Origin of the sequence: Microvirga makkahensis, assembly GCF_009830105.1 — a bacterium.
Classification (GTDB): domain Bacteria; phylum Pseudomonadota; class Alphaproteobacteria; order Rhizobiales; family Beijerinckiaceae; genus Microvirga; species Microvirga makkahensis.
This window is the reverse complement of the sequence record NZ_WURB01000034.1, coordinates 1-40677: the sequence shown is the minus strand read 5'-3', so window position 1 is coordinate 40677 and position 40677 is coordinate 1. Positions and strand designations below refer to the sequence as shown.

Here is a 40677-nt window from a genome sequence, read left to right as displayed (position 1 = left end):
TGGTGATGAAGTAGGGCGAGAGATAGCCGCGGTCGAACTGCATGCCCTCGACCACGTCGAGTTCGGTCTCGGCGGTCTTGGCTTCCTCGACGGTGATCACGCCCTCGTTGCCGACCTTCTGCATGGCATGGGCGATCATCTCGCCGATGTCCTTGTCGCCGTTGGCCGAGATCGTGCCGACCTGGGCCACCTCGTCGGAGGACTTCACCTTCTTGGCGCGGGCCTGGATGTCCTTGATGGCCTCTGCGGTGGCGAGATCGATACCGCGCTTGAGGTCCATGGGGTTCATGCCGGCGGCCACGGCCTTGGCGCCCTCGCGCACGATGGCCTGGGCGAGCACGGTCGCGGTGGTGGTGCCGTCACCGGCGACGTCGTTGGTCTTCGAGGCCACTTCGCGCACCATCTGGGCGCCCATGTTCTCGAACTTGTCGGCGAGCTCGATCTCCTTGGCGACCGACACGCCGTCCTTGGTGATGCGCGGGGCGCCGAAGCTCTTCTCGATCACCACGTTGCGGCCCTTCGGGCCGAGGGTCACCTTCACCGCATCGGCGAGGATGTCGACGCCGCGCAGCATCTTCTCGCGGGCTTCGGAAGAAAACTTAACGTCTTTGGCAGCCATGGGCTTTGCCTCCAGTTAAATTGGAAATCGGGTATCGGGTCGTCCGGCCGGTTAGCCGACGATGCCCATGATGTCGGATTCCTTCATGATCAGGAGGTCCTGACCGTCGATCCGCACCTCGGTGCCGGACCACTTGCCGAACAGCACGCGGTCGCCGGCCTTCACGTCGAGAGCAGCGACCTTGCCGTTCTCATCGCGGGCGCCCGGGCCGACGGCGACGACTTCGCCCTCCTGCGGCTTTTCCTTGGCCGTGTCCGGGATAATGATGCCGCCGGCCGTCTTCTCTTCGGCCTCGATGCGGCGGACGACAACGCGGTCGTGCAGCGGACGGAACTTCATGGAACTTCCCCTTTGACTGTTAACGCGGCCCCGATGGCCGCGCGCTGGTCTTCCCCTGTTAGCACTGTCGGTCATTGAGTGCTAACGGTTGATGCGAAATAAGGAGATGCCGAGGCGGAGTCAAGGCGCCGCCATTATGGAACATTGTCTCGATTCCGAGACGCGGATGCTGTACCCCTCCGCGCCGGGCGGTCCTAGCGCCTGCTGGTGAGCAATGCCGCGGTGACGATGAGGAGACCTCCCCCTAATGTGGCCCAGGTGGGGATCTCGCCGAAAACCCCATAGCCGATCAGAACGGCCCAGATGAGGGCGGTGTATTCCAGAGGGGCGAGCCGGGCCGCTTCCGCTTTGGCATAAGCCGTCGCCATGAGGACATGGCCGATGACCCCGAGAACGCCCATCAGCATGAACCAGGCCAGGTGCATGAGGTTCAAGGGCTGCCAAGCCCACAGGCCGAAGGGCATGACGAGGACGGCGGGGCCGATATTCTGGAAGTAGACGATGTGCAGGAACTTGTCCCGCAGAGCCCGCTGGCGCAGGAGCACGAGGCTCAAGGCGTAGGTGACGGCCGACAGGAGGGCTGCGCCGACTCCGAGCCAGGAGCGGCTTGCGGAGGCCTCCTCCGTCTGCCCCAGGACGACGACGAGAGTGCCGCTGAAACCGATGGCGATGGCCGCAACGATCCTCGGATCGACCCGCTCCTTCAGCAGGAGCATCCCGAAGAGCGCGATGAACATGGGCGCAAGGAACGAAAGGATGAGAGTCTCGGCCAGGGGCAGCTGGCCCAGGGCATAGAAGAAGCTGACGGCCGTCACCACCGCGATGACGGAACGCACCAGGTTTGCCTGCACCGTCTCCCGGCTCGGCCATCCCGGGCGCAGGATCGCCACTACGCCCGTGGCGATGACGGTCCCGCAGGCGAAGCGCAGGAAGGCAACCTGGAAAGTGGGATAGTACGCGGACATCCCTTTGATGACCGCGTCCATGATGGAGAGAACCGCGATACCCGCGGCAGCCCGCAGGGCCGGAGCGTATTGCATGAAATCACGACGATGTGAGCGCAAGGCCTCCAGGATGAGGCCTACGCAGAAGAATGAAGCTCTTACAGCAATTTACTTGCCGCTTCATCCTCCGTTTCCTGCTGTCGACAGGAAAGCCGAGCGGATGCCGGCGCACAAGTCGAAACAGCTCGATGGAAACAAAAGCCGCGCTTTCCGTTTATTGATCACAACAACGAAAGACGGGATACTTCAATGCGCGCTTGGATTCCTTGCTCCGCGATGCTTCTCTTCGCCCTTATGCCATCTGCCGGATCGGCTCAGCCCATCTATGGAGGCGGCTCTTACTATGGCAATACATACATCGCGCCTGAATACAACTATCCATACGCTCGTACACAGGACGGCTATCGTGAGGATTACCCGTTCGTGACGCGTCCGGCGACGCGTCAATCCTATCCTTCCGCGCGTGGCTACGTCCGTCCCGGCACCCAGGTGGCGACCCTGCCGCAGACCTATGAGGAACCCGGATACGACAACAGCATCGATTACGCCATCGCTCCGCAGTTCCGGCGGCAGATCGTGTCCTATCGCGGCAACGAGAAGCCGGGCACAATCGTCGTCGATACGAACGACAAGTTCCTCTATCTGGTCCAGCCGGGCGGGCGGGCAATCCGCTATGGCATCGGCGTCGGCCGCCCCGGCTTCGAATGGTCTGGCCGCAAGACGGTCTCGATGAAGCGCGAGTGGCCCGATTGGCGTCCGCCGGCGGAGATGCTCAAGCGACGTCCCGACCTGCCGCGCTACATGAAAGGCGGCCCGGACAATCCGCTCGGAGCGCGCGCGCTTTATCTCGGATCGTCGCTCTACCGCATTCACGGCACGAACGAGCCGCACACTATCGGCCAGGCCGTTTCCTCCGGCTGCATCCGCATGCTGAACGAGGACGTGGTCGATCTCTACAATCGCGTGAAGGTCGGAACGCGCGTCATCGTGATCTAAGCGCATCCTCTCAGCGATCGTCATGGCCGGGCTTGTCCCGGCCATCTACGTTCTCAACGGGCCATCGCCACAAAGACACGCGAAGCATGTGAGGCGACGCGCTCAGACCCAGTCGCCATCGTCTCCGGCATCACCGCCGAAATCGGAGAAGTCGTCGCGGTTCTGATCCGGGTTCTCGTGAAGCGAATCCGTGACGCCGGCCAAATCCGTGTTTCCGTCCTGGTCGTTGCCGAGATCGGCGATAGCCGACGGGTCGGCAGCCGGATTCCCGTCGCCGGGCCCATCATCGCCAAAGGCATGCGACAGAGCGTTGGCGATCATCATGCCGCCGGCAACGCCCGCCGCGGTCGAGAGCGCCGTCTGCAGAAATCCGCCGCGCGATTGCATCATGCCGCCACCCCAGGGCCCCTGCGCCTGAGACGGCGCGCCATGAGCCTGCTGATGCGTCGGCTGCGGCGCTCCCCAGGGAGAGGCGCGGCGCGCGGGAGGCGTATTGTAGCTCGGCCCCGGCGGGCGGGCGCCTCCGCCGAAGATGCTGGACAGGAAGCCGCCCTGCTGCGGCTGGCGGCTGACGTGATCGAGTTCGGCGCGCAATTGCTCGTTCTCGGCCTGAAGCCTCGCGAGAGCCTGCTCCTGAACGAAGATGGCCTGCGCCATGGCATAGGGCGCATAAGGCTGCTGGCGCAGCTTTTCGGCGATGAAGCGCTCGGCCTCCGGATCGCGCGGCTGGTTCGCCACCTGTTCGAGCCGCCTGAAAATGTCGGCAATGACCTCACGTTCCTGATCGTTCATGGCAGATCTCCTTCGCGCATGGACCATGAAATCCTCATGTAAGCGCTCCCACGGGTTTTCTCAGGGGCGGACAAGGCCGAGCTTGCGCATATTCCGCAGGGCCTCGGGCGCGATCGCGTCCAGCTCCGCCACGGCACGCCATTCCGCGCCGTGCACCTCGGACGGATCAGGATCAAGGCCGCCCTCCTCCGCCCGCAGGACGTAGCGAATGTCGTGATGCCAGTGCTCCGGCTCTCCTTTTTGGGGACGAGCGGGAATGAGATGACTGTCGACGTCGATCGGCAGGCCGGCTTGGTCGTGCCAGGGATCGAGCATCAGCCCCCGCACCCCCGTCTCCTCGAAGGCTTCCCGCAGGGCGGCGTCCTCCAGACTTTCGGGCGCCTCGTAATGCCCGCCCGGCTGCAGCCACCGGGCCAGGGAGCGGTGATGGATCAGTACGACGCGCTGGCCTGCCGGATCGAGGATGAAAGCCGATGTGGTGACATGGCCGGGGAACGTGGAACGGCTGTGAATGGCATCGCCGTTCTGGATCTGCCGGCGGAGAACGACATGCCGTTCTCCAGCGCCGCCGAAGGCGCGGTCATGCCGGTCGAGGAGCGAGCATATCCGGGCGCGGAAGGCCGAAGGATCGAACGCGCCGCTCATTTCTCCTCCATCACCCTTGCGAACGCATCCTTGAAATCGGGATGCCACCGGGACAGGGCGGGACGGTTCTCGATGATGTCCTCGGCGGCCCACCGGATGCGCTTTTCGTCCATCGGGCGCGTCGTCTCGTTGTCCGGGCAAAGCACGTAGAAATCACCCCGTTCAAGGGCCGGCAACAGGAAGTCGATCACCTGTTCCGGGCTCCAGGCACCGACCGGCTTCTCCATGACGCCCCTTGCCCGCGTGAAGCCGGTGAAGACGAAGCCCGGGATGAGGAGGTGCGCCGTCACCTTGCAGTCCGGCTTGCTGCGCAGCTCATGGGCCAGCGCCTCCGTCACCACCTTCACGCCGGCCTTGGAGACATTGTAGGCCGTATCTCCCGGCGGGGTGGTGATGCCCTGTTTCGAACCCGTATTGATGATGGCGCAGGGCGTGCCCTGCTCGGCCATGGCGGGAGCGAACACCTGCACTCCGTGAATGACGCCCCAGAGATTGGTCTGGAGAATCGCCTGCCAGCGCTGAGGGTCCCCGAGGAGCTGCCCTCCGCCTTCCGTGCCCGCATTGTTCATCAGCACGGCCACTTCGCCGAAGGCTGCCGTGACCTCGTCCCTCAGCCTCTCCATGTCCTGACGGCGGCCGACATCGGTGGGAACGGCGAGGACGTTCCGCGAGCCGCCGATCCCGGACACCTCCCCGGCGGCACGATCGAGCGCCTCGCCGGGAAGATCGGCGAGGCAGACCCTCATGCCGAGCTCCGCGAACCGCTTGGCTGCGGCAAGGCCGATGCCGCTTGCCGCTCCGGTGATCACCGCGGCACGGTTCGGCGCGATTGCGGGGTGTTGGGCCATCGTTCTCAATCCTTCTCGCATGTCATGCCTGCGCTTCGGCAGCGGTGCCGAGCTTCAGGGAGATGAGGCGAGACAAGAGGAATTTCAAATCGCGCAAGCGCCCGCACAAGGGCTTATCGCTGGCGGGACCGGAAAGCCCCGCACCGGCGGGGGCTTCTTCACGCCGCCTATTCGCCGTCCGCCGATTTCAGGGGATGGACATTCGTCTCGACCTCCTCCTCGTCGAGATGGCCGGAGTCGTCCTCCTGCGAGTCGAGACGGGTTTTTTTCCGAAGCGCGATGTACTTCTTCTGGATCTTGATGCGGCTCTCACGGGCAATTTCGAGCGCTCCCTGCACGAGCGAGCGCTCGGCCTTCTCGTTCTGCAGCTCTTCCGTGAGGCGGCGATTGGCAGCCTCCAGCGTGCCGCGCTCCTGCTCAAAGCGCTTGGTGAGCTGATCGATGCGCTCGGTGAGGCTCGCCAGCTTGTTGTCGGAACTCTCGACCTGGAAGTCCTTGGCGGCAATAGCCTTGTTGAGCATCTCGACACGCTCCTGCAGCTCGATGCGTGAGCGCTGAAGCTCGTTGACCATGGCCACCTGACGTTCGACCTCCTGCTGGGTCGCCTCCAGACGGCGGTCGAGGGTGTTCTTCTCGATGGTGGTCTCCTTGAGGCTCCGCTCGACGCCGCGAAGCGCCTCGTTCTTGTCGCGCAGCTGGTCGCGGGTATGGGCCAGGATCTTGTCGGTGGCGGCGAGGCGCGAGTTGAGACCCTCGATCTTCATGTCGAGCGCCGACAAGTCGGTCTGATGCGAGGAGCGCTCCGAATCCAGCTGCGTCTCGAGGCGCTGGCGCAGCACCTGCTCGGCCATGAGCCTGGTCTCCAGTTCCGAGGCGCGCTGGCGGGTAGCCTCGAGCTGCGTTTCCAGCTCGCCATAGCGGTTCGTAAGGCTGGAGAGGCGGTAGTTCTGCTCCTCCGCCACCTTCTGCAGGCGCTTCACCTCGTGGTCGAGAAGGCCGTTGCGCTCGCGGGTCTCGATGAGTTCGCGCTCGGCGCGGGCGACGGTCTGGTCGGCCTCCTGCGCTTCCAGGCGCAGGGCTTGGTTCTCCTCCGTGATGTTGCGGGCGCGCTCCGTCTCGATGGCGAGCTGGTTCTCGAGGTCGCCGACCATCGCCTCCTTGTCCTTCACGCTCAGGCGCAGATCCTCGATGTGGGATTCCTGCTCGCGGGTCTTCGACTCGGCCTTGCGCAGCTGGGAGACCGTCGCGGCCAGATCGTCCGTGATGCGGGCATGGGCCGTGCTCAGATCGTGCAGTTCACGGCGGAGCGAGGCGGTGGTCTCGGTCTCCTGCCTGAGCACGGCCTCCGTCTCAAGAAGGCGCGACTGCAGCTGGGGATAGCTGCGGATGAGATCGTTCACCGGCTCGCTCAGAAGGGCGAAATCCTCCTTGAGGCTGCGGATCTCCTCCAGCCGGTCGATCATGTTGGCGAAGCGGACGCGGATCAGCTCGTTCTTCTGCCCCACGGAATCGAGAAACCCGTTGGGGCGGACGTTGACGGGCTCGGGCCTCTCCTGCGGCACGGCAGCCGAGGTCATCGATCCCGCACCGTCACCCTGGCTAGGCAGAGCGCTCATCCCGTCGTCGTGCGGCTTTCTGCTGCCAAAACGGTTCCTGAAAGACGTCCAACCCGAAGACATGGTGCCGCCCCTTCACGCCTGCTTGTCACACTTCGGCACCTTTTAACCCAGAGTCACCTCGATTGGAAACGAAATTTCATTTCTATCGCAGTGGCGTCCTCACTCGGCCGCGATGGGTGCGGGCTGCGACAGGCGCTCCTGGAACCCTGCCTTTTCAAGGGCTTCCGGCATTGGCCCGCCGGTCGCCCAATCCAGAAGTTCGACCGTGTGGACGATCGGGATTTCCGTTCCCTTGCCGATCTGGGTCATGCAGCCGATGTTGCCGGTCGCGATCAGGTCGGGCTTCGTGCGCTCGATATTGGCCACCTTCCGGGCTCTCAGCTGTGTCGCGATCTCGGGCTGGAGCAGGTTGTAGGTGCCCGCCGAGCCGCAGCAGATGTGACCTTCCGGAACGTCCTTCACCGTGAAGCCCGCTTTCTTCAGCAGGGTCTTGGGCTCGGTGCGGATGGCCTGGCCGTGCTGCATGGAACAGGCGGAGTGATAGGCGACGACGAGGTCGGTCTCCCGCACCGGCTCCGCGAGGTCGAGGGACATGGCGTATTCGGTGATGTCCTTGGCGATGGCCGAGACCCGGGCCGCCTTCTCGGCATAGGCCGGATCGTCCCGGAACATGAAGCCGTAATCCTTGATCGTGGTGCCGCAGCCGGAGGCGGTGATGATGATGGCATCCAGGCCCTCTCCGTCCATCTCGGCGATCCAGGCGTCGATGTTGCGCCTGGCGAATTCGTGCCCCTGCTCCTCGCGTCCCATGTGATGGACGAGCGCACCGCAGCAGCCCTCCCCCTTCGGCTGGACGACCTCGACGCCATGCCGGGTGAGCAGGCGGATGGCGGCCTCGTTGAACCCGGGCTTGAGAACCGGCTGGGCGCAGCCGGAGAGGATGGCCACCCGGCCGCGGCGCTCGCCTTCCGGCTTGAACGTGCCCGGCTGGCTTAAGGGCGAGCGGGCCGGCATCCCGGCGGGGGCGAGTTCGATCATCGCCTGCAGCCGTTTGCCCAGGAGAGGCAGCGCACCGATCAGCCCCTTGAAGGGTTTCGCGAGCAGGGCCGCACCGATGGCGAGGCGGAACCGGTTCGGATAAGGCAGGATGCGCGCGAGCAGCCCGCGCAGGAACCGGTCATGTCCGGGCCTCGTATAGGTCGCCTCGATATAGGCGCGGGCATGATCGACGAGATGCATGTAGTGCACGCCCGACGGACATGTGGTCATGCAGGACAGGCACGACAGGCAGCGGTCGATATGCTTCACCACCTCCGGGGAGGCGGGCTTGCCGCTCTCCAGCATGTCCTTGATGAGATAGATGCGCCCGCGCGGAGAATCGAGCTCGTCGCCGAGAAGCAGGTAGGTCGGACAGGTCGCCGTGCAGAAGCCGCAATGAACGCAGGTCCGGAGGATCTTCTCCGAAGAGGCCATCGCGGAATCCTGGAGCTGCTCGGGCGTAAAATTGGTTTGCATCGCTTTGTCTCAGATCGCCGATTGCCACTGGTCGATGGCCTCGACTGGGTAGATCAGCATGATGATATTGAGGGCGAGATTGTCATGGATCCAGTACCCCACGAACACCTCCATCAGCACGGCCGCCATAACCGTCAGCCAGACCGGGAAGGATCGGGCCAGGAAGAAGCCCAGGATCATGAAAAGCACATCCGACACCGAGTTGATGACGCTGTCACCGTAATAGTCGAGGGCGATATTCGTCGCACGGTAGCGCTCGATCACCATATCGGTGTTCTCGAGAATTTCCCACGCAGCCTCCATGCCGATGGCGAGCAGCAGCGCCGCTCCGAACGGAAGCGGCGTTCCGCGCAAGGAACCGACGATCCACGTGCCTAAGTAGAACAGGAAGCCGTGGATCACATGCGACGAGGTGTACCAATCCGTCAGGTGCTGCGAGTTGCCGGGATCGCGCACCATGCCATGCCACAGCTCCACCATCCCGCATGTGCAGATCGGCGTGCGGCCCATGGCGAGCAGGGTCACGGCGGTGACCGCGACGAGCGCGAGAGCCAGAACGGCGTAGACGGCGGGCCTCACGCCGCTCCAGTCGGCAACGCGAACCATCGCAGCCGCACCGGACATTTCAGACGCCCGCATACATCCGGCCCGGATTGAGAATCCCCGCGGGATCAAAGGAAGCTTTGATCCCTTTCGTGAGCGTCATCAGCGTATCGCTCTGCGGCTCGAACACATCGACAGCGGAGCGGGTCTCGGCCGGTGCGCGTACGAGCGTCGCATGCCCTCCGAGCGCCTGGGTCGTCTCGCGCAGGACGGAAGCGCCCGCGTCGCCATCGACCGGCGCCGAGATCCAGATGAGTCCGCCACCCCAATCGTAGAACCATTGCGCATCGAGCGCCTGAGTGACGCGCTTCGTGAATTCTGCTCCCTTCGTGGGCGCCGTCGAGACACGCCAGATCGCGCGATCGGCGCTGTCGGTGAGCAGGGTCGCATCACGCAGCGACTGCCAGACGGCCTCCGCCCCCCTGCCCTCCAGGATGTCCGTGGAGCCGCCGAAGGGCTTGAGCAGGCGGCGCAACTCGCCGAGACGGTAATCGACCGAGACGGAGAAGCCTTCGAGACGGATCAGTGTGCTCGCCCCCTGCCGATTGCGCGCCGGGATATGCGCCGCGCCCGTGACATCGTAGGGTGAGCCGAGCGCCTGCGAGAGCGCCTCGACGGCCCGGTCGTCCTTGAGGCCGCGCAGCACGAGCGTCACCATGCGCTCCTGTTTGGGGAGCACCTTGAACGTCACCTCCGTGATGAATCCGAGCGTTCCCCAGGAGCCGGCCATGAGCTTTACGAGATCGAGGCCGGTGACGTTCTTCATCACGCGTCCGCCCGATTTCACCGCCTCGCCGCGGCCGTTGACGAAGCGCACGCCGATGAGGCTGTCGCGCGCCGCTCCCGCCGTGATGCGGCGCGGGCCGGAGAGATTCATGGCCGCCACCGACCCGATGGTGGGCTCCGCCTTCGTTCCAAGGAGCGGACGGTAATCCATCGGCTCGAAGGGGAGCTCCTGCCCTTTCTCGGCAAGGGTGCGCATGACTTCGGAAACGGGTGTGCCGCTCTTCGCGGAAATCACCATCTCCGCGGGCTCGTAGAGCGTGATGCCCGTCAGCGCGACCGATGAAATTGACGCATCCGTCTGATTGGGACGACCCATCTCGGCTTTCGTGTTCTGGCCGGAGAGGCTGAGCAGGACGCCCTTCTCGGAGGCGTCACGGATGATCGCGGAGGCGTCCTGCTCGTCACGGGGAAGATGGGTGGTCACGCAGCGAGCCTTCCTTCCAGGGGAAACACTTTGGCAGGGTTGAGAAGCCAGCGGGGATCGAACACGCCGCGCACGCGCATCTGCTGCGCGAGGTCGGCCTCGTTGAACTGGCAGGTCATGAGATCGCGCTTCTCGATGCCGACGCCATGCTCGCCCGTCAGGCAGCCGCCGACCTCCACGCAGAGCCGGAGAATATCCTCGCCTGCCTTCTCCGCCTTCTCCATCTCGCCGGGGACGTTCGTGTTGAACATGACGAGCGGATGCAGGTTGCCGTCGCCCGCATGGAACACGTTGGCGACGCCGAGACCGTAGGACCTCACGATCTCGTCGATGCGCTTGAGCACATAGGGCAACTGGCCCGTGGGGATCGTGCCGTCCATGCAGATGTAGTCCGCTACACGGCCCGTGGCACCGAAGGCCGACTTGCGGCCCTTCCAGATCGCGGCGCTCTCGGCCTCCGACTGAGAGACCTTCATGGTCTTCGGCCTGAAGGGTTCCGCAATCGCGACGATGCGCCGGAGCATGTCGTCGATCTCCTGATCGGAGCCCTCGAGCTCCACGATGAGCATGGCCTCCACGTCGAGCGGATAGCCCGCATGGGCGAAGGCTTCGCAGATCTGGATGGCGGGCTTGTCCATGTATTCGAGCGCCACCGGGATGATGCCTGCGCCGATGATCGCCGCGACGCAGGCGCCCGCGTCCTCCGCCCTCTCGAAGCCGAAGAGCGCGGGACGGGCCCCCTCGGCCGCGCGAAGGATGCGAACCACCGCCTCGGTGACGACGCCGAGCTGCCCCTCCGAGCCGCAGACGAGACCGAGCAGGTCGTAGCCTGAGCTGTCGAGATGCTCGCCGCCGATCTCCACCACCGTGCCGTCGAGCATCACCATGGTGACGCCGAGCAGGTTGTTGGTGGTCACACCGTATTTCAGGCAATGCGCACCGCCGGAATTCATGGCGATGTTGCCCGCAATCGTGCAGGCCAGCTGGCTCGACGGGTCGGGAGCGTAGAAGAAGCCCTCGTGCGCGACCGCCTGGCTGATTCCGAGATTGGTGATGCCCGACTGGACCCTGGCCGTGCGGCCTTCGAAATTGATGTCGAGCACCCGGTTCATCTTAGCGACGCCGAGGACGATGGCATCCGGCTGGGGAATCGCCCCGCCGCACAGGGAGGTCCCTGCCCCGCGCGGCACCACCTTCACCCCGTGCTCGTGACAGAATTTCATGACGGCCGACACTTCCTGCGTCGTGGAGGGCAGCACCACGGCCAGGGGTATCTGGCGATAGGCGGTGAGACCGTCGGTCTCGAAGGCCCGGCGCTCGTCCTCGGAAACGATGAGAGCCTCCGACGCGACAAGTCGCGCCAACCCCTCGATGATCTCCTTGCGGCGGGCCAGAACGGCCTCGTCCGGTGTGGGGAATGCGATGGTCATGACACCCTCCCTGGGTGTTCTTCCAATTGCTTGCGCGGCATGGCTGCCTTTCTGGACAAGGTAGCTGGCCTTCAAGGAATTTTCCAATAATGTAGAGCCCCTCTAAGGTGGAGCTTCATCCAGATAAAGGAGTTTCTGATGCGTTCCCTGGTTCTCTCTGCTGCTATCCTGCTCGTGGGGATTGCTCAAGCCCAGGCTCAGGATGCCGCGGCCGGCGAAAAGGTGTTCGCCCAGTGCCGCGCCTGCCACCAGGTCGGTCCGACCGCCAAGAACGCCGTAGGGCCTCACCTGAACGGGCTGATCGGCCGGAAGGCCGGCACTGTCGAGGGCTACAACTATTCGCCGGCCAACAAGAATTCCGGCCTGACCTGGGACGAGGCGACCTTCGCCGAATACATCAAGAACCCTAAGGCCAAGATTCCCGGCACCAAGATGATCTATGCGGGCCTCAAGGACGAGAAGCGCATCGCCGACCTCATCGCCTACCTCAAGCAGTTCGATGCCCAGGGGCAAAAGGTCACTCAATGAGCGTCCTGGCCTCCAGCCGATCCGGGAAGCCCCGGGTCGGCCTTTTCGTGACCTGCCTGGTCGATCTGATGCGTCCGTCCGTGGGCTTCGCGGCCGTCAAGCTCCTGGAGGATGCGGGCTGCACCGTCGAGGCCCCCGTCCAGACCTGCTGCGGCCAGCCCGCCTACAACTCGGGCGACCGGGGCACCACCCGGGACCTGGCCATGCGGATTATCGAGACCTTCCAGGAATTTGACTATGTGGTCTCTCCCTCCGGCTCCTGCGCCGGGATGATTCGGAAACATTATCCGGAGCTGTTCGAGGAGGATCCGAACTGGCGCGCGAAGGCGAGCGCCCTCGCGGCCAAGACCTTCGAACTGACGAGCTTCCTCGTCGATGTGCTCGGCGTCACGCAGGTCGACGCGACCTATCATGGTGCCGTGACCTATCACGATTCCTGCTCAGGCCTCCGGGAGCTGGGCGTGAGGACACAGCCCCGCCTGCTCCTGTCGAGCGTGAGGGGCCTCACCCTGGTCGAGATGAACGACAGCGACGTGTGCTGCGGCTTCGGCGGAACCTTCGCGGTCAAGTACAGCGACATCTCCGGCTCCATCGTGGACGCCAAGGCCAGGAACGTGGAAGCCGCGGGCGCGCCGACCCTGCTTGCGGGCGATCTCGGCTGCCTCATGAACATGGCGGGCAAGCTCAGCCGCGGCGGAAAGCCCGTCCAGGTGCGGCATGTGGCCGAGGTTCTCGCCAACATGACCGACGAGCCGGCTATCGGCCTCCCCAGAGAGGCGGCGCTCAAGCAAGATCAACCATGACCGTTCACACCACGTCACCCCAGTTCAAGCAGAACGCCGCCCGCGCGCTTCACGACCCCCAGCTGCAGAAAGCGCTGAACAACGTGAAGCAGGGCTTCATCGACAAACGACAGGCCGCGGCCGACAAGCTCCCGGAATTCGAGGCCCTGCGGGATTCCGCGCGCGACATCAAGAACCACACGCTCGAACATCTCGACCTGTACCTCGAGGCGTACGAGCAGAAGGTGAAGGCGTCCGGAGGCCATGTGCACTTCGCCCGCAACGCGGACGAGGCGCGCGAGATCATCCTGAGCATCTGCCGCGAGGCCGGAGCGAGGACGGTCACCAAGGGCAAGTCGATGATCTCCGAGGAAATCGGGATCAACCACTACCTGGAAGCCAACGGAATCAAGCCCGTCGAGACGGATCTGGGCGAATATATCATCCAGCTGCGCAACGAGCTGCCGAGCCACATCATCGCGCCCGCCGTGCATCTGAATGCAACTCAGGTGGAGCAGGATTTCCGCCGCGTCCACACGCATCTCGACGCGAAGCGCGACCTCTCCGAGCCCGTGCAGTTGCTGACCGAGGCCCGCGCCGTTCTGCGCGAGCGCTTCCTCGCCGCGGATGTCGGAATCACGGGTGCGAACTTCCTGGTGGCCGAGACCGGTACGTCGATCATCGTCACCAATGAAGGCAATGGCGACCTGACGCAGATCCTGCCGAGGACGCACATCGTCCTCGCCTCCATCGAGAAGCTGGTGCCGACGCTGGAGGACGCGAGCCAGCTGCTGCGCGTTCTCGCGCGCTCGGCCACGGGTCAGGAAATGTCGGTCTACACTACCTTCTCGACGGGTCCGCGCCGCTCCGGCGATGCGGACGGGCCCGAGAACTATCACGTGGTGCTGATCGACAACGGGCGTTCCGCCATGCTCGGCACGAGCTTCGAGGAGATGCTGCGGTGCATCCGATGCGGCGCCTGCATGAACCATTGTCCGGTTTATCACGCGGTGGGCGGCCACGCCTATGGCTGGGTCTATCCCGGTCCTATGGGGGCCGTGCTCACGCCCTCGCTCATCGGCGTCGACAAGGCCGGTCACCTGCCCAACGCCTCCACCTTCTGTGGGCGCTGCGAGAGCGTGTGCCCCGTACGCATTCCGCTCCCCAAGCTCATGCGCCATTGGCGCGAACGGGAATTCGAGCGGCACCTGACCCCCGCCTCCGTCCGATCGGGCCTGAGCCTCTGGAGCTTCTTCGCCAAACGCCCTGCCCTCTACCGACTCGCAACCCGCGCCGCCATGGCGACGCTGGGCTTCGCCGGACGCCGGCGCGGCCGCTTCTCCTGGCTGCCGCTCGCGAAAGGCTGGACGAAGCACCGCGACTTCCCGGCCCCGCAGGGCGAGACATTCCAGGCGCGCTGGCAGCGCGAACGCAAAGGAGGAACCGCATGAGCGCCCGCGACGAGATTCTAGCCGGTATCCGCCGCTCTCTCGGGGTGAAGGGCAACGAGACCATCCGCAGGCAGATCGTGCAGGATCGGCTGGAGCGGGCGCCCAAAGGCGTGGTCCCCGCCCGCGGGCAGGTTTCCGGCGAGGAGCGCATCGCGCTGTTCAGGACGATGGCGGAATCCTCGCTCGCGACCGTGACGGAGGTGGGCACACCCGCGGAGGTGCCGCAATCCATCGCCCTGTTCCTGCGCGATCACAACCTTCCGGCGACCCTGCGCATGGGCGGCGACCCGCGCCTGAAGGCGATGCCGTGGAGCGAGACGGCGCTGGAGATCTCGCAAGGGCCGAGCGAGGGCCAGGACCTCAACGCGGTCAGCCATGCCTTCGGCGGCGTGGCCGAGACCGGCACGCTCGCCATGATCTCGGGGCCGGAGAACCCCTCCACTCTCAACTTCCTGCCCGACAACCACATCATCGTGGTCTCGGCCAAGGACATCGCGAGCGATTACGAATCCGTGTGGAGCCGAGTACGCTTCGCCTTCGGCAAGGGCGGCATGCCGCGCACCGTGAACTGGATCACCGGTCCCTCCCGCTCCGGCGACATCGAGCAGACCCTGCTGCTCGGCGCCCACGGCCCCCGGCGGCTGCACGTGATCGTGGTGCGGGAGTAAAAGCGGACTCGCAAAGGCTGCGGGCTGGCATATTCTTCTCTCCATTGCTCAAGCTTGGAGGCCGCCATGCCTGCTCGCCCTCTGATCTTCCGCACGCTCCGCTGGTCGGCCTGGGACGGCTGCGAGGCGGGGCTGGAACACACGGACGTACGCCCCGCCGATGGCGGCCTCACGATCACCGGAATCCTGATCGGCCAAGAGAACGGGGCGGCCTTCGGGCTGCATTACCGGCTGAGGGTGGATTCCACCTGGCGGACGAGGGCGGTCCATCTCCAGACCACGTCCGGACGGGAGCTGGACCTGGAGACCAACGGGCGAGGGAGCTGGATTGAAAACGGCAAACCCCGGCCCGAGCTGCAGGGCTGCATCGACATCGATATCCAGGCGACGCCGCTGACCAACACCCTGCCGATCCGCCGGCTGGAATGGCAGGCCGGAACCGCCGCCGACCTCCGCCTCTGCTACATCGCCGTTCCGGACCTGACCATCTCGCCCCGCACCCAGCGCTACACGGCCCTCGAACCCGGCTCCCTGTACCGGTTCGAAAGTCCTGACAGCGGGTTCATGGCCGAGCTGCCGGTCGACGAGGACGGTTTCGTCATGGACTATCCGGGGCTTTTCCGGCGTCTGCGCTGAGCGCGGTTCGCGCTGTGGCATTGGAGCGCGGCCAAGGCTATGGCGCCCGCTTGAAGTTTCGTGTAAGCCTTTGAAATCAAAGGTAGTTTTTAATAATTCTAAACTAGAAACGATGATTGTCTGCTCCTGCAACATCCTCTCCGACGGCGATGTGAAGGCCTGCCTCAAGCCGGGGCCGGGCTGCCCGCGCACGCCCGCGCAGGTCTACCGGTGCCTGGGCTGCAGTCCCAATTGCGGCCGCTGCGCCCGGACGATCCGGGACATCATGGACAAGGCGCTTGCCGATGCCGGAGCTGCCCCAGTAGCCGCCTGTCAGCGGGGCTGCTGCCCCGCTTCCCTCGAAAAAGTGGCCGCCGAGCCCCATCTTTGAAGAATGTGGGTTTCACCCTAGTTCATAAATCCTCTAATGAAGGACAGACGTTTTCGTCGCCGTTTTGATGTGAGGATAGGATGAAGGGTGATCCGAAGGTTATCGAGTATCTCAATCGTGGCCTGCGCAGCGAGCTGACGGCGGTCAACCAGTACTGGCTGCATTACCGGCTCCTCGACGATTGGGGATACAAGGATCTCGCGAAGACGTGGCGCAAGGAATCCATCGAGGAGATGCACCACGCGGACCGTTTCATCGAGCGCATCATCTTCCTCGAAGGGTTCGCCAACCTGCAGGTGCTCGATCCGCTGCGGATCGGCCAGAACATCCAGGAGATCCTCGAGTCGGACCTCGCTGCCGAGTACGACGCCCGCAACCTCTACGGCGAGGCGGCCGCCTATTGCGACAGCATCGGCGACCGCGTGTCGAAGAACCTCTTCGAGGAGCTGATGGCGGACGAGGAAGGCCACATCGACTTCCTCGAGACCCAGCTCAACCTCGTCGAGCAGGTTGGCGTCGAGCTTTATGCGCAGAAGCACATCGGCGGCCTCGACAGCGATCACTGAGCTCAATCCTGACAGGGCGCATGGATGGCCCGCTCTCGAGCGGGTCATTCTCGTCTAGAGCATTCTTTGGCGACGTGGGATCCGGTTCGCCGGCAGAGAATGCGGAAAGCCAGAGATGTGGGGCGGCCTCGCGTCAACGGAAACAGCTCTAGGCGGGATCCGCCAGCTTCCCGGGCTCATGGATGGAGGCGATGGGGAGTGTCACGATGCGCAGCTCCGGATCGTCGGGATCGATGCGAATGGAGAAACCGAGGCTGCGGCACATGTCGAGCATCGTAGTGTTCTCGCGCAGAACCTGCCCTTCGACTTCGTGCAGGCCCTCCGCCTTCGCCCATTCGATCATGAGGCGCATGAGGATCCATCCGAGGCCAATTCCTTTGAGATCGGAGCGCAGGAGAATGCCGTACTCGCCCGTCTCGTGGTTCGCGTCCGCATGCAGGCGAACCGCGCCCATCATCTCCCCGGTCTGGTCGTCGAAGGCCACGAAGGCGATGGCGCGGGCGTAATCGAGCTGCGTCAGCCGCGCCAGGAAGGTGTGGCTGAAATCGCGGACCGGCGCGAAGAAGCGGAGACGCAGATCCTCCGGCGTGATCTTTTCGAAGAAGCGCCTGAACTCCTCCTCATCCTCCGGCCTGACGGGACGCACGAAAGCCTTGCGTCCGTTGCGCAGGGTGACGGTGCGCTCCCACTCCGCCGGATAGGGCCTGACGGCGAAGCGCGGGTGTCCGCTTCCCTTCTTCACCTCGGGCGCCACGAGGACGCGCGCGTCCACGGCGATCACGCCCATGTGGTCGGCGAGCAGCGGGTTGATGTCGAGCTCGCGCACCTCCGGCACGTCGGCGGCCAGCTGCGCGAGCTTCACGAGGGTGAGCGCGATCGCACGTTCGTCGGCGGCCGGAACATCCCGATAGGCCTTGAGGCGCCGCGACACGCGGGTGTGTGCGATGAGATCGTCCGCGAGCTTCAGATCGAGGGGCGGCAGGGCGAGCGCCCTGTCGTTGATCACCTCCACCGCGGTCCCGCCGCGTCCGAACAGCACGACGGGGCCGAAGGACGGATCGTCCGCGAGACCCGCGATCAGCTCGCGCGCCTTGGCCCGGCGCACCATGGGCTGAACCATGACGCCCGTGATCGAGGCGCCGGGCCGCAGGCGCGCGGCGCGCTCGAAGATATCGGCCGCGGCCTTGCGCACCGATTCTTCCGTCGAGAGATCGAGCTGCACGCCGCCGATATCGGATTTGTGCACGATGTCCGGCGAGAGCACTTTCACCGCCACCCGCCCGCCCTCGGCAAGGACGGGCCGCGCGGCTTCGACCGCCTCGTCCGGAGTCCTGGCCAGGGTCACGGGCGCGGTCGGAATGTCGTAGGCCCTGAGCAGCGCATCGACCTCGAGCGGATTGAGCCAGCGGCGATCCTCGGCCAGGACCCGAGCGACAATGGCGCGGGCGGCCTCCGGGTCCGGCGAGAACTCGTGGGGCAGGTTGTCGGGCGTTTCCATCAGCTCCGTCTGCGCCTCGCGATAGCGCACGAGCTGCATGAAGCCGCGCACCGCGTCGGCTTCGGTCGCATAATGCGGAATCCGCGCCGCCTCGAACACGCGCGCCGAATCCGGGTCCTCTCCGATCCAAGCCGCAAAGACCGGCTTCTGCTGGAAGCCCTTGGCGCGGTGGCGCTTGACCACGTCGGTGACGGTTCTCGCCACGTCGGCCGCGCCCGCGACGGCGGTCGGCACGTTCAGGATGAGGACCGCATCGTTCTCCGGGTCGTCGAGCAGCGCTTCGAGCGCCCCCGCGTAACGCGCCGGTTCCGCATCGCCGATGATGTCCACCGGATTGCTCTGCGACCATGTGGGCGGGAGAATGGCGTTCAGCTTCTTGAACGTCGCCGGCGAGACGCTGGCGAGCGTCCCTCCCATGTCGATGAGCCGGTCCGTTGCGAGGACCCCGACGCCGCCGCCATTGGTGAGCAGCGCAAGGCGGTTGCCGGGGAAGGGCTTCTGCCGCCCGAGCGTCTCGGCCGCCGCGAAGAGCTGGTCGAGATCCAGCACGCGCAGCAGGCCCGCCCTGCGGAAAGCGGCGTCGTACACGGCATCGGAGCCTGCCAGCGCGCCCGTATGCGTCGCCGCCGCTTTCGCGCCCTGCGCATGGCGCCCGGCCTTGATGACCACCACGGGCTTGATGCGGGCGGCGGCCCGCGCCGCCGACATGAACTTCTTCGCGTTCCCGATGGATTCGATGTAGAGCAGGATCGCGCGCGTGCCGGCATCGGCGGAGAAGAAGTCGAGGCAGTCGCTGAAATCCACGTCGATCTTGTCGCCCAGAGATACGATGGCGGAAAAGCCGACCTGCCGCTGCGCGGCCCATTCCACGAGCCCCACGGCCACCGCGCCGGACTGGGAGATGAGCGCGAGGTCTCCCGGCTTGGCGTCGTGGGCGGCGAAACTCGCATTCATGCGCGCCCGAGGGGACAGGACGCCGATGCAGTTCGGCCCGACGATCCGCAGGCCGTAGCGCCTCGCCGCGAGCCTCACCTGCTCGGAGAGGGAATCCGCGCCATGGCCGAGACCGGTGGTGGCGATGATGGCGGCGGCCACCCCTCTCCGGCCCGCATCCTCGATCACGTCGAGCACGTTGCGGGGCGGCACCGCGACGACGACGAGATCGGGCGTTTCCGGCAGCTTGGCGACGGACGCGAAGCATGGCCTTTCCTCGATCTCCCTGTGATGCGGATTGACGGGATAGAGCGCCCCCGCGAACCCGCCCTGGATCAGGTTCCTCAGGAAGGTCAGCCCGAGGGAGCCCGGCCGCGGGCTCGCCCCGACGACGGCGACGGATCGGGGACTGAACAGCGTATCCAGGCGATAGGTGGACATGGGCGATCCTTCGTCTCGCGGGCGGCTTGAAGCAGTTTCCCAAAGCTAACGCCCGGAGACCGGGGGTCAAATGTCCTGGATCAAATCCGCCGAAATGCGGATGTCACTCCGCAGGCACCCGGGTCGGAGGGAAGATGACCTCCACGAGCGTGCCCTCCTTCGGGTTGCTCGCAATCCTCATGGCGCCCCGGTTCGCCTCGACCAGGGCCTTGGTGAGCGGAAGGCCCAGGCCGGTCCCGCCGGGCTTGCGGGAGGTGGCGATCTGCCGGAACGGCTCGAGGGCCGCCTCGACCTCCTCGGGAGTCATGCCGATGCCCGTGTCCCGCACCCGGAACGCCACCTCGCCCCGGTCCGTCGTGGCGGTCGAGACGATTACCTGCCCGCCCGCATCCGTGAACTTGATGGCGTTGGACACGAGGTTGAGCACGATTTGGCGCAAGGAGCGCTCATCGGCCACGACCAGCGGCAACCGGGATGCGAAGCTCGTGCGCACGACGATCCTGTCCCGCATGGCCTGCGGTTGAAGCAGGGTCACGCAGGAGGACACGAGATCGTTGAGGTTGACGCCGGTGAAGGACAATTCGAGCCGACCCGCCTCGACCTTCGCCAGATCGAGCAGATCGTTCACGAGGCTGATCACATGCGATCCGGATGCGTGAACGTCGCGCAGATATTCCTTGTAGCGCTCGTTCCCGATGGGGCCGAAACGCTCCTCCAGCATCACTTCGGCAAAGCCGATGATGGCGTTGAGGGGAGTGCGGATCTCATGGCTGATCTTGGCGAGGAGATCGGATTTCTGAGCGCTTGCCTTTTCCGCCGCCCGTCTCGCGCCGACGAGTTCGCCCTCCGCCTTCTTGAAGGTGGTCATGTCGCGCAGCACGGCACAGAATTTGCGGCTCGCCTCCCCGCCCACCTGACCCATGGTCATGAAGAGCGGAATGGTGCCGCCCTGCCGCTCGCGGCCCAGCACTTCGCGTCCGTCGTTGAGCAGGCCGGCGACGCCCGGCGATTGCAGCCCCTCCAGGTAGTCGAGCACCTCCCTGTGGCTCTCGGGCGCAAGCAGCACCGTGAGGGCGCTGCCCGCCACCTCCCGCTGGTGGTAGCCGAACAGAGCCTCCGCCGAACGGTTGAGGGAGAGGATGCGGCCCGCCTCGTCGAACAGGACCACACCGTCGGTTGCCGTATCGAGGATTGCCTCAAGCTCCTGCACCCGGCCGTCCTGCGCGTGGCGTGAGTTGAACGACCGGCGGATCAGCATGAGCTGCGAAGGCTCGCCGCTCCATTCGACGTCGGACGCGCGCACGGCGACGGCAACAGCCTCACCGTCGCGTGTCGTGAGAGCGAGACCCGCATCGTCCTCTGCCGACGGGTCCAGCGCCGGCGAGCCACGGAACAGCTGCACAAGGCCGCCTTCGCTCATGACCTGTTCGATCGTCCCGTAGCCGGTCATATCGAGCAGGAAGCGATTGGCGAAAAGAATTCTCTCGCCGCGATGAACGAGAATACCCACCGGAAGACGGTCGAGGATCCGGTCGGCATTCTCGGATGCCGCCGGAGCGGCAGGCGGAGTCTGTTCCGGCGCGGTGGCCGATGCTCCCTTATGGGCAGCTTCTTCCGCTGCCACCTCGTCTGAAGGCACGGCCGTTTCGGCGTTCTTTTCCTCCAGCCTTGCTCCCAAGGCGCGGGCAATCTCGCGAAAAGCGTTGCGCTCGGCAGATGACAGGCTGGAGGCGGGCGCGGGACGCGTCTTCCCGGCGGCATCCTGCGCCTGGGATGTCCCGGTCGTTTCCGATGGCGTTTCGACGGGCTTGGCGCTTCCGATCGCTTCGGCCACCCGTTCACGCAGGTGGGCGAACCAGCTCTCGTCTTCCTGAGAAGCGGCTTGCGGTGCGCCCTTATCCTCCGGAGGGGAGAAAGGCAGAGCCGCATCCGTCAGGTACGGCTTGGTCTCCACGCCCGCCGGAAGAGCTCGATCGCCCCTCTCCCGCTTTTCGCTCATGCGCAGGAGACCGAAGCCACGGAACCCATGGAGCTCGCGGCCAGGCCCGAAGACCGGCATGCCGCCCCACTCGACGGGAACCTCCATGGCCTGATCGTCCATCGCCCAATAGACGGTCCGCGCGCTCCACGTCTCACCTTGTGCGAAGCTGCGTGCAACAATCCCCTCGGGATCGGATACGACAGTGCGCGTCAGTTCGTCCCAGGTTCGGCCCACGATGTCTCCTGCCCGCCTTCCGACGGCTTCGGCGAGGGCGGGCGACACATGCGTGAACCGGGCCTCGGCATCGGCCTGCCAGACGAACCGGACGGAAGAGCGCGCCCTCTCCCGCCCGATGGACGCCTGTTCCGCGGACGCGTTCGCGATGTCGGAGCGGACCTCTTCCGCCGCTGTGGAGAGGGAAGGCTCGCTTGGGCGCTCGAAGCCTTGGGGAACAGGTCCGAGGAGCGCCGTCACGAGAACCTCTTCCCCGTCGTCCAGCACCGCGAGACGGCAGGCGCAGGGCACGGGCTGCCAAGTGCGCATCGGGTTGAGGCGCAGACGCTCCAGGCGTGCGCCTTCGCGAGGGGCGCCGCCTGCGGCCAGGATCCGCAGGCGCTCGCGGGCGCGAAGGCCCGGAACGAGCCGCCCCGCCCTGTCCGCGAGAGCCTCGGCCAATCCCTCAGCGGCAGGCGAAGCCCACAGGAGCCTTTCGACGCCGCGATCCCAGACGAGCACGGGGGCTCCGAGCTTGGCCATCAGGCTCAAGCCGGACTCGGCGGCAAGCCGCGCGATCAGCGCCTCGTATGGGTTAGGAGCCCGGTTCATATGGCGGTCTCGTTCCTGCACCGACGTAGAATGACCTTAGTGAAGAGGTTTTAGACGAATGTTGGCAAGGTGGCAGCAGGCTTGGGCTCTTGAATCCTTTTACTTTGAGGTAACCTTAATACTCTGGGCCTGATAGCTGTTGATTTTGCACCGCACAATGTGATATTGCACTGCACAAACGCCAGGCAAGAGGAGCGACCCATGGCAACGAATCCGAATCAGAACTACGAAATTCCGGCTGAAATGCGCGACTTCGCCGAGAAAAGCGTCGAGCAGGCCCGCAAGGCCATCGATGGCTTCCTCAATGCGGCTCAGAAGACTGTCGATACCTTCGAGGGCTCTGCCAACACGGTCCAGGCCAGCGCCAAGGATGCCACCCGCAAGAGCTTCGCCTATGCCGAGCAGAATCTGGCCGCGGCCTTCGACCTCGCCCAGCGGATGGTCCGCGCCAAGGACGTGCAGGAGGCCATGCAGATCCAGGCGGAGTTCGTGCGCAACCAGTTCGAGGCGATGCAGACCCAGATGAAAGAATTCGGCTCGCTTGCCCAGTCTGCCATGAAGCAGCCCGGCTCGAAGAAGTAAGCGCCTTCTCACAGATACCTTCGCGAGGACGTCACGATGACGGAAGCCAAGAAGACCAGGACCCGCAGCGCCAAGAGCGCTCCCAAGCCCGATCTTGTCGAAATGGCAGCAGAACATGCCGCCGGGAGCGCAGAGATCGTGCAGGCCGCAGAACCCGCCCCTGCGGACAGGCTCTCTGCAGATGTCGAGATCCGATCCAAAGACAGCGAGCCTTTGGTCTTCTCCTTCCGCGATCAGGGCGAGGCGATCCGCCAAGCCATGCGCGAAACGGTTGCCGCTTCCGCCAAGGGCGCTCTCGAAGTGAATGAGAAGATCATCCAGGCTCTTCAGGCCCAGGGCGATGCGGCGATCGACCTGTGGCGCGCGGCGATCGAGAATCCCAGGCTCCCGGACAGCTTGAACGCTCAGACCGGAGCGGCGCGCCAAGCCTTCCAGGCGGCCTCATCACAGTGGAAAGATGTCGCGGAAACCACGGCCCGCTGGATGACCAGGAGCGTGGAGCCCCTGCAATCGGCTTTCCTGCGGCAGACCCGCTGATCGCCCGCTATCGAAAATCTGCCTCATGAGTTAAGGCTTGGTCATGACTGGCCAAGCCTTTTTTCATGCTCCCTTCCCTATTCCCGCGGTGATCGCCGTGGTCATTCACGAAGGGAAGGCGCTTCTCGTGCGCAGGGCCAACCCGCCGGATGCGGGCCTCTGGGGCTTTCCGGGCGGCAAGATCGATTTCGGAGAGACGATTGCCGAGGCCGCGGTCCGGGAACTCCTGGAGGAGACAGGCATCGCGGGAGAAGCCCAGGAGATCATCACCACCCTCGACGTCCTCGTGCCCTCCGGGGATGGCGGCATTCGCCAGCATTACATTCTGATCGCCGTCCGCTGCCGTTGGCTTACCGGCACTCCCCTCGCCGGCGACGATGCGCTCGAAGCGTGCTGGTTTCCTACCGCCGACCTCGATCCCGCGGTGCTGCCCATGAGTGCCGATGTGGACGTGATCGCCCGGCGAGCCGAGGCCATGAACCGGCGCGCGGATCGAACCTGAGCTGCATGAGAGGCCGAGAAAAAGCCCTGCCTGAAGAGCAGGGCAAAGTTCTCTTCGTCTCTCAACTCTGGTTTGGAATGTTCAATCCCGCAGCCCTATTGCGGCGAACGGCCGGCTCCAGCAATTCCCGGACGGTTTCATGGTTTACGGGAAGTAAAGATTCATAAGGCGTCAATCATGTTGCCAGGCGGCACAGGCAATCATATTGCATAGGTACTCCTTCCGAGCCTATTTAGCCCGGGACAGGCAATTTATGCCTAGCGTGTTTCGATGCTCAACCCGGACCAACAGTGATGCGTACGTCTGCCCTCCGCCTTCTCGCTGCCACCGCAGCCTTCATTGCCGTCTCGAGCGTCCAGGCGGCCGATCTTCCGTCGCGGTTTTCCCCGGCCCCAGCCTACGACGCCCTGCCGGTCTTCACCTGGAGCGGGTTCTATGCCGGCGTGAATCTCGGCTATGGTCGCAGTTCCGGCGTCAGCCAGTATTACGACCCTGCCTTCAACGTCACCGGCGGCCGCCGCAAGAGCGGCTTCGTTGGCGGTGTCCAGGGCGGCTACAATTATCAGCTCGGCATGTTCGTGGTCGGTGCGGAGGCGGACCTTCAATACGCCGCCATCGGCGACAAGGGAGCAACTTATCTCGGCACCTACTACCGCGGTGAGGAGGAAGGCTATTTCGGCACGGTCCGCGCCCGTGCGGGCCTCGCCGTCGACCGGGCTCTCGTATTCGGCAGCCTCGGCTTCGCCTATGGCGACCTGGGCGGCAACAAGGATCTCGATGCGGCGCTCGGCTACCGCCGTGACGACAGCACCAGCGGCGGCTGGACCCTGGGTGGCGGTCTTGAATACGCGGTCACCGACAACTTCACCGCAAAGCTCGAGGGCCTCTACGTGAACCTCGACACGAGCGACAGCTATTCCCTCGCCGGTCGCGTCAACATCCGCCGGGACACGGAGTTCAGCTTGTTCCGCGCCGGCCTGAACTACAAGTTCAACTGAGCGATCCGGCACTGAATGGAAAAGGGCCCGGTGGTCGCACTGGGCCCTTTTCATGTCAGGACGGCGCATTGAGGCGCCACATCGCGCGATACGGGGTTTCCTCTTCAGGCGAAATTGCTCCGGGACCGCCGCTAAACAGCTTTTAAGGCTTGCCTCCTGTTCAAAGGCACAGCCATAATTCGCCGCACCACCGGCACACGTTCCTCGTCCTCATGCTGAATGAATCCTGAAACCCCGCGGTCGCAGCAGATCTGCCAGCCAATGGACATTAAGAGTGCAGCTATGCGTTTTTGGGACCATTCATGGCTGCGCCAGCTTTTCATCGGCAATCGCGGGTCATCCGGAATTCAATGCGAGCCACATGTCTCGCCCGGCCTCTCGAGCTATGCCCTGGCCATCGTTGAAAGCACGTCCGACTGCGTTTTCTTTCTCGATCCGGACTGGCGCTTCACCTTCTGCAACGCCCGGGCCGCGGCGGAACTGAAGGTCACGGCCGACATCACCGGCAGCCACATATGGGACAGGTTTCCCAGCACGATCGGCACGATCTTCGAGGAGAATTGCCGCCGTGCCATGACCGAGCGCTCGACACGGATCTTCGAGGGGTATCTCGAACCGCTGTCCTCCTGGTACGAGGTGCATGCCACCCCGGCGGGCAGTGATCTCATGGTCGTCTTGCGCAACATCAATGACCGGCGCGCCGCAGCGGAGGCGCTCCGGGCCCGGGAGCAGCAACTCGCCACCGTCGTCGGGCAGACCATGGTGGGCATCCTGCACCGGAACCTGCAAGCGCGGGTGCTGATGGTCAATCAGCGTTTCTGCGATATGGTGGGGCGCAACCGGGAAGAGCTGGACGGCCTCCCGTTGCGGGAGTTCACCCATCCGGAGGACATCGAGCGGAGCACGGCGCTGCTTCACAAGCATCTCGAGAGCGCCGAACCCTTCCAGGTCGAAAAGCGCTATGTGCGCCCCGACGGCACGGCGCTGTGGTGTGCGGTCAATGTTTCCTTCGTCTGCGATGAGACGGGAAAACCCGTATCGACCATTGCGGTCGCAGAAGACATCAACACCCGCAAAATGGCGCAAGAGGAAGCGCGAGAGAGCCAGCGCCAGCTTGCGACCTTCATCGATAATTTGCCGGGCATCGTCTACCAGTGCAGCTCTGCCGCGCCATGGCCCTTCTCCCTCATCAGCGAAGGCGCCGAGGCCCTGACCGGCTACTCCGCCGGCGAGTTCCTGGACGGCGGGATCAGCTGGGGAGACATCATCCATCCAGACGATCGCCCGATGGTCGAGGAGGCTATCCTCGACAGCATCCGCAGCAAACAGGTTTTCGAGATCGTGTACCGCATCAGGACGCGATCCGGCGAAATCCGCTGGATGTCCGATCGTGGACAATGCATCTGCGGTTCTTCCGGCGAGCCCCGCTTCCTCGAAGGGATCATCAGCGATGTCACCGCCCAGAAGGAGGCCGAGGAGAAGATCCTCTGGGCCGCTCACCACGATCACCTGACCCGATTGCCCAATCGCGCCCTTTTTCAAATCCGCCTCAGCAAGGCTCTCGAGCAATCTGCCAGTCGGAATTGCAAGCTCGGACTGGTGATCCTCGACGTGGACCACCTGAAAGAGATCAACGATACGCTCGGCCACGATGCGGGAGACGTGGTTCTGCAAGCGGTCGCCAGTCGTCTGAGTGCCGCCGTGCGCCCCATCGATACCGTTGCCCGCAACGGAGGCGACGAGTTCGCCATCGTCTTTCCCGAGATCGCGAGCGAGCAGGACATCAAGGCACTCATCGCACCGATCCAGGAGCAGTTGCACAAGCCCCTCCTCTATGCGGGGCGTACGCTCGACTGCCGGGCCAGCATCGGCGCCAGCATCTGGCCGGATCATGCCAGCGAAGCCGCCGATCTACTGAAGCAGGCTGATATCGCACTTTACACGGCCAAGGCGACCGGACGAGATAAGGTGATGGTCTTTGAGCCGGCCATGCGCACGGAGGCCCAACGGAAAGCAGAGATGCGCAACAATGCACGGGGGGCGATCGATGCCCGCAGCATCGAGCCGTTCTATCAGCCGAAGGTGCGTCTGAGCTCGGGGGACCTCGCAGGTTTCGAGGCTCTCCTCAGGTGGCGCAACCGGCAGGCGGGCATAGAACTTCCTGCGAGCATCCAGGCGGCCTTCGACGATCCGCACCTTGCCGTGGCCCTGAGCGAGCAGATGCACGACATGGTTTTCGACGACATGCGCCGCTGGCTTCAATCGGGCGTCCCATTCGGCCATGTGGCCATCAACGCATCCGCCGCCGAGTTCAGGGGCATGAACTTTGCCGACCGGGTTCTGGAGCGCCTGCGCAGCACGGAAGTCCCACCCCATTGCCTCGAGATCGAGGTGACGGAGACGGTGTTCCTCGGACGGGGCGCGGAATTCATCGAAATGAATCTGCGTACTCTCAGCGCCGAGGGCGTGAAGATCGCGCTCGACGATTTCGGAACGGGCTACGCCTCACTGTCCCATCTCAAGCAATTCCCGGTCGACATCATCAAGATCGACCGCTCCTTTGTGCATGATCTGGCGAGCAACCCCGACGATCCGGCGATCCTTCAGGCCGTCGTCAGCTTGGGAAAAAGGCTCGGTATCACGACCGTCGCGGAGGGCGTCGAAACAGCCGTGCAGGCAGCCTTCCTGCGCAATCAAGGCTGCGATCTCGGCCAGGGATTCCTCTTCGGAATGGCGAGCCCGAGCAAACTCATTCCCGACCTGGTGGCATCCTGGAATCCCGACCAGTTCAACCTTCCCGAATTGGACACCCTGTTCCTGAAAGACAGGAAGCAGCGGCGATAGCGCATCGTGCGAAAAAGTGGACCCGGGTTGTCGCACCAGACGATGCGCAAGCTAAGAGGAAGAATCGTGCGGCTCCGAAGGGCCGCGTCGGCGAGAAGCGAATCCGGCTTTCCGCCCGCTCGCCTCATTCGCTCCACCTCGTCATCACCGGCCTTGTGCCGGTGATCCCGCTTCGGTGCCCCGTCGCGCTTTTCGGATCGGGATGGCGTGACTGATCCCCGGATCAAGTCCGGAGACGGCCATGACGAGACGCCGTGGGCCCCCTCAGGAGCCCGAGGGCTTTCGCCGGCGCGCGGCCTCGTCCTCGCGCTGTTTGAGCGCGAGCAGGCGCTGGGCCGCTTTTCCACCCGACTCCGACGCATAGAGCCTGTCGTTCAACACCTCGATCTGCCAGCGCTGGAATTCGAGCAGAGCCTTCAGGCCTCTGATATGCGCTCTGAGTTCAAGGGCATCCTGTAGAAGATGTGGTCCATGATTCTTCATGGAGCCAGACCTGACGTTCCTGAGATGAATCATCGCTGAATGTAGATCTTCCAAGGGAGCTCGTGCTCCCATGGGCAAAGGAATTGATGAAATCAGTCTTGCCGACCGGCGAAATGACGCAACAACGGAGCATTCCTCTCAAGGGGAGACGCCCCGTGATCGAGCCCCGCATTCCTGCATGAGCCCGCTGCCCGCAATGGAACTATCTTACATTATGAATGCTCGGGCAAGGCTCATAATGCCGCACGGCCAAGCCCGCGAGGCCCCCTCGCACAGGATCTGCGAAACATCCTTGGCAATTTGACATCCATTTCGAAAGTCGCGGGGAACGTGCTCATGCCGGAGGGGGTGCCACGACGCGGAAGCAGAAAAGAGTCTTGCGCAAATCGGAGGCCGAGGCCTTGCCGCTGCCCGGCGAGCGCGCCGAATCCTCGCTGAAGCCCGGAGCAGGCAGAACGCCGTGTCCGTGAGATGTTAGCGCGCCTTAAAGAATCGAGCGGCTAGGCTTTCTCCACAGAAGATCGCCCCTTCTCCTGCGACATCGGCACCAGGAACGGTCCTTGCGCCGGGCACGTTGCCAGCATGTGTGATACGGCACAGCGGCAGGGGCTCGGACATGGTGATCTTCCGGGCGCCGGGAGGACGGATCGATGAAGGCCTTGGCAACAACATTTCTGCTCAGTGCATTCGGAATCTTTCCGTCCACGGCAGTCGTGCGTGCGGAGGATGCGAATACGCGCGTTGCGTCCATGCCCTATTCCGAATGCCTCTCGATCATTGCCGAGGCGGCGCAGGAACTTGGCGAAGCCCCGGTCGAGACCGTCAGCAACGATGAAGAGACCACCGTCCGGATCAACGCCTCCGACGGGTTCGTCACGGTTTCCTGCAGCCGAGACGGCAAAATGGTGCTGACCAAGAGCTCCGTGCCTGAAGCGGCAGGCATGACGGCGGCCCGTTGAGAATAACTTTTGGCGGCGCATGCACAACAGCCCGGCGGCAATGGGGCCGTCATTCTCCGCAAGCACGCCCGATTCCGCAGAGCGGAGGAGCGCGATTCATCCCAGCATGTTACTTGGATCAGAACGTTGAGGGTTCGCCATAAATCAACGTCTCAGGAAAGCAGCCTTAACCCTGAATCGCCCTTTGAGAAGCAGTGCAAGGATCGCTGCTCCTCGGGAGTGTTGCCGGTGAAGCTGACGGTACTATCGCAGGGCGCTCGCTTGCAGCGTAGCAGTAATAGTTGCGCTGTGTTTTTCGCTGCCGCCGAATTCCGACGCTCGCCCAGATGGTGGAAGCTCCCGTGACTTCGGCGGTGGAATTGGGATCAGCATCGGCGGCTCAGGCACCACCAGTGGCGAAGGGTCGGCGCTCCCGGTCAGACCGGCACCAACCGTCCGGACGCGGGTGATGTGATTGCAGATCCGGCACGCCGGGAGTTCCCGGCGCTCCAGGCCGGAATCCCGACGTCACCATCGTACCGCGGCTGAATGGGCCTCCATGAGTCCCGCCGAAAAGCAGCGCCTGCGCAGAACCTGCGCTGGTGCGCTCGCATCGCCCGACAACTATGAAGCCGACTCGGCGACCCTGTGCCGGCTCATGAGCCGGGTCCCCTCACGATAACAAGGTGCGCGGATGATTGGAGGCGACGGCCCCGCTCATCCATGCCGCCGTCAGGCCACAGAGGCCCGCCATTACCGGAGCGACGAGCGGCCCACATCCTGAATTGCAAGTTGTCCTCAGCCCACGGGAACGGCGCCGTAGTTTCCTGCTGAACGGACGTGCGGAGGAGAAAGCCAGGCTGCCCGCTTCCCGAGCCATTGCTCCGGAAGGCCGGCGTCCAACCTGCGAGGCATGAGCGCCTGCCTGTAAATGGTACAGCCGCCCCGGCTCGAACGGGGGACCCCCAGATCCACAATCTGGTGCTCTAACCAACTGAGCTACGGCTGCACGTGAGGCAGGGTGTAATCGCGCCCGCGAGCAATTTCAAGGCTTCTTTGCGGTCGCAGGGGCAGAAATGATAACGGCGGGCCAGATTGCCCGCCGCATCAAGGGCTTAAGTCGGGAAAACCTTATTCCGCAGAAGCCCCGGCAGCCTTGAGGACCGGAGTCCAGCGAGCCACTTCGCTCTCCACGAGCTTCTGAAGGCCTTCCGGGGTCCGCTCGGCAGCGCTCGGAAGGACGCCGCCGAGTTCCAGCAGGCGCTTCTTGGTGTTCTCGTCGTCGAGGGACTTCACGAGGGCGTCGTTGAGCTTCTTGACGATGTCCGGCGGCGTGCCCTTGGGAGCGAAGACGGCATTCCAGGCGCTGACCTGATAATCGCCGAGGCCCGCCTCCTTCGTGGTGGGCACATCCGGCAGCGCGGGCGAGCGCTCCGGCGTGGCGATGGCATAGGCCTTGATGTTGCCGCCCTGGATCTGCGGCGCGACGTTGACGATCTGATCCGTCATGAAGTCGACGGTGCCGGACATGAGATCGTTCAGGGCCGGACCCGTGCCGCGATAGGCCACCAAGGTGGGCTTGGCGCTAATGATCGAGTCGAACAGGATGCCGGTCGAGTGGGATACGGAGCCGACGCCCGCATGCGCCTGGTTCACCTTGGACGCGTTGGACTTCATGTAGGCGACGAATTCCTTGAGATCCTTGGCCGGAAAATCCTTCTTGGCCACGATCAGGATCGGCGTTCCGGCCGCAAGACCGATGGGAGCGAAGTCCTTGGTCGGATCGTATTTCAGGTTCGGGTACAGGGCGGGCGCAGCGCCATGGGTACCCATGTGGCCCATCATGATCGTGTAGCCGTCGGGCTGAGCCTGCGCGCCGCGGGTGATACCCGTCGTGCCGCCGGCTCCGGCGACGTTCTCGATCACGATCTGCTGACCGAGCGTGCGGGACATGTGGTCGGTGACGATGCGGGCCACGACGTCCGTGGGGCCGCCGGCCGCGAACGGCACGATCATGGTGATCGGCCGGTTCGGATAATCCTGGGCCTGCGCCCCGGTTGCGGCGAGGCCGGCGACAGCGGCCAGAGCCAGTGCGATTTTCTTCATCAAGTTCCTCCCTTTGGAAAGTTATGAGCTTGCATTGTGGGCCGTATGGCCCCGAAGGCAAGCTACTCCGTGAAGACCTCGTCCCTTCCTTTGCGGATCGAGGGTAGAAGCGCGATCACAAGCACGACGGCCGCCACGACGAGCAGGCCGGCGCTGATCGGATGCGTGAGGAAGGTCGTCATGTCGCCGCGCGAGATGATGAGCGCGCGGCGCAAGTTCTCTTCCATCAGCTTGCCGAGCACGAAGCCCAGCAGCATCGGGGCGGGCTCGAAGCCGAACTTGATCAGCATGTAGCCGACGAGGCCGAAGAAGGCGATGAACATCACGTTCGCCGGCAGCGAGTTGATGGAGTAGATGCCGATGCAGCAGAACATCAGGATGGCCGGGAACAGCAGTCGATAGGGTACCTTGAGCAAGCGCACCCACATGCCGACCAGCGGCAGGTTGATGATGAGCAGCATCAGGTTGCCGACCCACATCGAGGCGATCATGCCCCAGAACAGGGTCGGGTTCTTGGTCATTACCTGAGGTCCCGGGATGATGCCGTGAATCGTCATGGCGCCGACCATCAGCGCCATCACCGCATTCGGCGGAATGCCCAGCGTCAGCAGCGGAATGAAGGAGGTCTGAGCCCCCGCGTTGTTGGCCGATTCCGGACCGGCCACGCCCTCGATGGCGCCGCGGCCGAAGCGGCTCGGGTCCTTGGCGAGCTTCTTCTCCAGCGTATAGGCCGCAAACGGCCCGAGCACCGCGCCGTTGCCGGGCAAGATGCCGAGCACCGCCCCGATGAGGGTGCCGCGCAGCACCGGCCGATAGGACTGCTTGAAGTCCTGCCTGTTCGGCAGCAGGCGACCGATGGCCTGGCGCACCACGTCGCGGGTCTCGGTGTGGTCGAGGTTGCGCATGATCTCGGCGATGCCGAAGATGCCCATGGCGAGCACCGCGAAGTCGATGCCGTCGGCCAGGATCGGCAGGCCGAACGTCATGCGCTCCTCACCCGTCTCCAGGTCGAGGCCGACCGTGGACAGCAGCACGCCCACGAGGATCATGGCGATGGCCTTGAGGATAGAGCCGCGCGCCAGAACCACGGCGAAAACCAGGCCCATGACCATGAGCGAGAAGTACTCCGTCGGGCCGAAGATCAGCGCCAGCCCGGTCAGCGGTACTCCGAGCGCCGCAATCACCAGGGTCGCCACCGTGCCGGCGAAGAACGAGCCGATGGCCGCCATGCCGAGCGCCACGCCCGCCCTGCCCTGGCGGGCCATCTGGTGGCCGTCGAGGGCGGTCACCACGGAGGTCGCCTCGCCGGGGATGTTGACCAGGATCGCCGTGGTCGAGCCGCCGTATTGGGCGCCGTAATAGATGCCCGCCAGCATGATGAGCGCGCCGGTGGGATCGAGCCCGAAGGTGATCGGCAGCAGCATGGCGATCGTGGCAATCGGGCCGACACCCGGCAGAACGCCGATGAGCGTGCCGACAAGGCAGCCGAGAAAGGCCAGCCCCACATTCTGCAGGGTCAGGGCGACCGAGAAGCCAAGGCTCAGGTTGGAGACGAAATCACCCATCAGATCCTCCCACCGCTGTGGTCGGCCACATCGACCCGGTTTGACGTCCGGCCGCGCGTCAGCAGGAACACGATGACAGCAGCAACCGCCATGACGGCGGCAGTGGCCCGCAGAATGGCCTTCTGGGACCAATCGGCCGGGAAGAGCCCGGCCAGCGCCTGCGGGAAGATCGGGATCGGCAGGTTGAGCAGGTCGCCGAACAGCACCATGCAGAAGGGCGTCAGGCTCAAGCTGAGAACCACAAGGTCGCGCAGCCGCGCCTCCGGCGTGGCATAGCCGCCGATGAGGATCGCCAGCGGACCGGCCGCGACCAGACCGAGGCCCGGCAGCGCCAGGGGACCGAACGAGAAGTCCCGGATCGTGACCGCGAAGGCGAGGATGCCCGCAATGACGAAGAACGGCCCCCGCACGCTCCAGCGCTCCAGCGGCTCTCCCTCGCGGATGAAGGCAAAGGCGATCAGGGCCAGCCCCGACAGGCCGACGCCGATCGCCAGCCAGCGCGGCAGCATGGCAGGTCCCATGGCGTTCAGCGTGCCCTGATCCAGATCCCTCGTGAGCCACAGCGCCAGAGCCGCAAGAGCAAGCAACAGAATCCCGCCGGCAACCCCTTGCGGTGAGCGAACCGGACCACGGCGCTCGAAAGAACCGGAGCCCTCGCGAGGAGTAGACATGAATTGACCTCCCGACGGACGCTCAATGCGCCCTCATTATGCCGCATGATTTGGCCCAAGCCGCGGGCCGGGATCAAGCTTTGCCTTTCGAATGACCCGGGACTTCTCAACAGATACCCTGGGTTTTCGCCAAGCCGGCCCCACGGAGTGAGGCCGGACGAAGTCCCTTATATGGCACAGGCCCGCCATGGGAAGCTTGGAGGCACCGCTTGATCAGGTGCGCCATGTTGTCTAGATGGTCGCCCTTATAGCCAGGCCGGGCCCCTCTGGTCGCTCATACTTTGGGCGGCGATGTCGGACTGGATGAACCAGGGTGGCCTGGATTCGTTCAAGAAGACGGAAGCGCCCGCATCGGAGACAGGGGCCGGTCCATCCGGCCGCGCCGGTGCGGGTTAGCCATCTCCTCGAGCGTATCGCATGCGCTGCTCTTCAACCGACGAGGCAACGCATGTTTGAGCTCTCTCAGTTTTTTTCACCCGAGGTCGTCGCGTTCCTGATGGTGATCGGCATCGACCTGGCGTTGGCCGGCGACAATGCCATCGTCATCGGCCTTGCCGCGGCCGGCCTGCCCAAGGAGCAGCGCAACAAGGCGATCCTTCTCGGCGTTCTCGCAGCCACCGCCCTGCGCATCTTCTTCGCGCTGATAACGACACAGCTTCTGCAGATCGTGGGCCTGCTCCTGGCCGGCGGCATCCTCCTGCTGTGGGTCTGCTGGAAGATGTGGCGCGAACTGCGCACCACTCACGAGGAGGAAGAGGCGGCGGAAGAGGCGCTGGAAGGCGTCGACATCAACAAGGACGGCACCATTGCCAGCGGAGCGCCCCGCAAGACCTTTTCCCAGGCGGCCTGGCAGATCGTGATCGCCGACGTGTCGATGTCCCTCGACAACGTGCTCGCCGTGGCCGGCGCGGCGCGCGAGCATCCCTACATCCTGGCCTTCGGCCTGCTCCTCTCCATCGCTCTCATGGGAATTGCAGCTTCCTACATCGCCCGCCTGCTCCAGCGCTATCGCTGGATCGCCTATGTGGGTCTGGCGATCATTCTCTATGTGGCGCTCAAGATGATCTACGAGGGCTTCCACGAGATCTATCCCTACGTGAACGGCGCAGTCGGCTGAGGAAATCCGCACTCGGCATCTGTTCGTTACGATTGACGGCGGGGACGCAGGAGGGCAGAGAGCTTAGTTCTCATGTCCTCTTCTCCCCGCCCCTTCTTTTCTCTGGCTGGTCTTCGCTACGGCGCGCGCGCCGCGCTGCCTGCCTTTCCCGGCTTCATCATGTTCGCCACGGCCTTCGGCACGGCGGCGGCCCAGAAGGGCCTGTCCCTTGCCGAGACCGTGGGCCTGAGCATCTTCGTTTATGCCGGTGCCTCCCAGATGGTCGCTCTCGAGATCTGGCAGCAGGTTTGGACGCCTTCGACCATCCTCACCATCATGACGGTGACCGCCGTCGTGAACTCGCGCATGATTCTCCTGGGTGCGACGCTCCAGCCCTGGCTGCGCCATGAGCCCGTGGCCCGCAGCGCGCTCAACCTCTTCCTCCTCACGGAGGCAGGCTGGCTCATCGGCACACGCTACCACGGCGAAGGCGGACGCGACGTCGGCGTTCTCCTGGGAACCGGCCTTATCCTCTGGGCCGTGTGGCAGATTGCGACGATCATCGGCTACTTTGTAGGCGCCCTGGTCCCGCAACCGAGGACCTTCGGGCTCGACCTGGTGATGCCGATCTTCTTCAGCGTGATGCTGGTGCCGCTCTGGAAGGGCATGCGCCCGGCTCTCCCCTGGCTGGTGGCGGGCGTCGTATCCTTCGTCACGCATGCCCTCGTGCCCGGCTATGGCTACATCGTCGCCGGCGCGCTTGCGGGTGTCGTTGCAGGGATGCTGATAAAATGAGCGGATTCGGCGCTTTCATCGCGAGCCCCTGGGGCTCGGCACTCGCCATCGCGGGCATGATGCTCGTCACCTTTCTCTGCCGCATCGCCGGCGTCGTGCTCATGAATCATGTGCGGATCACGCCGCGCATCGAGCGCGGGCTCCGCGCCCTTCCGGGCTCCATCATCCTGGCGACGATCCTGCCGGTCGCGCTCGACGCGGGCTGGCCTGCGCTCGTCGCCCTTGGGGCTGCCGTCACGGTGATGGCGGCAACCCGCATCGACGTTCTCAGCTTGGCGGCGGGCCTAGGCACCCTCTCCGTCATTCGGGCTCTTCTGTGAGCCCCTGAGCCGCAGGCGGATGCGGTACATCAAGCCGTCGCGAATGTTGCGGTAGGCGTCGAGCCGATGTTCGCGCGAGCCCTGGGTGATCGTGGGATCGGGCGTCGGCCAGTACTCCACGTCCGCCGCGATGGTGCGCGTCAATTCGAGCGCGGCATGGTGCGCCTCCGGCGAGAGGGTGATGATGAGATCGAAATTGAGCCCTTCCCACTCCTCCAGCTCTTCAAGCGTCCGCGGCTTGTGCTTGGACGCGTCGATGCCGATCTCGGACATGGTGGAGACCATGAACCCGTCCGTCTCGCCTTTGCGCACGCCAGCGGATTGGACATAGATGGACCTGCCGAAATAGTGGCGCGCGATCGCCTCAGCCATGGGAGAGCGGACTGAGTTCATCGCGCAGACGAACAGAACCGAATGGATCCGCTTCGAGGGCGCTTCCTCCACGCGTCAGCCTTTCCAGTGAAGCGCAAAGATCAGCGTGAACAGGCGGCGCGCCGTGTCAAAATCGACGACGAGCTTTCCATCGAGGCGTTGCCGCAAAAGTTCCGCGGCCTCGTTGTGCAGCCCCCTGCGCCCCATGTCGATGGCTTCGATCTGCGCGGGCGATGCGGAGCGGATGGCCTGATAGTAGCTGTCGCAAATCATCTCATAATCGCGGATGACCCTTCGAAACGGCGTCAGCGAGAGATGATGCGAGACCAGATGCGCTCCGTCCTGCGCCGACACCTCGAAACAGAGCTTCTTCTCGACGAGAGAGATGCGCAAGACATAGGGCCCGCCGTCATAGCTCGGCAGCGCGAAGGAGTTCTCTTCAAGAATGTCGTAAATGGCAATGGCCCGCTCGTGCTCCTGATCGGGGCTGCCGCGGCCGATGGAGGCCTCGTCGAGGGTGACCGCCACGAGGCGGCACCGCTCCTTCGTTCTGCTCGACATTCCGCCTCCGCAAGCCTCACAGGTTCAGGCGGATCGCCACCGACCGCGCATGACCTTCGAGCCCTTCGGCGCGCCCGAGAGCGATGGCTGCGGGGCCGAGGGCCCGCAAGGCCGCAGGGTCGCATTTCAGGATCGAGGACCGCTTCATGAAGTCAAGCACCCCGAGACCGGAGGAAAATCGCGCTGAGCGCGCGGTCGGGAGAACGTGGTTGGGGCCGCCCACGTAATCGCCGATGGCTTCGGGCGTATGGCTGCCGAGGAAGATGGAGCCCGCATTGCGCACGCGCCCTGCCAGCTCCTCCGCATTCTCGGTCTCGATCTCGAGATGCTCGGGGGCAAGGCGGTCGACGAGGGGAATGGCATTCTCGAGCCTGTCGATGAGGATGATGGCGCCGAAATCGCGCCAGCTCGCGCCCGCGATCTCCGCCTTCGGCAGGGTCTCCAGCTGGCGCGCGACGGCCTGCTCGACCGCATCGGCCAGGGAGGCGTTGTCGGTGATGAGGATCGATTGCGCGGCGGGATCGTGCTCGGCCTGGGCCAGCAGGTCGGCCGCGATCCAGTCGGGATTGGCATGGGAATCGGCGAGGATGAGCACCTCCGAGGGGCCCGCGATCATGTCGATGCCCACCTGACCGAACACCCGGCGCTTGGCGGCGGCCACATAGGCGTTGCCGGGGCCGACGATCTTGGCGACGGGCTTCACGGTTTCGGTGCCGTAAGCTAGGGCGGCGACAGCCTGCGCGCCGCCGATGCGGAACACCTCGTCCACCCCCGCCAGACGCGCGGCGGTCAACACGAGCGGATTGGTCTCGCCCCGTGGGGTCGGCACCACCATGGCGATGCGGGGAACGCCCGCGACCTTCGCGGGCACCGCGTTCATGAGAACGGAGGATGGATAGCTCGCCCGCCCGCCCGGGACGTAGAGGCCGACGGACTCGATGGCGGTCCAACGCCAGCCGAGCGTCACGCCGAGGGCGTCGGTCGTCTGGGAATCCTGTGGACGCTGCGCGCGGTGAAAGACCTCGATGCGCTCCTTGGCGAGGGCGAGAGCCTCGAGCGTCTCCTTCGAGCACTGGGCTTCGGCCGCATCGATCTCCTCGTCGGAGATCCGCAGCGTCTCGGGCTGGAGCGCCAAACCGTCGAAACGATACGTGTAGTCGATCAGAGCCTCGTCGCCCCGGACGGCCACATCTTCGATGATGGCGCGCACCGCCTGGTCGACGTCCTCTGACACCTCGCGCTTGGCTGAGAGCAAGGCGGCGAAATCCTTCGGGAATGAGGCGTCCCGCGCATCGAGCCGCTGAACCATCACAAGCGCTCCGCCTGCGGCTGGTCGTCGTGCTCGGGACGGCTTTCCGCGGCCCAGACGGGCCCAATGTCTTTCATCTGCATTTCGATGCACTCCAGGTCCACCTGGATGGCCCCACCCTCGGCAAAGATCAAGGTGGCTGTGCCGGAAGGAGCGTCCCGCTCGTCGAAGGCGATGGCAAGAAGGTTAAGAACGGCATCCTTGTTGGTCTGGTCGACGCCGCGCACGCGCACCGCCTTCACATGCTCGAAATGCATGCAGGTCAGGCGTCTTTGGGGAGTGGCCGCCTCCCAATCGTACCGGAACGTCTGGATTGCGAACCGGCGCTCCTTGGGCAGATAGATGATGTCGCCGACCCGCAGCAGGGAATCCTGCAGGTGAGCCGAGATGACGGCCAGATCTTCCGGGTCGAACGCAACGAGTCTCAGGAGGTCCATGGCTCTCAACCTATGTTAAACTTTGATGTTTAGGTAGAGAGCCCCCACCCTCAGCGCAACCTGCCTCCGCCCGCTCGGCCTCCCCCGACTGGGTTGCGAGCCTGCCGCAGGAACATTGCCCCGACCGCCTCCTATCGCCCTCCTGTCTCCTCCTGGCCATGACCGCTCCTTCGCCACGGCCGAGCCCGGCCCTCCCGGTGAGAAGGGCACAGGCACTCCCATGGCTCGTCATCCCCGGCACAAGGCCGGGGATGACGAGGGGAGCCATCCCTGCGCCGTCAGCCCCGGAGGCGCTCGATCTCGGCCCCGCAGCGGGCGAGCTTGGCCTCCAGCGCCTCGAAGCCGCGATCCAGGTGATAGACACGGTTGATGGTGGTCTCGCCCTCGGCCACGAGGCCGGCGATGACCAGGGACACGGAGGCGCGAAGGTCCGTCGCCATGACGGGTGCGCCCTTCAGCCCCGGAACGCCCTCCACATAGGCGCAGTCGCCGTCGAGGCGGATATGGGCACCGAGGCGGGCCAGTTCCTGCACGTGCATGAAGCGATTCTCGAAGATCGTCTCCCGGATGCGCGACGTGCCGCTGGCGCGGGTCATGAGAGCCATGAACTGGGCCTGCAGGTCCGTCGGGAAGCCTGGGAACGGATCGGTGGTCACGTCCACGGCCTGGATGCCGTTGCCGTTGCGGCGGACGCGAATGCCGCTGTGGGTAGGGGAAATCTCGGCCCCAGCCTGGGCCAGCACGTCGAGAGCGGCCTGTAGATAGTCGGGACGGGTGTTCTCCAGCACCAGGTCGCCCCCGGCCATGGCGACCGCCATGGCATAGGTGCCGGTCTCGATGCGGTCGGGCATCACGTCGTGAGAAGCGCCGTTGAGGCTGGAAACGCCTTCGATCACGATCTCCGAGGTTCCCGCGCCCGTGATCCTGGCGCCCATCTTGACGAGGCATTCGGCCAGATCCACCACCTCGGGCTCACGGGCGGCGTTGCGGATCACGGTCGTGCCCTGGGCGAGGGTCGCCGCCATCAGGGCGACGTGGGTGCCGCCGACAGTCACCTTCGGAAAATCGATCTCGCCTCCCCGAAGCCCCTTGGGAGCGGTGGCGATCACATAGCCGCCCTCGATCTCGATGGCGGCGCCGAGCCTGGCGAGCGCCATGATGAGCAGGTCCACCGGACGGGTGCCGATGGCGCAGCCGCCGGGCATGGAAACCTTGGCGTGGCCGAAACGGGCCACGAGCGGGGCAATGACCCAGAAGCTGGCTCGCATGGTGGAGACCAGCTCATAGGGAGCGCAGGTGTCGATGATGCTCTTGGCCGTCAGACGGATCGTCTGGCCGGTCTCAGAGGACTGGCCGGGCCGGCGGCCCGCGATGGAATGGTCCAGTCCGAAATTGCTCATGATCCGCAGGAGCGAAGAGATGTCCGCGAGCCTCGGCACGTTGCCGAGCTCCAGCGTATCCTCCGTGAGCAGGCTCGCGATCATGAGGGGCAGGGCCGCATTCTTGGCGCCGGAGATCGGGATCAACCCATTGAGAGGCGCGCCGCCCCGGATGCGAATGCGATCCATGAAACTCTGTTCCTTTTTGCTCGATTCAGGCTCACGCTATGCGTGCCCTGCGCATTATAGGCTAGTCGGACGCCTTGTCGCGCTCGGCTCTAACGCTCGAGCTTACGGCTTCGGTTCCGGCCGTGGGCGAAGCAGCCCGGGCGGCCTGCTGACGCCCGCGGGCCTGTGCCTTGCGTTTCCTCAGATTTTCCTTCAAAGCCGCCTTGAGTCGTTCGGCTTTGTCTTGAGTTTTCACGTCAGTCATGGTTCACGCGACCCATCGTCGCCTTTCCCATTAAAGGCTTCGCAAGCGGCTCTCAACCGCAATATCGAAGTTCCGAACTCTGGCCGGGATCGATTTTCCGGCCTTTGACCAGGATCAATGTCGTCTGGCATAATATGCGCAGTATCCCCGGGCATCGCGCTGCCCACCCGGTGAGATGATGGATTATCAAACCTACTTCACATCAGCCCTCGACCGCCTCCAGGCGGAGCGCCGCTATCGTGTCTTTGCCGAGATCGAGCGGCAGGCGGGACATTTTCCCCACGCGACGTGGCACAGCCCCGAGGGTCCGCGCCCCATCACCGTCTGGTGCTCCAACGACTATCTCGGCATGGGCCAGAACCGGGACGTGACCCGCGCGATGGTGGAGACCGCCTGGCGGCTGGGCACCGGCGCGGGCGGCACGCGCAACATCTCCGGCAACAGCCATCC

General features: G+C 64.6%; 38 protein-coding genes, 1 tRNA gene and 2 pseudogenes. 18 read left to right on the top strand and 23 right to left on the bottom strand.

Annotation, left to right across the window (positions count from 1 at the left end; translation table 11 throughout):
* From GR328_RS23925 to GR328_RS23915, 3 genes are all read right to left on the bottom strand, one after another.
* Positions 1-619, bottom strand: a 619-nt coding sequence (locus GR328_RS23925) for a TCP-1/cpn60 chaperonin family protein (RefSeq protein ID WP_281352100.1), incomplete at its 3' end; no start/stop codon positions are given.
* 51 nt (positions 620-670) lie between these two features.
* Positions 671-958 (bottom strand): co-chaperone GroES, encoded by a 288-nt coding sequence (gene groES / locus GR328_RS23920; protein WP_114945189.1) that lies wholly within the window; start codon positions 956-958, stop codon positions 671-673.
* 194 nt (positions 959-1152) lie between these two features.
* The gene (locus tag GR328_RS23915; protein ID WP_160888175.1) at positions 1153-1998 is read right to left on the bottom strand and encodes a DMT family transporter; all 846 of its coding nucleotides are present in this window, start codon (positions 1996-1998) and stop codon (positions 1153-1155) included.
* 213 nt (positions 1999-2211) lie between these two features.
* Between GR328_RS23915 and GR328_RS23910 the strand changes: the two genes are divergently transcribed.
* The gene (locus tag GR328_RS23910; RefSeq protein WP_246216067.1) at positions 2212-2958 is read left to right on the top strand and encodes a L,D-transpeptidase; all 747 of its coding nucleotides are present in this window, start codon (positions 2212-2214) and stop codon (positions 2956-2958) included.
* 102 nt (positions 2959-3060) lie between these two features.
* Here the strand turns inward: GR328_RS23910 and GR328_RS23905 are convergent, their stop codons facing one another.
* From GR328_RS23905 to GR328_RS23870, 8 genes are all read right to left on the bottom strand, one after another.
* Positions 3061-3750 (bottom strand): DUF2076 domain-containing protein, encoded by a 690-nt coding sequence (locus tag GR328_RS23905; protein ID WP_160888174.1) that lies wholly within the window; start codon positions 3748-3750, stop codon positions 3061-3063.
* Positions 3751-3810: 60 nt separating this feature from the next.
* Positions 3811-4395: an NUDIX hydrolase gene (locus GR328_RS23900; RefSeq protein WP_160888173.1), complete on the bottom strand. Its 585-nt coding sequence runs from the start codon at positions 4393-4395 to the stop codon at positions 3811-3813.
* Complete coding sequence (locus GR328_RS23895) at positions 4392-5243, bottom strand: SDR family NAD(P)-dependent oxidoreductase (protein WP_160888172.1); 852 nt, start codon at positions 5241-5243, stop codon at positions 4392-4394. Before GR328_RS23895 ends, GR328_RS23900 begins: the two co-directional genes overlap by 4 nt.
* Positions 5244-5410: 167 nt before the next feature.
* Positions 5411-6859 carry a chromosome partitioning protein ParA gene (locus tag GR328_RS23890; RefSeq protein ID WP_160888171.1) on the bottom strand — a complete coding sequence of 483 codons (1449 nt, stop codon included), beginning with the start codon at positions 6857-6859 and terminating at the stop codon, positions 5411-5413.
* A gap of 162 nt (positions 6860-7021) precedes the next feature.
* Positions 7022-8377, bottom strand: coding sequence for a glycolate oxidase subunit GlcF (gene glcF / locus GR328_RS23885; RefSeq protein WP_160888170.1), 1356 nt, complete (start codon positions 8375-8377; stop codon positions 7022-7024).
* 9 nt (positions 8378-8386) lie between these two features.
* The gene (locus tag GR328_RS23880) at positions 8387-9001 is read right to left on the bottom strand and encodes a DUF2585 family protein (protein WP_246216066.1); all 615 of its coding nucleotides are present in this window, start codon (positions 8999-9001) and stop codon (positions 8387-8389) included.
* A gap of 1 nt (position 9002) precedes the next feature.
* Entirely contained in the window at positions 9003-10190 is a 1188-nt protein-coding gene (locus GR328_RS23875; RefSeq protein WP_160888168.1) for an FAD-binding protein, read from the bottom strand.
* Positions 10187-11620 carry an FAD-linked oxidase C-terminal domain-containing protein gene (locus GR328_RS23870; protein WP_160888167.1) on the bottom strand — a complete coding sequence of 478 codons (1434 nt, stop codon included), beginning with the start codon at positions 11618-11620 and terminating at the stop codon, positions 10187-10189. Before GR328_RS23870 ends, GR328_RS23875 begins: the two co-directional genes overlap by 4 nt.
* Before the next feature lie 138 nt (positions 11621-11758).
* Between GR328_RS23870 and GR328_RS23865 the strand changes: the two genes are divergently transcribed.
* The 7 genes from GR328_RS23865 to bfr all read left to right on the top strand — a co-directional run bounded on the left by GR328_RS23865 (position 11759) and on the right by bfr (position 16621).
* Positions 11759-12148, top strand: coding sequence for a c-type cytochrome (locus GR328_RS23865; protein WP_160888166.1), 390 nt, complete (start codon positions 11759-11761; stop codon positions 12146-12148).
* On the top strand, positions 12145-12951 hold the full coding sequence (locus tag GR328_RS23860) for a (Fe-S)-binding protein (RefSeq protein WP_160888165.1): 807 nt from the start codon (positions 12145-12147) through the stop codon (positions 12949-12951). The genes GR328_RS23865 and GR328_RS23860 overlap by 4 nt, the downstream gene beginning before the upstream one ends.
* A complete protein-coding gene (locus GR328_RS23855) occupies positions 12948-14381 on the top strand; it encodes a LutB/LldF family L-lactate oxidation iron-sulfur protein (RefSeq protein ID WP_160888164.1) in 1434 nt (477 codons plus the stop codon). Before GR328_RS23860 ends, GR328_RS23855 begins: the two co-directional genes overlap by 4 nt.
* Positions 14378-15049, top strand: a complete 672-nt coding sequence (locus tag GR328_RS23850) for a LutC/YkgG family protein (RefSeq protein WP_160888163.1) — start codon at positions 14378-14380, stop codon at positions 15047-15049. Before GR328_RS23855 ends, GR328_RS23850 begins: the two co-directional genes overlap by 4 nt.
* Before the next feature lie 66 nt (positions 15050-15115).
* Complete coding sequence (locus GR328_RS23845; RefSeq protein WP_160888162.1) at positions 15116-15685, top strand: putative glycolipid-binding domain-containing protein; 570 nt, start codon at positions 15116-15118, stop codon at positions 15683-15685.
* A gap of 112 nt (positions 15686-15797) precedes the next feature.
* Positions 15798-16055, top strand: coding sequence for a (2Fe-2S)-binding protein (locus tag GR328_RS23840; RefSeq protein ID WP_160888161.1), 258 nt, complete (start codon positions 15798-15800; stop codon positions 16053-16055).
* Positions 16056-16135: 80 nt separating this feature from the next.
* A complete protein-coding gene (bfr, locus tag GR328_RS23835) occupies positions 16136-16621 on the top strand; it encodes a bacterioferritin (RefSeq protein ID WP_160888160.1) in 486 nt (161 codons plus the stop codon).
* 148 nt (positions 16622-16769) lie between these two features.
* Here the strand turns inward: bfr and GR328_RS23830 are convergent, their stop codons facing one another.
* Both GR328_RS23830 and GR328_RS23825 read right to left on the bottom strand, forming a co-directional pair.
* Entirely contained in the window at positions 16770-19493 is a 2724-nt protein-coding gene (locus tag GR328_RS23830; RefSeq protein WP_160888159.1) for a bifunctional acetate--CoA ligase family protein/GNAT family N-acetyltransferase, read from the bottom strand.
* A 103-nt stretch (positions 19494-19596) separates the two neighbouring features.
* Positions 19597-22299, bottom strand: a complete 2703-nt coding sequence (locus GR328_RS23825) for a PAS domain-containing sensor histidine kinase (protein ID WP_160888158.1) — start codon at positions 22297-22299, stop codon at positions 19597-19599.
* Positions 22300-22500: 201 nt separating this feature from the next.
* Between GR328_RS23825 and GR328_RS23820 the strand changes: the two are divergent.
* From GR328_RS23820 to GR328_RS23800, 5 genes and pseudogenes are all read left to right on the top strand, one after another.
* A pseudogene (locus GR328_RS23820) lies at positions 22501-22863 on the top strand (phasin); the annotation flags it as partial.
* Positions 22864-22917: 54 nt separating this feature from the next.
* On the top strand, positions 22918-23418 hold the full coding sequence (locus tag GR328_RS23815) for a phasin family protein (RefSeq protein ID WP_160888156.1): 501 nt from the start codon (positions 22918-22920) through the stop codon (positions 23416-23418).
* A gap of 43 nt (positions 23419-23461) precedes the next feature.
* The gene (locus tag GR328_RS23810; protein WP_160888155.1) at positions 23462-23920 is read left to right on the top strand and encodes an NUDIX hydrolase; all 459 of its coding nucleotides are present in this window, start codon (positions 23462-23464) and stop codon (positions 23918-23920) included.
* Between the two features lie 293 nt (positions 23921-24213).
* Positions 24214-24918 carry an outer membrane protein gene (locus tag GR328_RS23805; protein WP_160888154.1) on the top strand — a complete coding sequence of 235 codons (705 nt, stop codon included), beginning with the start codon at positions 24214-24216 and terminating at the stop codon, positions 24916-24918.
* 282 nt (positions 24919-25200) lie between these two features.
* Entirely contained in the window at positions 25201-27762 is a 2562-nt protein-coding gene (locus GR328_RS23800; RefSeq protein ID WP_160888153.1) for a sensor domain-containing protein, read from the top strand.
* Positions 27763-28026: 264 nt separating this feature from the next.
* On the opposite strand, the gene GR328_RS23795 is transcribed toward GR328_RS23800, so the two are convergent.
* Entirely contained in the window at positions 28027-28245 is a 219-nt protein-coding gene (locus tag GR328_RS23795; RefSeq protein WP_160888152.1) for a hypothetical protein, read from the bottom strand.
* 659 nt (positions 28246-28904) lie between these two features.
* On the opposite strand from GR328_RS23795, the gene GR328_RS23790 reads away from it, so the two are divergent.
* A complete protein-coding gene (locus GR328_RS23790) occupies positions 28905-29204 on the top strand; it encodes a hypothetical protein (protein ID WP_160888151.1) in 300 nt (99 codons plus the stop codon).
* Positions 29205-30115: 911 nt separating this feature from the next.
* On the opposite strand, the gene GR328_RS23785 is transcribed toward GR328_RS23790, so the two are convergent.
* The 4 genes from GR328_RS23785 to GR328_RS23770 all read right to left on the bottom strand — a co-directional run bounded on the left by GR328_RS23785 (position 30116) and on the right by GR328_RS23770 (position 33525).
* Positions 30116-30192: transfer RNA gene (locus tag GR328_RS23785), tRNA-His, on the bottom strand.
* A gap of 122 nt (positions 30193-30314) precedes the next feature.
* Positions 30315-31289, bottom strand: coding sequence for a tripartite tricarboxylate transporter substrate binding protein BugD (locus GR328_RS23780; protein WP_160888150.1), 975 nt, complete (start codon positions 31287-31289; stop codon positions 30315-30317).
* A 62-nt stretch (positions 31290-31351) separates the two neighbouring features.
* A complete protein-coding gene (locus tag GR328_RS23775) occupies positions 31352-32854 on the bottom strand; it encodes a tripartite tricarboxylate transporter permease (protein ID WP_160888149.1) in 1503 nt (500 codons plus the stop codon).
* Positions 32854-33525 (bottom strand): tripartite tricarboxylate transporter TctB family protein, encoded by a 672-nt coding sequence (locus GR328_RS23770; protein ID WP_160888148.1) that lies wholly within the window; start codon positions 33523-33525, stop codon positions 32854-32856. The genes GR328_RS23775 and GR328_RS23770 overlap by 1 nt, the downstream gene beginning before the upstream one ends.
* A 448-nt stretch (positions 33526-33973) precedes the next feature.
* Here GR328_RS23770 and GR328_RS23765 point away from each other — a divergent pair, with 448 nt between their 5' ends.
* The 3 genes from GR328_RS23765 (at position 33974) to GR328_RS23755 (ending at position 35736) form a co-directional block, all read left to right on the top strand.
* A complete protein-coding gene (locus GR328_RS23765) occupies positions 33974-34642 on the top strand; it encodes a TerC family protein (protein ID WP_160888147.1) in 669 nt (222 codons plus the stop codon).
* Positions 34643-34714: 72 nt separating this feature from the next.
* Positions 34715-35416, top strand: a complete 702-nt coding sequence (locus tag GR328_RS23760; protein WP_160888146.1) for an AzlC family ABC transporter permease — start codon at positions 34715-34717, stop codon at positions 35414-35416.
* Positions 35413-35736: an AzlD family protein gene (locus tag GR328_RS23755; RefSeq protein WP_160888145.1), complete on the top strand. Its 324-nt coding sequence runs from the start codon at positions 35413-35415 to the stop codon at positions 35734-35736. The genes GR328_RS23760 and GR328_RS23755 overlap by 4 nt, the downstream gene beginning before the upstream one ends.
* Here the strand turns inward: GR328_RS23755 and GR328_RS23750 are convergent.
* The 5 genes from GR328_RS23750 to murA all read right to left on the bottom strand — a co-directional run bounded on the left by GR328_RS23750 (position 35701) and on the right by murA (position 39983).
* Positions 35701-36180 (bottom strand): arsenate-mycothiol transferase ArsC, encoded by a 480-nt coding sequence (locus GR328_RS23750; RefSeq protein WP_343039470.1) that lies wholly within the window; start codon positions 36178-36180, stop codon positions 35701-35703. The two genes, GR328_RS23755 and GR328_RS23750, sit on opposite strands and share 36 nt — an antisense overlap.
* 3 nt (positions 36181-36183) lie before the next feature.
* The gene (locus GR328_RS23745; protein ID WP_160888144.1) at positions 36184-36669 is read right to left on the bottom strand and encodes a UPF0262 family protein; all 486 of its coding nucleotides are present in this window, start codon (positions 36667-36669) and stop codon (positions 36184-36186) included.
* Between the two features lie 16 nt (positions 36670-36685).
* On the bottom strand, positions 36686-37978 hold the full coding sequence (gene hisD / locus GR328_RS23740; protein WP_160888143.1) for a histidinol dehydrogenase: 1293 nt from the start codon (positions 37976-37978) through the stop codon (positions 36686-36688).
* Complete coding sequence (locus GR328_RS23735) at positions 37978-38415, bottom strand: DUF2948 family protein (RefSeq protein WP_160888142.1); 438 nt, start codon at positions 38413-38415, stop codon at positions 37978-37980. Before GR328_RS23735 ends, hisD begins: the two co-directional genes overlap by 1 nt.
* Positions 38416-38693: 278 nt before the next feature.
* Positions 38694-39983, bottom strand: a complete 1290-nt coding sequence (gene murA / locus GR328_RS23730) for a UDP-N-acetylglucosamine 1-carboxyvinyltransferase (RefSeq protein WP_160888141.1) — start codon at positions 39981-39983, stop codon at positions 38694-38696.
* Between the two features lie 422 nt (positions 39984-40405).
* On the opposite strand from murA, the pseudogene GR328_RS23725 reads away from it, so the two are divergent.
* Positions 40406-40677, top strand: a pseudogene (locus tag GR328_RS23725) (5-aminolevulinate synthase); the annotation flags it as partial.

Bases quoted from the DNA above. Each gene is read 5' to 3' on its own strand.
- groES (WP_114945189.1), bottom strand. From the start codon at position 958: ATGAAGTTCCGTCCGCTGCACGACCGCGTTGTCGTCCGCCGCATCGAG.
- GR328_RS23915 (WP_160888175.1), bottom strand. From the start codon at position 1,998: ATGCAATACGCTCCGGCCCTGCGGGCTGCCGCGGGTATCGCGGTTCTC.
- GR328_RS23910 (WP_246216067.1), top strand. From the start codon at position 2,212: ATGCGCGCTTGGATTCCTTGCTCCGCGATGCTTCTCTTCGCCCTTATG.
- GR328_RS23905 (WP_160888174.1), bottom strand. From the start codon at position 3,750: ATGAACGATCAGGAACGTGAGGTCATTGCCGACATTTTCAGGCGGCTC.
- GR328_RS23900 (WP_160888173.1), bottom strand. From the start codon at position 4,395: ATGAGCGGCGCGTTCGATCCTTCGGCCTTCCGCGCCCGGATATGCTCG.
- GR328_RS23895 (WP_160888172.1), bottom strand. From the start codon at position 5,243: ATGGCCCAACACCCCGCAATCGCGCCGAACCGTGCCGCGGTGATCACC.
- GR328_RS23890 (WP_160888171.1), bottom strand. From the start codon at position 6,859: ATGAGCGCTCTGCCTAGCCAGGGTGACGGTGCGGGATCGATGACCTCG.
- glcF (WP_160888170.1), bottom strand. From the start codon at position 8,377: ATGCAAACCAATTTTACGCCCGAGCAGCTCCAGGATTCCGCGATGGCC.
- GR328_RS23880 (WP_246216066.1), bottom strand. From the start codon at position 9,001: ATGTCCGGTGCGGCTGCGATGGTTCGCGTTGCCGACTGGAGCGGCGTG.
- GR328_RS23870 (WP_160888167.1), bottom strand. From the start codon at position 11,620: ATGACCATCGCATTCCCCACACCGGACGAGGCCGTTCTGGCCCGCCGC.
- GR328_RS23865 (WP_160888166.1), top strand. From the start codon at position 11,759: ATGCGTTCCCTGGTTCTCTCTGCTGCTATCCTGCTCGTGGGGATTGCT.
- GR328_RS23860 (WP_160888165.1), top strand. From the start codon at position 12,145: ATGAGCGTCCTGGCCTCCAGCCGATCCGGGAAGCCCCGGGTCGGCCTT.
- GR328_RS23855 (WP_160888164.1), top strand. From the start codon at position 12,948: ATGACCGTTCACACCACGTCACCCCAGTTCAAGCAGAACGCCGCCCGC.
- GR328_RS23850 (WP_160888163.1), top strand. From the start codon at position 14,378: ATGAGCGCCCGCGACGAGATTCTAGCCGGTATCCGCCGCTCTCTCGGG.
- GR328_RS23845 (WP_160888162.1), top strand. From the start codon at position 15,116: ATGCCTGCTCGCCCTCTGATCTTCCGCACGCTCCGCTGGTCGGCCTGG.
- GR328_RS23840 (WP_160888161.1), top strand. From the start codon at position 15,798: ATGATTGTCTGCTCCTGCAACATCCTCTCCGACGGCGATGTGAAGGCC.
- bfr (WP_160888160.1), top strand. From the start codon at position 16,136: ATGAAGGGTGATCCGAAGGTTATCGAGTATCTCAATCGTGGCCTGCGC.
- GR328_RS23830 (WP_160888159.1), bottom strand. From the start codon at position 19,493: ATGTCCACCTATCGCCTGGATACGCTGTTCAGTCCCCGATCCGTCGCC.
- GR328_RS23825 (WP_160888158.1), bottom strand. From the start codon at position 22,299: ATGAACCGGGCTCCTAACCCATACGAGGCGCTGATCGCGCGGCTTGCC.
- GR328_RS23815 (WP_160888156.1), top strand. From the start codon at position 22,918: ATGACGGAAGCCAAGAAGACCAGGACCCGCAGCGCCAAGAGCGCTCCC.
- GR328_RS23810 (WP_160888155.1), top strand. From the start codon at position 23,462: ATGACTGGCCAAGCCTTTTTTCATGCTCCCTTCCCTATTCCCGCGGTG.
- GR328_RS23805 (WP_160888154.1), top strand. From the start codon at position 24,214: ATGCGTACGTCTGCCCTCCGCCTTCTCGCTGCCACCGCAGCCTTCATT.
- GR328_RS23800 (WP_160888153.1), top strand. From the start codon at position 25,201: ATGCGTTTTTGGGACCATTCATGGCTGCGCCAGCTTTTCATCGGCAAT.
- GR328_RS23795 (WP_160888152.1), bottom strand. From the start codon at position 28,245: ATGAAGAATCATGGACCACATCTTCTACAGGATGCCCTTGAACTCAGA.
- GR328_RS23780 (WP_160888150.1), bottom strand. From the start codon at position 31,289: ATGAAGAAAATCGCACTGGCTCTGGCCGCTGTCGCCGGCCTCGCCGCA.
- GR328_RS23775 (WP_160888149.1), bottom strand. From the start codon at position 32,854: ATGGGTGATTTCGTCTCCAACCTGAGCCTTGGCTTCTCGGTCGCCCTG.
- GR328_RS23770 (WP_160888148.1), bottom strand. From the start codon at position 33,525: ATGTCTACTCCTCGCGAGGGCTCCGGTTCTTTCGAGCGCCGTGGTCCG.
- GR328_RS23765 (WP_160888147.1), top strand. From the start codon at position 33,974: ATGTTTGAGCTCTCTCAGTTTTTTTCACCCGAGGTCGTCGCGTTCCTG.
- GR328_RS23760 (WP_160888146.1), top strand. From the start codon at position 34,715: ATGTCCTCTTCTCCCCGCCCCTTCTTTTCTCTGGCTGGTCTTCGCTAC.
- GR328_RS23755 (WP_160888145.1), top strand. From the start codon at position 35,413: ATGAGCGGATTCGGCGCTTTCATCGCGAGCCCCTGGGGCTCGGCACTC.
- GR328_RS23745 (WP_160888144.1), bottom strand. From the start codon at position 36,669: ATGTCGAGCAGAACGAAGGAGCGGTGCCGCCTCGTGGCGGTCACCCTC.
- hisD (WP_160888143.1), bottom strand. From the start codon at position 37,978: ATGGTTCAGCGGCTCGATGCGCGGGACGCCTCATTCCCGAAGGATTTC.
- GR328_RS23735 (WP_160888142.1), bottom strand. From the start codon at position 38,415: ATGGACCTCCTGAGACTCGTTGCGTTCGACCCGGAAGATCTGGCCGTC.
- murA (WP_160888141.1), bottom strand. From the start codon at position 39,983: ATGGATCGCATTCGCATCCGGGGCGGCGCGCCTCTCAATGGGTTGATC.